General features: G+C 42.6%; 55 protein-coding genes and 6 tRNA genes (1 of these 61 cut by a window edge). 27 read left to right on the top strand and 34 right to left on the bottom strand.

The annotated features are described in order from the left end of the window. The 5 genes from mglC to ACHZBG_RS00570 form a co-directional block, all read left to right on the top strand. Positions 1 to 766 carry the 3' portion of a galactose/methyl galactoside ABC transporter permease MglC gene (gene mglC, locus ACHZBG_RS00590; protein WP_320127489.1) on the top strand. 254 nt of this gene lie to the left of the window's left edge, so only the last 766 of its 1020 coding nucleotides appear in the window; its start codon lies beyond the left edge, outside the window; it ends in the stop codon at positions 764 to 766. 2 nt (positions 767 to 768) lie between these two features. Then, complete coding sequence (locus tag ACHZBG_RS00585) at positions 769 to 1752, top strand: aldose 1-epimerase (RefSeq protein WP_320127488.1); 984 nt, start codon at positions 769 to 771, stop codon at positions 1750 to 1752. Between the two features lie 13 nt (positions 1753 to 1765). Next, positions 1766 to 3145 carry an alpha-glucosidase/alpha-galactosidase gene (locus tag ACHZBG_RS00580; protein ID WP_320127487.1) on the top strand — a complete coding sequence of 460 codons (1380 nt, stop codon included), beginning with the start codon at positions 1766 to 1768 and terminating at the stop codon, positions 3143 to 3145. A 9-nt stretch (positions 3146 to 3154) separates the two neighbouring features. After that, positions 3155 to 4432 (top strand): alpha-glucosidase, encoded by a 1278-nt coding sequence (locus ACHZBG_RS00575; protein ID WP_320127486.1) that lies wholly within the window; start codon positions 3155 to 3157, stop codon positions 4430 to 4432. Between the two features lie 417 nt (positions 4433 to 4849). Further along, positions 4850 to 5032: a hypothetical protein gene (locus ACHZBG_RS00570; RefSeq protein ID WP_320127485.1), complete on the top strand. Its 183-nt coding sequence runs from the start codon at positions 4850 to 4852 to the stop codon at positions 5030 to 5032. A gap of 6 nt (positions 5033 to 5038) precedes the next feature. On the opposite strand, the gene ACHZBG_RS00565 is transcribed toward ACHZBG_RS00570, so the two are convergent. Then, entirely contained in the window at positions 5039 to 6364 is a 1326-nt protein-coding gene (locus ACHZBG_RS00565) for a hypothetical protein (RefSeq protein ID WP_320127484.1), read from the bottom strand. Between the two features lie 328 nt (positions 6365 to 6692). Between ACHZBG_RS00565 and ACHZBG_RS00560 the strand changes: the two genes are divergently transcribed. The 6 genes from ACHZBG_RS00560 to ACHZBG_RS00535 all read left to right on the top strand — a co-directional run bounded on the left by ACHZBG_RS00560 (position 6693) and on the right by ACHZBG_RS00535 (position 11115). Beyond that, complete coding sequence (locus ACHZBG_RS00560) at positions 6693 to 7304, top strand: penicillin-binding protein activator LpoB (protein ID WP_394699284.1); 612 nt, start codon at positions 6693 to 6695, stop codon at positions 7302 to 7304. Between the two features lie 17 nt (positions 7305 to 7321). Next, positions 7322 to 8389 carry an LPP20 family lipoprotein gene (locus ACHZBG_RS00555; RefSeq protein ID WP_320127482.1) on the top strand — a complete coding sequence of 356 codons (1068 nt, stop codon included), beginning with the start codon at positions 7322 to 7324 and terminating at the stop codon, positions 8387 to 8389. A 52-nt stretch (positions 8390 to 8441) separates the two neighbouring features. Continuing rightward, positions 8442 to 9026, top strand: a complete 585-nt coding sequence (locus tag ACHZBG_RS00550; protein WP_320127481.1) for a hypothetical protein — start codon at positions 8442 to 8444, stop codon at positions 9024 to 9026. 59 nt (positions 9027 to 9085) lie between these two features. Continuing rightward, complete coding sequence (locus ACHZBG_RS00545) at positions 9086 to 9673, top strand: hypothetical protein (RefSeq protein ID WP_320127480.1); 588 nt, start codon at positions 9086 to 9088, stop codon at positions 9671 to 9673. Between the two features lie 226 nt (positions 9674 to 9899). Continuing rightward, entirely contained in the window at positions 9900 to 10337 is a 438-nt protein-coding gene (locus ACHZBG_RS00540; protein ID WP_320127479.1) for a rhodanese-like domain-containing protein, read from the top strand. A gap of 130 nt (positions 10338 to 10467) precedes the next feature. Then, positions 10468 to 11115 (top strand): hypothetical protein, encoded by a 648-nt coding sequence (locus ACHZBG_RS00535; protein WP_320127478.1) that lies wholly within the window; start codon positions 10468 to 10470, stop codon positions 11113 to 11115. On the opposite strand, the gene ACHZBG_RS00530 is transcribed toward ACHZBG_RS00535, so the two are convergent. The 5 genes from ACHZBG_RS00530 to uvsE form a co-directional block, all read right to left on the bottom strand. After that, the gene (locus tag ACHZBG_RS00530) at positions 11101 to 12081 is read right to left on the bottom strand and encodes an EAL domain-containing protein (RefSeq protein ID WP_324292070.1); all 981 of its coding nucleotides are present in this window, start codon (positions 12079 to 12081) and stop codon (positions 11101 to 11103) included. The two genes, ACHZBG_RS00535 and ACHZBG_RS00530, sit on opposite strands and share 15 nt — an antisense overlap. A gap of 128 nt (positions 12082 to 12209) precedes the next feature. Continuing rightward, positions 12210 to 13379 (bottom strand): hypothetical protein, encoded by a 1170-nt coding sequence (locus ACHZBG_RS00525; RefSeq protein WP_320127477.1) that lies wholly within the window; start codon positions 13377 to 13379, stop codon positions 12210 to 12212. Between the two features lie 66 nt (positions 13380 to 13445). Further along, positions 13446 to 14540 carry a 4Fe-4S dicluster domain-containing protein gene (locus tag ACHZBG_RS00520; RefSeq protein WP_320127476.1) on the bottom strand — a complete coding sequence of 365 codons (1095 nt, stop codon included), beginning with the start codon at positions 14538 to 14540 and terminating at the stop codon, positions 13446 to 13448. Between the two features lie 33 nt (positions 14541 to 14573). Next, positions 14574 to 15380 (bottom strand): tryptophan-rich sensory protein, encoded by an 807-nt coding sequence (locus tag ACHZBG_RS00515; protein ID WP_320127475.1) that lies wholly within the window; start codon positions 15378 to 15380, stop codon positions 14574 to 14576. 19 nt (positions 15381 to 15399) lie between these two features. Beyond that, positions 15400 to 16644: a UV DNA damage repair endonuclease UvsE gene (gene uvsE / locus ACHZBG_RS00510; protein WP_320127474.1), complete on the bottom strand. Its 1245-nt coding sequence runs from the start codon at positions 16642 to 16644 to the stop codon at positions 15400 to 15402. 198 nt (positions 16645 to 16842) lie between these two features. Here uvsE and ACHZBG_RS00505 point away from each other — a divergent pair, with 198 nt between their 5' ends. Next, positions 16843 to 17343, top strand: coding sequence for a glutathione peroxidase (locus tag ACHZBG_RS00505; protein ID WP_320127473.1), 501 nt, complete (start codon positions 16843 to 16845; stop codon positions 17341 to 17343). A 259-nt stretch (positions 17344 to 17602) separates the two neighbouring features. Next, positions 17603 to 18151, top strand: a complete 549-nt coding sequence (locus tag ACHZBG_RS00500; RefSeq protein WP_320127472.1) for a GNAT family N-acetyltransferase — start codon at positions 17603 to 17605, stop codon at positions 18149 to 18151. A gap of 52 nt (positions 18152 to 18203) precedes the next feature. Here ACHZBG_RS00500 and pflA read toward each other — a convergent pair whose 3' ends face one another. Then, positions 18204 to 18971, bottom strand: coding sequence for a pyruvate formate-lyase-activating protein (gene pflA, locus ACHZBG_RS00495; protein ID WP_320127471.1), 768 nt, complete (start codon positions 18969 to 18971; stop codon positions 18204 to 18206). 12 nt (positions 18972 to 18983) lie between these two features. Continuing rightward, positions 18984 to 21194 (bottom strand): formate C-acetyltransferase, encoded by a 2211-nt coding sequence (pflB, locus tag ACHZBG_RS00490; RefSeq protein WP_320127470.1) that lies wholly within the window; start codon positions 21192 to 21194, stop codon positions 18984 to 18986. A 124-nt stretch (positions 21195 to 21318) separates the two neighbouring features. On the opposite strand from pflB, the gene ACHZBG_RS00485 reads away from it, so the two are divergent. Then, positions 21319 to 22044, top strand: coding sequence for a Crp/Fnr family transcriptional regulator (locus tag ACHZBG_RS00485; RefSeq protein ID WP_320127469.1), 726 nt, complete (start codon positions 21319 to 21321; stop codon positions 22042 to 22044). Positions 22045 to 22060: 16 nt separating this feature from the next. Here the strand turns inward: ACHZBG_RS00485 and ACHZBG_RS00480 are convergent, their stop codons facing one another. Beyond that, entirely contained in the window at positions 22061 to 22597 is a 537-nt protein-coding gene (locus ACHZBG_RS00480) for a permease (RefSeq protein ID WP_320127468.1), read from the bottom strand. Then, on the bottom strand, positions 22594 to 23076 hold the full coding sequence (locus ACHZBG_RS00475; RefSeq protein ID WP_320127467.1) for a permease: 483 nt from the start codon (positions 23074 to 23076) through the stop codon (positions 22594 to 22596). The genes ACHZBG_RS00480 and ACHZBG_RS00475 overlap by 4 nt, the downstream gene beginning before the upstream one ends. A gap of 164 nt (positions 23077 to 23240) precedes the next feature. Between ACHZBG_RS00475 and ACHZBG_RS00470 the strand changes: the two genes are divergently transcribed. From ACHZBG_RS00470 to ACHZBG_RS00460, 3 genes are all read left to right on the top strand, one after another. Continuing rightward, positions 23241 to 23585, top strand: a complete 345-nt coding sequence (locus ACHZBG_RS00470) for a metalloregulator ArsR/SmtB family transcription factor (RefSeq protein WP_320127466.1) — start codon at positions 23241 to 23243, stop codon at positions 23583 to 23585. Position 23586: 1 nt separating this feature from the next. Beyond that, complete coding sequence (gene arsB, locus ACHZBG_RS00465) at positions 23587 to 24639, top strand: ACR3 family arsenite efflux transporter (RefSeq protein ID WP_320127465.1); 1053 nt, start codon at positions 23587 to 23589, stop codon at positions 24637 to 24639. Positions 24640 to 24797: 158 nt separating this feature from the next. Then, a complete protein-coding gene (locus ACHZBG_RS00460; protein WP_320127464.1) occupies positions 24798 to 25241 on the top strand; it encodes a CBS domain-containing protein in 444 nt (147 codons plus the stop codon). 96 nt (positions 25242 to 25337) lie between these two features. Here ACHZBG_RS00460 and ACHZBG_RS00455 read toward each other — a convergent pair whose 3' ends face one another. Genes ACHZBG_RS00455 through ACHZBG_RS00445 form a run of 3 tightly spaced genes read right to left on the bottom strand, consistent with a single transcriptional unit; the run spans position 25338 to position 28552 of the window. Next, positions 25338 to 25595: a hypothetical protein gene (locus ACHZBG_RS00455; protein WP_320127463.1), complete on the bottom strand. Its 258-nt coding sequence runs from the start codon at positions 25593 to 25595 to the stop codon at positions 25338 to 25340. 12 nt (positions 25596 to 25607) lie between these two features. Continuing rightward, entirely contained in the window at positions 25608 to 26597 is a 990-nt protein-coding gene (locus ACHZBG_RS00450; RefSeq protein ID WP_320127462.1) for a polyprenyl synthetase family protein, read from the bottom strand. 5 nt (positions 26598 to 26602) lie between these two features. After that, complete coding sequence (locus tag ACHZBG_RS00445) at positions 26603 to 28552, bottom strand: FAD-dependent oxidoreductase (RefSeq protein ID WP_320127461.1); 1950 nt, start codon at positions 28550 to 28552, stop codon at positions 26603 to 26605. 428 nt (positions 28553 to 28980) lie between these two features. On the opposite strand from ACHZBG_RS00445, the gene ACHZBG_RS00440 reads away from it, so the two are divergent. From ACHZBG_RS00440 to ACHZBG_RS00405, 8 genes are all read left to right on the top strand, one after another. Continuing rightward, positions 28981 to 30039 carry a hypothetical protein gene (locus ACHZBG_RS00440; protein ID WP_320127460.1) on the top strand — a complete coding sequence of 353 codons (1059 nt, stop codon included), beginning with the start codon at positions 28981 to 28983 and terminating at the stop codon, positions 30037 to 30039. Continuing rightward, positions 30020 to 30280 carry a hypothetical protein gene (locus tag ACHZBG_RS00435; RefSeq protein ID WP_320127459.1) on the top strand — a complete coding sequence of 87 codons (261 nt, stop codon included), beginning with the start codon at positions 30020 to 30022 and terminating at the stop codon, positions 30278 to 30280. Before ACHZBG_RS00440 ends, ACHZBG_RS00435 begins: the two co-directional genes overlap by 20 nt. Before the next feature lie 81 nt (positions 30281 to 30361). Next, on the top strand, positions 30362 to 31813 hold the full coding sequence (locus tag ACHZBG_RS00430; RefSeq protein ID WP_320127458.1) for a menaquinone biosynthesis decarboxylase: 1452 nt from the start codon (positions 30362 to 30364) through the stop codon (positions 31811 to 31813). A gap of 3 nt (positions 31814 to 31816) precedes the next feature. Further along, positions 31817 to 32680, top strand: a complete 864-nt coding sequence (locus tag ACHZBG_RS00425) for a 4-hydroxybenzoate octaprenyltransferase (RefSeq protein ID WP_320127457.1) — start codon at positions 31817 to 31819, stop codon at positions 32678 to 32680. After that, the gene (locus ACHZBG_RS00420) at positions 32677 to 33255 is read left to right on the top strand and encodes a UbiX family flavin prenyltransferase (protein ID WP_320127456.1); all 579 of its coding nucleotides are present in this window, start codon (positions 32677 to 32679) and stop codon (positions 33253 to 33255) included. Before ACHZBG_RS00425 ends, ACHZBG_RS00420 begins: the two co-directional genes overlap by 4 nt. Beyond that, a complete protein-coding gene (locus ACHZBG_RS00415) occupies positions 33252 to 34190 on the top strand; it encodes an ABC transporter substrate-binding protein (protein ID WP_320127455.1) in 939 nt (312 codons plus the stop codon). The genes ACHZBG_RS00420 and ACHZBG_RS00415 overlap by 4 nt, the downstream gene beginning before the upstream one ends. A 1-nt stretch (position 34191) precedes the next feature. Further along, positions 34192 to 34953, top strand: coding sequence for an ATP-binding cassette domain-containing protein (locus ACHZBG_RS00410; RefSeq protein ID WP_320127454.1), 762 nt, complete (start codon positions 34192 to 34194; stop codon positions 34951 to 34953). Next, complete coding sequence (locus ACHZBG_RS00405; protein WP_320127453.1) at positions 34950 to 35696, top strand: ABC transporter permease; 747 nt, start codon at positions 34950 to 34952, stop codon at positions 35694 to 35696. The genes ACHZBG_RS00410 and ACHZBG_RS00405 overlap by 4 nt, the downstream gene beginning before the upstream one ends. Here ACHZBG_RS00405 and ACHZBG_RS00400 read toward each other — a convergent pair. The 3 genes from ACHZBG_RS00400 to ACHZBG_RS00390 all read right to left on the bottom strand — a co-directional run bounded on the left by ACHZBG_RS00400 (position 35693) and on the right by ACHZBG_RS00390 (position 38515). After that, positions 35693 to 36094 carry a hypothetical protein gene (locus tag ACHZBG_RS00400; RefSeq protein WP_320127452.1) on the bottom strand — a complete coding sequence of 134 codons (402 nt, stop codon included), beginning with the start codon at positions 36092 to 36094 and terminating at the stop codon, positions 35693 to 35695. The two genes, ACHZBG_RS00405 and ACHZBG_RS00400, sit on opposite strands and share 4 nt — an antisense overlap. Before the next feature lie 80 nt (positions 36095 to 36174). Next, the gene (locus ACHZBG_RS00395; protein ID WP_320127451.1) at positions 36175 to 37113 is read right to left on the bottom strand and encodes a cation transporter; all 939 of its coding nucleotides are present in this window, start codon (positions 37111 to 37113) and stop codon (positions 36175 to 36177) included. Positions 37114 to 37369: 256 nt separating this feature from the next. Beyond that, positions 37370 to 38515 carry an IS1595 family transposase gene (locus ACHZBG_RS00390; protein WP_320127450.1) on the bottom strand — a complete coding sequence of 382 codons (1146 nt, stop codon included), beginning with the start codon at positions 38513 to 38515 and terminating at the stop codon, positions 37370 to 37372. A gap of 168 nt (positions 38516 to 38683) precedes the next feature. Here ACHZBG_RS00390 and ACHZBG_RS00385 point away from each other — a divergent pair, with 168 nt between their 5' ends. Beyond that, a complete protein-coding gene (locus ACHZBG_RS00385; RefSeq protein WP_320127449.1) occupies positions 38684 to 41122 on the top strand; it encodes an EAL domain-containing protein in 2439 nt (812 codons plus the stop codon). Positions 41123 to 41225: 103 nt separating this feature from the next. Here the strand turns inward: ACHZBG_RS00385 and ACHZBG_RS00380 are convergent, their stop codons facing one another. From ACHZBG_RS00380 to ACHZBG_RS00370, 3 genes are all read right to left on the bottom strand, one after another. Further along, on the bottom strand, positions 41226 to 42101 hold the full coding sequence (locus ACHZBG_RS00380) for an alpha/beta fold hydrolase (protein WP_320127448.1): 876 nt from the start codon (positions 42099 to 42101) through the stop codon (positions 41226 to 41228). A 53-nt stretch (positions 42102 to 42154) separates the two neighbouring features. Beyond that, positions 42155 to 43225 carry a diguanylate cyclase domain-containing protein gene (locus ACHZBG_RS00375; RefSeq protein ID WP_320127447.1) on the bottom strand — a complete coding sequence of 357 codons (1071 nt, stop codon included), beginning with the start codon at positions 43223 to 43225 and terminating at the stop codon, positions 42155 to 42157. Between the two features lie 207 nt (positions 43226 to 43432). Further along, a complete protein-coding gene (locus tag ACHZBG_RS00370; RefSeq protein WP_320127446.1) occupies positions 43433 to 44293 on the bottom strand; it encodes a hypothetical protein in 861 nt (286 codons plus the stop codon). 269 nt (positions 44294 to 44562) lie between these two features. Between ACHZBG_RS00370 and ACHZBG_RS00365 the strand changes: the two genes are divergently transcribed. Next, positions 44563 to 45273 (top strand): SGNH/GDSL hydrolase family protein, encoded by a 711-nt coding sequence (locus ACHZBG_RS00365; RefSeq protein WP_320127445.1) that lies wholly within the window; start codon positions 44563 to 44565, stop codon positions 45271 to 45273. Positions 45274 to 45481: 208 nt separating this feature from the next. Here ACHZBG_RS00365 and ACHZBG_RS00360 read toward each other — a convergent pair. The 15 genes from ACHZBG_RS00360 to ACHZBG_RS00290 form a co-directional block, all read right to left on the bottom strand. Then, positions 45482 to 45566: transfer RNA gene (locus ACHZBG_RS00360), tRNA-Leu, on the bottom strand. A gap of 100 nt (positions 45567 to 45666) precedes the next feature. Further along, positions 45667 to 47457 carry an oligoendopeptidase F gene (gene pepF, locus ACHZBG_RS00355; protein WP_320127444.1) on the bottom strand — a complete coding sequence of 597 codons (1791 nt, stop codon included), beginning with the start codon at positions 47455 to 47457 and terminating at the stop codon, positions 45667 to 45669. Then, positions 47457 to 48059 (bottom strand): RdgB/HAM1 family non-canonical purine NTP pyrophosphatase, encoded by a 603-nt coding sequence (gene rdgB / locus ACHZBG_RS00350; protein ID WP_320127443.1) that lies wholly within the window; start codon positions 48057 to 48059, stop codon positions 47457 to 47459. The genes pepF and rdgB overlap by 1 nt, the downstream gene beginning before the upstream one ends. A 24-nt stretch (positions 48060 to 48083) precedes the next feature. Then, the gene (locus tag ACHZBG_RS00345; RefSeq protein ID WP_320127442.1) at positions 48084 to 49085 is read right to left on the bottom strand and encodes a hypothetical protein; all 1002 of its coding nucleotides are present in this window, start codon (positions 49083 to 49085) and stop codon (positions 48084 to 48086) included. Positions 49086 to 49143: 58 nt separating this feature from the next. Beyond that, positions 49144 to 50124, bottom strand: coding sequence for a DHH family phosphoesterase (locus tag ACHZBG_RS00340; protein WP_320127441.1), 981 nt, complete (start codon positions 50122 to 50124; stop codon positions 49144 to 49146). 1 nt (position 50125) lies between these two features. Beyond that, entirely contained in the window at positions 50126 to 51355 is a 1230-nt protein-coding gene (gene clpX, locus ACHZBG_RS00335; RefSeq protein WP_320127440.1) for an ATP-dependent Clp protease ATP-binding subunit ClpX, read from the bottom strand. Further along, complete coding sequence (gene clpP / locus ACHZBG_RS00330; RefSeq protein WP_394699283.1) at positions 51355 to 51963, bottom strand: ATP-dependent Clp endopeptidase proteolytic subunit ClpP; 609 nt, start codon at positions 51961 to 51963, stop codon at positions 51355 to 51357. The genes clpX and clpP overlap by 1 nt, the downstream gene beginning before the upstream one ends. 92 nt (positions 51964 to 52055) lie before the next feature. Beyond that, positions 52056 to 53429: a trigger factor gene (tig, locus tag ACHZBG_RS00325; RefSeq protein ID WP_320127439.1), complete on the bottom strand. Its 1374-nt coding sequence runs from the start codon at positions 53427 to 53429 to the stop codon at positions 52056 to 52058. Between the two features lie 175 nt (positions 53430 to 53604). Further along, positions 53605 to 53676: transfer RNA gene (locus ACHZBG_RS00320), tRNA-Gly, on the bottom strand. Positions 53677 to 53715: 39 nt separating this feature from the next. Further along, a tRNA-Leu gene (locus ACHZBG_RS00315) sits at positions 53716 to 53797 on the bottom strand. Between the two features lie 37 nt (positions 53798 to 53834). Then, a tRNA-Lys gene (locus ACHZBG_RS00310) sits at positions 53835 to 53907 on the bottom strand. A 63-nt stretch (positions 53908 to 53970) separates the two neighbouring features. Then, positions 53971 to 54044, bottom strand: a tRNA-Arg gene (locus ACHZBG_RS00305). Between the two features lie 20 nt (positions 54045 to 54064). After that, a tRNA-His gene (locus ACHZBG_RS00300) sits at positions 54065 to 54136 on the bottom strand. A gap of 139 nt (positions 54137 to 54275) precedes the next feature. Next, entirely contained in the window at positions 54276 to 56552 is a 2277-nt protein-coding gene (locus ACHZBG_RS00295; protein ID WP_320127438.1) for an AAA family ATPase, read from the bottom strand. Continuing rightward, a complete protein-coding gene (locus tag ACHZBG_RS00290; protein WP_320127437.1) occupies positions 56549 to 57241 on the bottom strand; it encodes a DUF4197 family protein in 693 nt (230 codons plus the stop codon). The genes ACHZBG_RS00295 and ACHZBG_RS00290 overlap by 4 nt, the downstream gene beginning before the upstream one ends. Between the last annotated feature and the right edge of the window lie 125 nt (positions 57242 to 57366).

Here is a 57366-nt window from a genome sequence, read left to right as displayed (position 1 = left end):
GGCAGCAGTCATTTCTGCCTCAATGCTCCAAGCTGCCGAGAATCCAAATATAATTTTTGCAAATCTTCATGTTCCCGTAATTGTGCCTGTCCTGTTGGTTACTGGAATTTGCGGAATAATATCATTTATTGATGGTCTCATTGTTACAAAACTATCCGTAACGGCATTCATAGCTACCTTGGGTATGCAGATGATTCTGTACGGCGTGACCTCCACCTACTATGAAAAAATCTGTCATGCATCTCCTGTTGGCAGCTTGAAAGATTCTTTCACTCAATTTGCACAGGGCGAGATTTTTCATATTCCTTATTTGATTATCTATGCAGTAATTGTGGCAGTCATTATGTGGTTCATATGGAATAAGACAAAACTGGGACGTAATCTATTTGCCATTGGAAATAACATGGAAGCAGCTGAAGTCTCCGGTGTCAATATCCACAAGACAATACTTTTGATTTATTTAATTGCTGGTTTGCTCTATGGTTTTGCCGGTGCGCTTGAGGTTGGAAGAACAGGTAGTGCGACTAACAATTTGGGCAATGGTTATGAATTGGATGCCATCGCTGCTTGTGTTGTCGGCGGGGTCTCCCTATTAGGTGGTGTCGGTTCGATTTTCGGTATTGTCATCGGTGTCATTATCTTTCAGGTCATCAACTATGGTTTGGTTTATATAAGTGTCAGTCCTTACATGCTGTATATAATCAAAGGTTCAATTGTAATCCTTGCTGTGGCAATTGATGCCCAGAAATATGTTAAGAGGAGATAGTCATGGCATTCTATTTTGATAAGGAGACCCTTGAAAATAAGGAGTCCTATCTGTTGGGCTACCAAAAAGAACAGGAAGGTGAGCATACTCTTTTGCTCAAGGTTTCTCCTGAACTTGGTAACAATATCTATTGTTTCAGGGTCGATGACTATGAAGTAATCCATTATGATACCTATTTTTCATTGCTTTCCTATTATACAGGTAATCCGATTCTGTATCCTTTTCCAAATAGACTCAGAAATTGCTTTTATGAGTATGACGGCAAACAACATTGGCAACAAAAGAATGGCATTCCGGTATTCATGCATTCTCTTGTCTATGATGAGAGTTGGAAGCATGGGGAGCCCGTTATTTCCTCCGATTCCGTAACACTGAAAACTTGGTTGAATATTGATGAAAAGCATCCGGTATTTGAAGGCTTTCCCTTTGTCCATACCCTAACGATTACTTTTGAGCTTACTAAATTGGGTTTCAGCATTGTGTATGGAATTGAAAATAAGGGAACTGAAAGGTTACCTTATGGAATTTCCTATCATACGTTTTTCAATAAGTTGTGTGGGGATGCCGGTTCATTCATACGAGTTCCTGCAAAATATATGATGGAATTGACTGATGATTTATTGCCAACAGGAAAATTATTGGAGGTGGAAGGACAGCCTTTTGATCTGAGGGAACCTGTTCCTTCAGGCAAATTGAATCTTGACAATTGCTTTACCGGCATGATCGAAGGGCAACGGGTGTTTGTAGATTATCCAGCCTTGGGGTTAAGGATATATATGGACGCAACAGAAGATTTTACTCATATGCAAATATTTACACCAAAACAAAAACCATTCTTTTGTGTGGAAAAACAAACTTGTTCGACTGATGCCGTAAATCTTGATGCAAAGAATTTCAAGCAAGAAGCGCATTTGTTGAGTGTTCTTCCAGGAGAAACAAAAACGGGTAGGGTCTCTTTCTCGTATGCCTTTAAAAAAAATAATTAGGAGATAATCACGTATGATAAAGATTTCATTGATTGGGGCTGGCAGCGTAGTGTTTTCCAAACAGCTCATGGTAGATATCTTGAGTTTTCCAGAATTCACGGATTGTACATTTTGTCTGGAAGACATCGATTCCGAACGATTGGGTATGATAGAAAAAGTTGCCAAGATGCTTGTGTCCCAGCGCAATTCAAGAGCAAAAATTGAAATTGTGAAAACCATCAAAGATGCCGTAATTAGTGCAGATTTTGTTATCAATATGGTCCAAGTGGGAGGATTTCCCTCTACCCTTATTGATTTTGAGATTCCTGCAGAATATGGTCTTAAGCAGACGATAGCTGATACTATGAGTGTTGGTGGTATGTTTAGGGCGTTGAGGACTATGCCAGTACTGGATGAGATTTGTTTGGCAATTAGGCAATATAATCCTGAGGCAACCCTTCTCAACTACACCAATCCAATGGCAATGCTATCCCTTTATGTACAAAAAAAATACCCAGATATTCATTATGTCGGCCTCTGCCATAGTGTGCAAACAACCTCTAAGCAATTGGCACTATATCTGAATATTCCCTATGAAGAGCTCCAATATAAAGTTGCGGGAATAAATCATCAAGCCTGGTTCCTTGAATTGAAATATAAGGGAGAAAACCTTTATCCGCAATTGCTTGAATTGAAGCGAAAGATTGATGAGAATTCCAATTTTGTACCTGAACACTTGTATGCTTACAAGGGAAAGGATTCCTGGTTCAGGGAAAATTTCAAGGATAGTGCAGCAGAAACTTTTGCCACTGATAAAGTCCGTTTTGATATGCTTGGCAGGCTTGGCTATTATGTGACCGAGTCAAGTGAGCATAATGCTGAATACTGTCCTTATTATCTCCATGATCCAAAATTGGTGGAAGAATTCAGAATCCCGATCAATGAATATATAAGACGTTGCCAGATTAATTTGAAAGAATTCGAAAACATTAAGGCTACCATTGCTGCAGGTAAAGAGTTGCATGTCGATACAAGTCAGGAATATGCAGGATTCATTATCCATTCCATGGTTACGGGTAGTAAACAGACAATTAATGGAAATGTACTCAATCATGGGTTGATTACCAATTTGCCACAGGATTGCTGTGTGGAAGTTCCTTGTCTCATCGATAGAAACGGAATTCAACCAACTTATATAGGGAAACTTCCGGAACAGCTTGCAGCCTATAATCGGACAAACATCAATGTTCAGATGCTGACTGTATCTGCGGTATTGGAAAAGGATAAAAGTCATATCTATCAGGCTGTCATGATGGATCCCCTTGCCTGTTCAATGGTAAGTCTGGCCAATATGAATAAGATGGTTGATGCCTTATTTGAGGCGCATGGTGATCTTATTCCTTATTTTAAATAGGAGGAACGTATGGCAAAAATAGTATTGATTGGTGCAGGAAGTGCCATGTTTGGTCTTGGTGCGTTAGGCGATATCTTCAAGAGCAAAACGCTGATTGGTAGCGAGATTGCTCTTGTGGATATAAATAAGGAAGCCTTGGAAAATGTTGAGACCGTTACCCGAAAATATATTAAAGACAATGGTCTGGATTATAGGATCACTGCTACGACAGACAGGACAAAAGCACTTCCAGGGGCTGACTTTGTACTGATTTCCATTGAAATCGGTAATCGATATGAACTGTGGGAAATGGACTGGAACTTCCCGTTGCATTTTGGAATCAAGCAAACCTATGGTGAGAATGGCGGGCCTGGCGGAATTTTCCATTCGTTGCGGATCATTCCCCCAATTCTTGCTATTTGTGGAGATATTGAAGCGCTCTGTCCTGATTGTCTGGTAATGAATCTCAGCAATCCTATGACGAATATAATGACTGCTATATCGAAAAAATATCCTAAGTTGCATGTGATCGGATTGTGCCATGAAGTGTCATCCATGTTGACCCATCTTCCAAAAATATTGCAAGTTCCCTTTGAAGACCTGGATATACGTTGTGGTGGATTCAATCATTTCAGTGTGTTGCTTTCTGCAAAGAATAATAAGACAGGAGAAGATGTCTTCAATGAAATCATGCATAAGGCTCCAGCTTATTTTGCCGGTACTGAGGAAAGAGGTCTGTTCCTGGAAATAATGAAATATTTCAAACGAATACCCATCACAACAGATAGTCATTTTAGCGAATATATTCATTGGTCGCAGGAAGTAGCCGATCATGCAGGAATAATGAATTTCTATACAAATTATAAGAAGGAATGTCTGGGGCATCAGGTTGATATGTATGACAGACTGCAAAGTGGTACGATGCCTGAAGAATACTGGAGGGTAGTTCCTATCATAGAGGGGATCCTGAATAATACCGGTCATGAAGAGCTTGCCGTCAATATTATCAATAATGGGTATATTTCATCTCTTCCTGAAGATATGATAGTGGAGGTTCCCGGATTTGTAGATAAAGAAGGTGTGCGCGGTATAAATATTGATCAAATCATGCCTTTAGGGTTCAGCAATCTATTGATGAACAGGGTAGGAGTGCTTCGCACCTGTGCCGAAGCTGCTATTCAGGGTTCCCGTGAATTGGCTTTGCAGGCTCTGCTTATTGATCCGACAAATAACAGTATCCTGCAGACAGAAAAGCTGCTTGATACGATTATTCTTCATCAGAAAAAATATCTTGGATATCTGAAATAAGTAGCTGGATTCTTTGCTATCAATATTCTCATTGATAATGACAATAAGAATCCTGCAATCTGTGATACTATGGCCTTTGATGCCTCCCTGGCGTTGAAGGCCATGTTTCATGAACGGTAGAATTATAATTATTTATAATGAAGGGTCAGTATCTGGTTTTTGTTCGTTTCCTAAGATTCCTGCTTTGGATTACAAAAGATTTTCTTGCAAACCACTTGACGATTTGGCTTCTTGGTATGAATGTATGTGTAAGGACAATGCCATGACAAATACGAAAAAAGATCTTGTCATTCTTGTAAAATTGTTCCTATCTGAAGGACCGGAAGGCTGTTCATGCCTTTTGGATTGCAAAAACAGCTTTTCACCCTCATCCCTATCTACAATACCTGCATGGTACTCGGCAGGAAGGAGCGAGCTATGAAAAAAGACATTCGTGAAACTATCAGAAGATCGTATGATTATGAAGAAAACAATGATTGGAAGAAACATGATTCTATGCCACATTCTCATAAGCCCGAAGAAAAACGTCCGAAATATCCAGAAGAACTGGAAGATACTCTTGAGCCTCTTGAGCCTCTTGATTCTGCTGAGGATGATTGAAGGATTCTAGAGAGGGCAGACAGCCTCGACCAGATTGGTCCTGGAATCGGATACCTCAAAATTGGCAATGAGTTGGGAATATACGGTTCTCCCTGTATTATCGAGAAAATCGACATGGATATCGTATGTTCCCGGTTCAACGGAAATTCCTCCTATCCAGGCAGTGGATGGAAGGAAATGAGAGGAACGGACATCCGCGGTCTCTGATAAATCCCGTGCAATCTTGAACACCAGTCCAAGTAATTCACTGGCCAAACTCTTCTGGGTATTTGATTTTCTCGCCGCCTCTTCGGTAGCACTGTCGTAGGCGGCGATTCCTATGGACTTGACCATGGATCGGGTTATTGCCTTCGACCTGATCAGGGCTGCCCTGGCTTTGAAAGTCTCTATGGCAATATCATTGATACTTTCAATTTTTTCCAATTGAAACGAAGTCTTGTCATTGAGGGTAATTTGTATTGCATGAATCCTGGAACGTTTTGCCACCATTACAGGGTAGGCTATCTTGGCATAGTTGAAAGGGGATACGTATATTGATTCAACAGCTTCTTTCTTTTCGGGCGCAAGTCCATTGAAGGCTACAAGGTTCAATCTTGCCATTCCCTGTGCAAGGGGCTTGCCCTCTTGCTTCAGGGAAGTTGGGAGCGCAAAAGGATATAAATCTGGCTGAGCCCTGAAAGCGTTTTCCACCTGATTCAAGGAATAGGTAAACATACTTGAGTCCTGGTTTCCCCTGGCAAGAACCATGGTAAGATAGTTGGCCAGGGCAGAAGATGAAAAACTTGTCGAATACGTAGTACTTTCAGCAGAAACCACATCATTTTTTCGGGCGTATGCTGAAAGTTGGGCTCCTTGCACTTCATATCTGGACTTGAGCAAGGATTGTTTTTCAATGGAACGTCTCAATTCCACCAAGGCATCTTCATCTTTATCTTCTTGAATATAATTCAAGGCCTTGAAGACATTGATATAAATATCCTCAAAATCTTCGCCCTGGTAATCCTTGGTATTGTCGTTGATCAGAAAGGAACCTATGTTAGCGGTAACGCTTTGGGTATACTTGTCTTGTATTTCCAGCTCTGACTTTGTCAACATCGAATTGGAGATATCCCATTGTCCATCCACGTGGGCAAGCAAGCCTCCGTCGAGATTCAGTATAAGTGAACCCTGTTGGTTTTCCATGATATCTTTGTTTTCCATAAAATTATGGAAAGCGGCGCTATAGTTTCCTTGCTGATACAGTTGTCGAGTGCTGGATAAGTCTACGACCGAGGAACAACTGACCAATGACAAGATGAGGAAAAATAAACATACATGGGGGATTTTTTTCATAGTGGATAATTTCCTCAGTCTTCATGAATTGCCAGAGTTAAAAAAAATGTACCATCATTGGGGTTGATTTGCAATCATAAACCAATAATAGATGCCTCAAAATTGAGGAAAATTATACTATATAATAATAAATATTGTCTTTTAGTTATAGGTGAAAATTGTTTTGCGCTATTTTAATCTGCATTTTTTCTTGTCCTTAAGATAAGATTTCTATAGGTAGGGTGAATAATTATTGTTCTTTATCTGTTGTTTTTGATGATTTTCTGTTACCTTTTGGACTGTAGTGCTATATAAAAACATATAGTTGCCATAAAGGGTAGAGGAAATGATGAAAAAGAATGTAGTGAAATATAGTCTGCTTGCACTTGTGCTTGCAACTGTCCTGGTTTCTTGTCAATCGACTGTCTCCGTGGATCGTTTGTCCCCCGATGCAAATATTGATCTTAGCGGAGGATGGAATGACACCGATATTCGTATCGTAGCTGAATCCCTTGTCTCCGATAGCATTCGTTCTGCTTGGATCAATCAATTCCGGCTGCATAACGGAAAGAATCCCGTGGTAATCGTCGGAACTTTCTTGAATCGCAGCAGTGAACATATCGATACCTCGATCATTGCCAAGAGGATGGAGATGGAACTCATCAATACAGGAAAAATTGATATGGTTGCCGATGTGGAATTCCGTGCTTCTGTCAGGGATGAACGAGAGGAACAGCAGTATTTTGCAAGTGAAGAAACTGCAAAGGCCCTCGGAAAGGAAATCGGGGCGGATTATCTTCTGCAAGGTTCAGTACGAACAAATCTTGACCAAATTGCAGGAAAAGCAGTCAGAACCTACTATGTCTCTGCCGAACTCATTGATATCGAGACAAATAAAAAGGTCTGGGTTGGGGAAGAGACCATCAAGAAACTGATACAACAAAGTAAATATAAGTACTAGGGATACGGAGAAAATTCATGAAAAATCCTACGATAATAATGAAACGGTTTCTTTTTTGCGTAGTCATTATGGGAACCTTGGCACTTTCTGGATGTACATCCCTTGGAAATGCCTCTCGAGCTCCTTCCTGGATAGATCATTTATATGATCGTTCCTATAACGAAAAGACCTATCTTTGCGCAATAGGTTCCGGATCTTCCAGGGAAATGGCCGTTGATGCAGCATTTTCCTCACTTTCACAGGTATTCAATTCCAAAGTCAAATCGATTACTACGGTTTCTTCTCTCTCCACTTCAGAGAAAGACACTTCAGGCAGCGTTGTATTTACGGATTCCTCGACAATGCTCGACCAAGGAACTATTTCCTCCTCAACCGATATAATTATTGGGGCAGAGGTGGTAAATACCTACATGGATGAACAATCTCGCGTATATGTGCGGGTTGCCTTGCATCGCAATAGGACTGTGGTCCTGTATAAGGATGACATAGCTGAGCTTGCAACCTCCATTGCACGGTTGAAAGTCCAGTCCAAGACAGCAAATAGTAAGTTGGCCTCCTATTTTATTCTCAGGAAAGCTTATGGACTTGCGCAACGGCAACAAGGATTGATCGACCAAATGGAAGTCCTGACCAAAAAACAACAATCCTCCATTTTGCCGGAACTTGAACGACAATTGAACGCCCTTGCTTCAGATATTACCATTGTCATTCACACCCAGATCGATATCACGGATGAGGATCAGAAAATATTGGCAAGAAAGACTCTCTCTGCAGCCTTTGGCCAGGAACTTCTTGCCTTAGGATTCAAGGTTGTCCAGGATGGTTCGCATCCCACAGCTGATTTGGATGTTCATTATCAGGTCATGCCGATTTCGATGGAAGGAAGTCCCTATCAATATGCCCGTTACGAACTTTCTGCCGAATTGAGCAGTGCTGACCACCTTCTCTTGTCCTATCAAAAGACCGACAGGGAGGCAGCGTTATCTACTCAAGATGCGATGGCAAAAGCCTTGAAGCAAGCTTCCTTGAAAGCTTCGAAGAGTTTACTGTCCCTCATGGAACAGAAATTTGGGGCCATGGAATAAGTACTACAGGATTCTCGATTGATACGTAATTGAATCGTTGGAGGTTTTCGAAATGAAAAAAGCGTTTGTTTTATTGGCTTCTGTCCTTGCAGTTCTTGCTCTCAGTGGATGCATGACTTCAAAAAAAACTAGTTCAAAGTCATCTATAGTTCCCCAGGTTATCGGATTGGAAGGCATTGTACAGCCCGATTGGGTCTATAAGACGGTAACCAAACAAGATATGCACTTCGAGACTGGGTACGGGAAGATGAGTGACAAGCAGATTTCGATCAAGCGTGCAACTGTCGAAGCCAAGAACAAGATTGCGGAATGGGTGCGTACTTCAGTCAAGGAAGTTATAATGACCTATGTCAATGATACAGGAAATGATGACAGTCGACAGTCCTTGGATGTAATGGAAACAATCAGTACACAAGTTGCAGAGGCTACTCTTTCCGGAGTTACCACAGAAGAGATGTGGGTGGATGCCGATGGTGGTGTATGGGTTCTTTGTTCGATTCCCCTTGCCAATATCGAGAAGAGTTTCGAGCCTGCCTCACAAGCGATCTCCGAGACTTTCTTTGAAAATGATGCCGCAAATGCAGCAAACGCAAAAATGAAAGATGCTTTTGCAAACCTCCTGAAGGGTACGCTATAAGATACTGAATCAATTGAATTGATATCAATTGTAATTTTGTTTTGATAAAAGGAAAAATCATGAAAAGATATATTCTTCTTGTTTCTGTTTCCCTGGTTCTCCTGCTTGGTTTGCTTGGTTGTGCCTCGACTCCTAAAAATAATAAGGATGGTTCACCCTATTGGACAACCAAGACACCCCAAAGTACCAAGACGCTTCATTATGAAGTAGGGATGGCCAAGCAATCGACCCCTCAGTTGAGTCTTCTTCGCGCTGAGTCCTCAGCAAAGGATGCAATTGGAAGATGGGCCTCAACCAATGTCGATAACTCCCTGGTGACCTTTGTCGAGGAATCGGGGGAGGTCTTGAAAACGCAGCAAATACTTTCGGTTCTCCAAAATCTCAGTGTGCAGACAGTTGATATTGCTCTTAGGGGAGTCTCGACAGTCGAACGCTACACAGCTAAGGATGGAACTGTTTGGGTATTGTGCTCCTATCCTGTGAAAAACCTTAAGGAAGCGTATAAGCTCCAGACTGAGCAATTGCAGAGAAAACTTGCAACTGAGCAGGCAAAGGCTGATTCCCTGACAGCTGAGGCGAAAATCATGCAATCCGATGTACTTGTATCGTATCTGGAATCGCAACTGGCCAGTGATCTGGACAAATGAACGAAAGACGGTATCCGTTGTTTCTAGTTTTCTGAAAATACTCTTATGTTGATCTAAAATCCCTGTACTTGTCAGACGAAAGTACAGGGATTTTTGTTTAGTACGATACTGAGCATTTTTTTCGATAGAAAAAGATTTGGAAACGATGTAATTTCATTCGGGCCTTCTTTTCTGATTGACGATAACCCCTGAAATTACGCATATTGTTGTTAGGAGCAAATATTAAATGAATAAACTAGTTGTCATTGGAATCATACTGCTGGTAGTCGTTGTTATCGTGGTTTTCTTTTTTGTTAATCACCAAAAACCGGCAAATAAGGATACGAGTGTGCAAAACATTGCCAGTTCAGGGGCTATGTATCATAAAATCTCACCTGAAGAAGCAAAGAAAATGATGGATAGCGGAAAAACCCTAACTATCCTTGATGTCCGGACTCCTTCAGAATTTTCTGAAGGTCATATAAAGAATGCAATCAATATTGCCAACGAGACCATTGGAAGCACAAAGCCAACCCTGTTGCCTGATCTGGATGCAACCATTCTTGTCTATTGCAGGAGTGGTAACCGAAGTAATCAGTCTGCACGGAAATTGGTAGCCATGGGCTATACGAATATTTATGATTTTGGTGGCTTGAATACTTGGTCGTATGAAACAGTTCGATAAGTAGTACCTTCGGATTGCTTGAAGCATATGGGTAATGACTGCTCCTGCTTGCAAAAGAGGGGCAGTAACCTTTCTTTCCCAGTTTTTGCCTAAAAAATTTTTTGGGGAATACAAATATAAGGAACAAGGCATGCATATGGATTCACAAGGTAGCTACCTGAGAAATCCAGAATTTCTTCAGATACAGGATCAGATAGAAGGTGTTCTCTATGGATGTAACCAACTCTGGTATCCTTCATACTGGCAGCGTTTATCTGGTTGTGGCCCGAGTACAGCTTCAAATCTTGTCCTCTATTTTCAACGTAAGGGAATCATCAAGGAAAGGGTGCCGGTTACGGACAAAACCTCTTTCATTGGCTTGATGGAACAGATATGGCAATTCATTACCCCTGCCGCAGGCGGTGTCCATTTGCTGAGCCAATTTTATCTTGGCTTTTCACACTATCTGGAGAGTATCGGAAGCTCCCTGTCCTACAAAGCGTTGGAGATTCCCAAGAAAAAGGAACTTCGACCTACCCTGGAGCAGGTTGTTGGTTTCATTGAAGATGCCCTTGCACAGGATTCTCCAGTGGCGTTTCTCAATCTTTCGAGAGGTACCTTGAAAAATCTTGACGAATGGCATTGGGTGACGATTGTCGGTTTACGTAAAGAGGAAGCCTCTTTACGTTGGTTTGCAACTATCTACGATGCCAACAAGACCTGGGAAATTGACATAAGCCAATGGTATGAAACTAATAAAAGGGGAGGAGGTCTCATTTCTTACCTAGCATCTGAATAGGGTATTTCCCTTTGCAAGATGCTCATTTTTGAGAAGGTCCAGTATATATTCTGGAGGAAGTGCTTTGCCAAAAAGATATCCTTGCATGAAGTCACACCCCATTGCCATCAGTTGCAACTTTTGGCTTTCCTTCTCAACTCCTTCTGCCACTATGGTTTTTCCCAGATGATGAACCATTGAGATTATATCGTTTGCTACACCCTTTTCGTTTGGGATTATCAGACGGTCGACAAAATACTTGTCAAATTTTATGGAATCGATATTCAACTCCTCAAGGCGGGATATCGAAGAATATCCGGTACCGAAGTCATCAAGGAAAACTTTTATTCCCAGCTGATGAATTTTCTTTAATTGTCCCACAGTGAAGGGAATATTATCGATAAAAAGAGATTCCGTTATTTCGAGTCTGAGTTGCTCAAGGTTTATTCCTATTCTGTCAGCCATGGTAACCAACTGGGAAACGAAGGATTCTTCCAGAAGTTGCAAGGCCGATACATTGACAGCTATATATAGGGAAGTTCCATATTCTCCCTGTAATTTCTTGAGAAACAAAAAGGCCTGTTCAAAAATTATCTGTCCCAGTTCTATGATCAACTGATTCTTTTCAGCTATTCCTATGAATTCCATAGGTGTAAGAATTCCTAATTTTGAACTCGTTAACCTTGACAGAGCCTCGAATCCTGCGATTTTCCCATTGGAACTGTCGATAATGGGTTGGTATTCCAGGTGAAACAAATCCAACGCTCCCCCCAATACTTTTTTGAGTTCCTGTACGATGATTTCTTCCCTTATCAACGTAGTCTCCATTGATTCATTGAAGAATTGGATTGGATGAAGGATCGTTGCATGCTCTATGGCAATCGTTACTTCCTTGAGTGCCCTGCCAAGGCCTTGCGTTTTTGGTGAAACTTCTACGACACCTATGCCAAAGCTGATTGTTTCTGTTTTGCTGTAGGCCTTTTGCATGGATATTATTTGCTTGCAGAAGATTTCAAGTTCCCGTCTACTCTTGTATTTCCGTATGCTGATGGCAAAACGATCATCTGAGAATCGATAGAGCTGGAGGTCAAGAGGATTGTCCTGGCATAGAGTCTTTAGGGAGGTGGCAATTTGTTTGAGTATGGTACTGCCATACGTATAACCGTATATATGATATTTACTAATTTGATATTAATCGTTGAAATCAGCAAAAGGGCAAAAGAGTCAGAATTTCTGTTTTCTTTCTCCTTTTTATGGGACGCAAAAAAGAATTGGATATTGGGAAGACCCGTGAGCGTGTCATAATAGGCAATATTGAAAATTCTTTTGTTTTTCTTGTAAATATTAATGGCAAAGAAACAAAAAATGCTAAAGAAGGCAAACAGGGAAATAATGATAAACTTAGAAATATGTGAGACAAGAAGCAGCGAGGGGAGCATATCGAATTCAATGACGATAGCTCCTTTTTTCTCTCCCTCTACAAACACCGATGCGTAATTAAGGAACACCAATGATGATTTTTTTTGTATGGATAATGAATCTGTGCTCATCGTTTCGTTGTTGAGAATTTCCCGGATTTCTTCGGTATTTATTGAAATTGCTGAATTTTTTGAACCTGTTGGTGAATATACTGTTCCGTCAGTAGTGATAAAAAGAACCATTGCAGTTGGTATTTGCGATGCAACCTGATCAATGATGAACTGAGGCTCGATTCTTGATGATATGAGATGAATGTTTTTTGCAAGAATTCCAATCTGGACCAGGGTTCCATCCGGAGTTTTGGCATATCCATATTTATAATTTTTCCCTATGAGGGTTGCACGGCGGATATCCTCGACCATTGGCATATCCTTGCACTCATTGATAGTACGTAAGGGATGGTTTCCCGGAGGTGTCCAACCAAGGTAATTGCCGGAATTCGATCCAATTACTTGAAGATTTTTGTTGTAATGGCAAATTTCATCAACATCCAGGTCCTTTGCAAATTGGGCAAGGATCTCACTGGTAAGTTCTCCTGGATAGCCTGCAACAATTTTGCATGAAGTGATGAGCTTACTTTCCATTTGCCGATTGATAATGGCCGATGCCTCCAAGGACGTGGTAATGTCATGGGCAAAAGCTTTTGTAAGAGCCGTCACGTCTTTGTTTTTTTCTTGAAAATAGAAGACTTGTAAATTGCTGATAATGAGATAGCCCATTACTACGAATACAAGCAATACCAATCCAATGAATAGATATAACGATTTCAGATGTATTGATTTGATGGTATTGCTAGATTTTTTCAAGGGAACACGCCTCCACAATAGAGATATCAATCTGGCAGGACCAAAGGTTACCTGTCAATTGATGTTTTATGTATCCTGATTATGTTCTATATATTTTTTCCAAGAGGAAATAAAATGGGTTGAATAGGAGAGCGTTTGGGTCGGGCAACTATCTATGCAATGTCCACAACCTATGCAGGAAAGATCGATCACCGGGGATTTTTCTTTTGCATAGGTCTTGACATCAATGGCTACAGGGCAAGCCTTTGAACACTGTCCACATTGTATGCAGACCGCATTGTCTGTTTTGATGCTTTGTCCTGCAAGTCTTGATACCAAGGCAAGTGTTGTACCGAGTGGGCAATAGAGGCAATAGCCTCTTCCAATGAAGACTATCCAGAAGAACATTGCCATCAATAGCTCTGTTGTCAGGTATTTTATGGATTCTGCCTTTTCCATGAGCTCCATAACCCCCTTGAACGGTAATCCTAGCTGTACCAAGACCCAATAAAAAGTAAAGGCCAAAGAGATGATGAAGAAAAGCCATCTTATGAACGTGAACTTGGGAATGATTTTTTTCGGTATCGCCTTTCGTTTGACGAGGGGAATCGCAGGTTCAAACACTTCGGCTGCAAAACCATTGAAAAGACAAAGCATGGAACATTGCAATCTTCTTCCGAAGAGCAGGGTTCCAAGAAAGATAAAAAAACTATAGATCCAGTAGAAAATGAGAGCAAATCGGAGTCCTGAAGCCTGGAGTGTAAGTAACTGTGTCATTCCAAATGGTGAATCTGCTATTCCTGCTTGAAGGGGCATTGTGCTCCAAGGTAAAGGCATGGCATAGAAGTAGAGGTCGGGATTCTTGGAAATCAGGGGAAGAACAATATGTATTGCAAGTGCGGCAATAGACAATCCAATGATATTCTGTCGTCGCATTGCAATACGTTGTCCTTTTTTCTTGATCCTGAGCGTCAAAAAACCACAGATAAAGATGAAAAGGGCCTTTATCCAATTCTCATAGATTTGCCAGATTTTTGTAACCAATGCTGCCATTTGGGCAGAAGCTTGTGGTGCATATCCCCAGTTCAATCCTGCAATAATCAGGCACAACGAAATATAGAGCCATAAAATGGTCCTAAGCAAAAACTCCTCCCAACCTGTTGCGTTTCGTCTTGTGTGCATGGGAATTCCTGTTTCCTTTTTATGTCTTCAAAATTAGCTGATTGTTTTTCTTGCCTTTTTTTGCGATATAAGATATCCGATGCAAATAAGGAAGATTGCCAGGCAAATACATAGGGTGACAATAATATCAGGATAGGCCTTATGGAATTCGTTTGCAGCCAAATGCTTATACAAAATGCCAAAATAAGCCCAGACCAGGACGAGGATATACGGTATATCCTGATTTCTTATTGCCGTTGCCACTCCTATTGCCATACCTACGATAAGTATGAGAACAGTCCAGAAAGATTCGGAAAGTCCAAACCGATTCCACCCAAGGCTTACCAGCAAGGTTGCAGCATTGGCTATGGTCGCCACAGTAATCCAACCGAAATAAATGCTGAAAGGCAACTGTATGCAAAGATATCCAGATTTTTTAAGCGAATGTTTCTTGATTGCTTGGACGATGGAAATCAGGCAAAGGAGTAAAACAAGCATCAATACCATGGAAAGAACAAGTTTTGTGTAATGCCAGGAAACCAGCCAAAGGGCATTGACCAAAGAAGAGATGATAAAGAGCGGAGCAATTTGAACAAGCAGTTGTTCCTGGTCGTTTTTGCTTTCCTTTTGAAAAATGCCTAGCTGATAGAGTGTATATAGCATAAGCAAACTATAGATGACACCCCATATGGCAAAGGTAAATCCAACTGGAGCGAAAAGGTTTGGATAGGAATCGGAAATTGCTCCCGTTGACATGCCATTGAAGGGAAGGATGTTTGCCAAGGCATTTACAATGATCATACATACAAATGAGAGAAGTACGGCCACTTGCCTGAACAATGTCTTTTGCTTGTCTTTCATGTTGTCAAATCTCCTTTGTTTATAGAAAATAATAGGTGGTAAGCATTTCTTTGGCCTGATATTTTTCACAGAGAGTCTGCAAGGTTTTTTTGAGGGACGCTAAAGTGATCAAATTTTCATTGAATCGTTGTTGGGCAATCAGAAAACGTTGTTTCTCCTTTGGAGTGATATATTTCTCGACTACTTGGAATACGTTTGTCGTTGTTGCCAATACCTGGCTTTTAACTAGCTCTCCTGCAAGGATTTTTTCCAGTTCACGATAGAAGTCCAGAGGCTTTGCATCCTCAGGGGAATCCAGAATAGTATGTATACGGGAAACTGCATCCTGACCATGTTCCAAGACCAGATGATGATATCGCTGCCACTCTTGTAGGAGTAAGGGAAAAGGTGAAAGGCAATTGATGCATTTTAGTGCAGAAAGATTCTTATCCTTTACCTCCAGCATTATATCGATGTCCTTGTTTTCTAGATGCGTGTAAAATTCGAGAAAGGTATCAATCCTTATGGTGGAAGAATGCGCTCCTGTTTTTTTCCCCGGGGCTTGCTGGGAATAGTGGATTTTTTGCCTTCCATCTGATTCCTTCCAGGTCTTGGCACAAGTTGCAATCCAATTCGACTCGCTTTTTATGGTTACGGATGGATTGATGGCATGGTGCAAGTTGTCAAATACCACGGGAGCCCCAGTTTTTTCAAAAATATATAGGACATCTTCAATGGTATAGCTCTTGTCATCATTTTCAAGTACAAGGCGAGAACGTATTTTCTGATCGAGATTATGATATTGCTCTATGAAACGTTGCATTGCAGCTTTTTTATCGCCGTATACTCCTCCGATATGCAAAATGAGTTTGTGTTCTGCTCCGAGTGAAAGTGAATCAAGAAACCTGTTATGGTAGTTCAGATCTGCAAGACTGTTTTTCACAACCTCCTTATGAGGTGAATTGAGAATGGTATATTGCCCTGGATGCATCGACACTCTCATGCCAGCCTTTTGTATCTTGCTTCCAAGTTCCTGTAAGGTAGTCTCAAATTGCTTCCACCAGAGCAAGGCGTTGATACTGCTGGAACCAAACGGGATGATATCTGAACTGATCCTGAATAACTTGATTTCATTTTCAATGGCATAATCCAGAACATTGTCCAGATGATTGAGGTTGTACGAACAGATTTTAGCCAAGGTTAGTTCATCTGCATGTCTTGCCAAGCAGTGTTTTAAATCTGTATCAAGGACCGCCAAGGTCTGACAAGCATATCCAATGGCCATCTAGATGGTATCTCCTCTTTTAGAGTGTTTTCCAAAACGGATAGATACATGAAGCTAGGTCTACGCCTACAGTCTATCCTGAAAAAACATAATGGCAAGACTTTTTCATTATTATTTACTCTGGCAAGAAAAGCCGCAATCCATTGACAAATAAGTTAAGTGCAATTATATTGTAAACAATACAAAGGATGGAAGATGATGAATACAGTATTACACGAGAATCTCTTCGAATACTCGGTCTTGTCCAATGATGGGAAAGATTTTTCCTTTGCTTCTTTGCAAGGGAAAACGGTTCTTATCGTAAATACCGCCAGTAAATGTGGTTTTACCCCGCAATATACCGGGTTGGAAGCTCTCTACAAAGAGTATGCATCCAAGGGATTTACCGTGATAGCTTTTCCTTGTGATCAGTTTGCTCATCAAGAGCCTGGCACCGATTCGGAAATTGCACAATTTTGCCAGATCAACCATGGGGTGACTTTTCCTATAATGAAGAAAATCGAAGTGAATGGCAAAAATGCAGATCCTCTGTTTGTCTGGCTCAAAAAGCAGGCTCCCGGGGTTCTTGGCGGAACAATCAAATGGAATTTTACGAAATTCTTAGTCGGGTCGGATGGGATAACGGTGAAACGCTTTGCCCCCAATATTGAACCAAGTGAATTAAAAACGGATATTGAACAATTCTTGGCCAAGAACTAAGACTTGGCAGAAGGAAAAAGGAAGCGAAGGATTCAATGTTCGCTTCCTTTTTTTTATCTGATCATAGTTGATATATCTTCTGAAAATTTTACCCCTCCAGACAATTTTTCCATTCTCTTGCATTTTTTCTTGCAGCATGCTATAAGAATACCCCCAATGACTTTAGATGCTTGTTCAATTCCTTTTTCTTTACGAAAAGATGCTTGAACAGTTCTTATCCTACCAATAGAGTAATTTCTTGTATCACATGGAGAAAATAATGCATATTTATAAGACAAACCGATTGGATTTACGAAGACTCAGTGTTGCTGACTCATCTCTTTTATTGGATTACCGATTGCGAACCAGAACTTTCCTGCAAGAATGGGAACCGTTGAGAAATGATGCTTTCTATACTGAGGAAGCTGCTCGGATGCTCATTGAAGACGAGGAGAAAAGTTTTGCTACGGAAACTGGCTTGTCCTTATATATTTTCAATAAAGGCGAGGAAAAAATAATTGGATGTGCAACTCTATCCAATATTGTCCGTGGGGTATTTCAGTCGTGTTTTTTGGGATACAAGCTGGATGAAGAGGAAATCAACCAAGGGAAAATGACAGAAGCTTTGCAGAAAGTAATTGAAATTGCTTTTGATGAGATGCAATTGCATCGGATTGAGGCCAGTATCCTGCCCAGGAATATACGGTCGAAAAAAGTTGTAGAAAAACTAGGATTCACGCAAGAGGGACTAAGCAAGGCCTATCTCAAGATACAGGGAAAATGGGAAGATCATGTGCATTATGCACTCCTCAATGAAAAAGTGAATTGATAGGTACCTGCCTGCATATAAAAGAGGCACAGTTTTGACTGCGCCTCTTGCTTCAACTTACTTTTGACTTTGATTTTGGTTTGCCCAAATCGGTCATAAGAACTTCCAGGCCTTGATCTTCAAAGATCTTTCTTGCCATTGCCAGTTCCTTTTCTGTTGGCTCCGGAATATCCTTGAGACTGTAGGCAAGATTCAATTGTTCCCATTTATACTGTCCCATACTATGATAGGGGAGCAGTTCAACTTTTTCGATACATGTATACTTCTTGAGAAACGTTGCCAATTTTTCCAATCTTTTTCTGTCCAGGGTCCAGCTGGGAACCAGTACATGACGAAGCCAGACAGGTTTTGCGATACTCTGGCAATAATCAAGGGTGACGAGCGTATTGGCGTTGCCCTGGCCTGTAAGGCTGAAGCATTGCCTATCATCCAGACTCTTGATATCCAGCAAAACAAGATCAGCTGCTTCCAAGACAGCTCTTGACCGTTCCAAGGGAATAGCCCCTGCAGTATCGAGAGCTGTATGCAATCCTTCTTTTTTGCATTGCTTGATGATATCCAAGGCAAACTCGGGTTGCATCAGAGGTTCCCCTCCGCTGAGGGTCACTCCTCCCTGTCGAATGAAGGACCGGTAGGAAAGAATATCTTTTACCACCGAATCGGAGTCTGTAAGGGGTTTGCCACCCTGTGCCCATGTATCCGGATTATGGCAAAAACGGCAACGGAGTGAGCAACCTTGGAGAAACAGAACATACCGGATTCCTGGTCCGTCCAAGGTTCCGAAAGTCTCGATGGAATGGATAGTGCCTTGTATGCCCATATAATAACTCCTTTATAAATGATCGTGGAATGTCCTGTGTATGACATCCAACTGTTGTTCACGAGTAAGCTTGATGAAATTCACTGCATAGCCGCTGACCCTGATTGTCAACTGCGGATAAAGCTCAGGATGTTCCATTGCATCAAGCAAGGTACTCTTGTCAAAGACATTGACATTGATATGATGTCCCTTCTCATGGAAATATCCGTCCAAAAGAGAGGAAAGGTTTTCTTTTTGTTGCAATGCTGTTTTTCCCAAGGTTCCCGGAATGATGCTGAATGTATAGGAAATACCATCCTGGGCAAAGGCATAGGGAATCTTTGCTACGCTTTTCATGCTTGCCACACATCCATTGGAATCCCTTCCATGCATAGGATTAGCCCCTGGGGCAAAGGGATCTCCTTTCTTCCTTCCGTCAGGGGTTGCTCCTGTTTTCTTGCCATAGACCACATTGGACGTTATCGTAAGCACCGAAAGGGTAGGAATGCTGTTTCGATACGGATGATGCGTTCTCATTTTCGTCATGAAATCCTTTACAAGGTCAACGGCTATTTCATCGACACGAGAATCGTTATTCCCATATTTAGGGAAATCTCCCTCGATGGTGAAATCGACGGCAAGATTGCGCTCATCGTAGATTGGTTTTACCTTGGCATATTTGATTGCCGAAAAGCTATCGGCAACGACACTCAAGCCGGCAATACCTCCTGCCATGGTCCTTACTATCTGTTCGTCATGCAGGGCCATCTCCAGGCGTTCATAGCAATACTTGTCATGCATGTAATGGATGACATTGAGAGTATCGAGATAGAGCTTGGCCAGCCATTCGGTGATTATCCCATAGTTTTGTGAGACAGTTTCAAAATCCAGGTATTCTGAGGTTATCGGGGCTAGAACGGGGCCTACTTGTTCCCCGCTTTTTTCGTCCCTGCCTCCGTTGATGGCATACAGCAAGGCCTTTGCAAGGTTTACCCGTGCACCGAAGAATTGCATCTGCTTGCCAATACGCATGGCGGATACACAACAAGCTATTCCATAGTCATCCCCATAGGATACGCTCATCAAGTCATCATTTTCATACTGGATTGATGATGTATCGATGGAAATCTTCGTGCAATATTGCTTGAAGGCGTTTGGTAGTCTCTCACTCCAAAGAATCGTAAGGTTCGGTTCAGGTGCCGGTCCCAGATTGGTAAGACTATGGAGAAATCGGTAACTCATCTTGGTGACCATGTGCCTGCCATCAAGACACATCCCCCCGATCGATTCTGTTACCCAGGTAGGGTCGCCGCTGAAAAGTTCATCATAGGCTGGGGTTCGCAAAAAACGGACCAGTCTCAGTTTCATGATGAAATGATCAACCATTTCCTGAATTTCGGATTCGGTATATTTCCCGCTTATAAGATCCTGCTGGGCATAGATATCCAGAAAGGTGGAAACTCTTCCCAGACTCATTGCGGCCCCGTTTTGTTCCTTGATAGCCGCAAGGTATCCAAAATAAAGCCATTGTATGGCTTCCTTTGTGTCTGTCGCCGGTTTGCTGATGTCAAATCCATAGGAAGCTGCCATCTGTTCAAGTTCTCCCAGGGCCCTGATCTGCTCACTGAGTTCTTCCCTGTCCCTGATGGTATCGCTATCCATGAAGTCGCCCAGGCAATGTTGCTTGGCTTGTTTTTTGGCTTGCTTGAGTGCTGCTGTTCCATAGAGGGAAACCCTGCGGTAATCGCCGATGATCCTGCCCCTTCCATAGGCATCGGGCAGTCCTGTGACAATCCCCGAATGCCTGACTTTTTTCATTTCCTCGGTATATACATCAAACACTCCGTCGTTATGGGTCTTCCTATAGGAAAAGACTTCCTTTACTGATTGCGGCAATTCTTTTCCATACGCTTCCAGTTCCGTTTGTACCAAACGAATTCCTCCGAAAGGCATAATGGCGCGTTTGAGAGGTTCATCTGTCTGCAGTCCTACGATTATCTCGTTTTCTTGGTCTATGTATCCGCTTGCATGACTGGTAATGGTAGATATTGTATGTTCATCAATTCCGTACATACCTCCTCGTTCCCGTTCCAAAGTCAAAAGCTGGGATACTTCTTTCCAAAGTTTCTTTGTCCGCTGCGTCGGTTCTACGAGAAAATTTTCATCTCCACTGTAGGGTGTGTAATGCTCTATGATAAAATTGCGCGTATCAATCGTGATTTCGTTAGTCTTGGTAGTACTCATGGTTTACCTCTGCTATATTGATTACAGGAGATGTCGACATCCACTGGATAGCCTGACTATAAAACTATGAATAGTATTATTCTGTGATTCAAATCACAGGATGATTTTTAAGAGGAGTTTTTACATGGAGTCTAAAAATATGGGGCAGTGCGAGATTTGCAAGAATGAGATATGCCTGGGAAAGGTCCCTCTTTTTGCCTCCCTTGACCATGAGGCAATACAGGCTCTCACTCTTGAGATGGTTCAAAGGATTTATCACAAAGGGGAGAGCCTTGCCCGTGAGGGCGATATTCCCCTTGGGTTTACGGTAATCAGGGAAGGAAGTGCAAAGGCCTATCGGTCTACCCTTGATGGGCGGGAACAGATTCTCTATATTTTCCCTCAAAATGATTATTATGGGGCGCGGTTCTTGTTTACTGAGGAAAGAGTTCCCTATTCTGTCGAAGCCTTGGAGGAATGCCAGGTTTGCATTCTTTCCAAGGAACGGTTTGAAAAATTACTGGCCGAACATAGTGACATTGCCGTACAGGTAATTGGGGCCATGGCCAATAGAATGAGCCGGTTGGAAACTGTCATGCAAAGTATGGGAGGGCGAAATGCCGAGTTGCGTATTGCCTCGATACTTCTTGAATTCAAGGATACCTATGGGAAGCAGACTCCAAAAGGTCTGGATATCACCCTTCCGCTCAGCCGAGAAGGTCTGGCTAATTATCTAGGGCTTGCCAGGGAAACGCTCAGCCGAAAAATGATGCAGCTTGAGGAAGAGGGGTTGATCGAGAATATTGACTCCCGAACAGTGCGATTAATCGATATCGAAGGACTTCAGGACCTTTCCGTACATCCTGAATAAGCGCATTCCTTAGTACCTAATTTTTTTCCATTGTGGCCTCATAGATCCTGGAGACTTCCTTTTTTGGTATCAGAACAGTAAGTAGATAGGCAATTGCTATGATACCTGGGATATCGATGAGTAATCGAGTTACTGCGAATCTTGCACCCAGTGCGGTCATTTCAAACAAGAACATCGGTATCTTGGTAGTCGACCAGGCTCCCAGGAAGATGAGGACATTGGTGAATTTCACACCCTTTTTCATGAATACCGCTGCCACTGGGAATGCTCCATACAAGGGACCTGCCGCTGCTGATCCAATGAAAAGCGAGAGAAGGATTCCCTTCAATCCAGACTTTTCACCCATATATTTTACCATGGTTTCCTTGGGGACCCAGACATCCAATAGACCCATGAGAATGAAAATAGGAGGAATGACCAAAAACATTTCCTTGAGTTGAAACAGGGAAGTGGAAAATACTTTTTTCCCCAATTCAACATTGAAAAAAGAATAGACACTGATGAGGATTGCTATAAAAAGAAATGCACGATATTTTTTTACTATTGCTTTCATACTAAAGCCTCCACATATCCGATGAGGTAGGCAACCAAAAAAGAGAAGGCAAAGGCAAGTACATTGCGATAGATTGCAAGTCTTTTTCCAAAATAGGCAATTTCTACAGGCAAGGTGACTATTCCTACCATCATGAGTGCCGATACAAAGGCTGCTATCTGCATATACCCAGCACCTCCTTGCAGAAGGAGAGAGGCCATGGGGAAGGCAACAAAACCGGGAATCAGGGTAATGGCACCGACCAGGGCCGAAAGGATTACCCCTGTCCATCCTGATTTTCCTCCTATAAGCCTAAGGATGAGTTCTTCGTTCATGAGGGCGAGCAACAAGCTTACGACCAACAGCATCACAAGCAATTGGGGTAAGATGTTTTCAAAGGATTTTGCGGCCTTTTTCAAGGCTTTCACTGTTTTTGTACGATCTTTGAAGAACGATACTGCCAATAAAACGCCAGCTACTATATATAATATGCTATTCATGATTTTCAAATCTCTCTTTTATAAAGCTTATATACCCTTTTTTTATAAAAAAAGGCAACCTGTTGATGATCCCTATATTTTCATGGTGGAAAACTATTTTTTTGAAAATAGAGATATTGAAATATATCGATGATATAGATATTATTCAATATAAGGAGTAGCCCATGGAACTTAATTACGCTTCCTATATTTCCAAGATCAAAGCACTTTCCGATGTGACCAGACTGAAAATAATCGATATGTTATCCTGCGGTCCTCTCTGCGCTTGTGATATCCTTTCTTTCTTTTCGATTTCCCAACCTACGTTGAGTTATCACATGGGATTGTTGACAGCTTGTCATTTGGTTGATGCCCAGCGAAACGGTTCCTGGATGACATACTCTCTTAATAAGGGGCAAATGCAAGATCTTCAGAAATTCCTGACAACTATTTCGGAACAAAAGGATCATTGCATTTGCAAAAGTGCAACCAGCACAGGAAAAGCTTGTAGCTTTTCCAAGGAAGACTGATATGGAACAAGCAAACACAAAAAATAGTGATCTTGGAATTTTCGAAAAATATCTGACGCTCTGGGTTTTCCTATGCATGATCACCGGGGTGTTGATAGGAATCTATTTTCCGCAAATTCCTGCTTTCTTGCAAACCTTTGAGTATGCCAATGTTTCAATACCGATTGCCATACTCATCTGGCTGATGATTTATCCCATGATGCTCAAGATTGATTTCTCGAGTATCAAGAAAGTGGGGGAGAATCCCCGAGGCTTGGTGATAACTTGGGTGGTCAATTGGCTGATAAAGCCTTTTACCATGTATGTTCTTGCTTGGTTTTTCTTTTCAGTTGTATTCAAGAAATATATAAGTCCTGAACTCGGAAAGCAATATCTTGCAGGTGCTGTACTGCTCGGGGCCGCTCCCTGTACCGCAATGGTGTTTGTCTGGAGTCATTTGACGAAGGGAAATCCTGCCTATACCTTGGTACAGGTTGCTACCAATGACTTAATTATTCTCATAGCCTATGTTCCTATTGTCGGTCTGTTGCTGGGAATAGGCGGTATGACGATTCCTTGGAAGACGTTGTTCCTTTCTGTATTGTTGTTCGTTGTCATCCCGCTTCTTGCTGGTTGGGGAACAAGAATATATGTAACTCGGCGCCATGGCCTGACGTATTTTGAAAACACCTTTATTCCAAAATTCGGTAGTGGTACCATACTGGGGCTCTTGCTCACCTTGGTGATAATTTTTTCTTTTCAGGGACAGACGATTGTTGATAACCCGTTTGCTATTGTTCTCATCGCCGTGCCCTTGATATTGCAAACCTTCTTGATTTTCTTCATTGCGTATTTTTGGTCCAAGGCTTGGGCTCTACCGCATGATATCGCAGCCCCAGCGGCATTGATCGGAGCCTCCAACTTCTTTGAGCTTGCCGTTGCCGTGGCAATATCGGTATTCGGGGTGCAATCGGGAGCTGCCGTTGCAACAATCGTAGGAGTGTTGGTCGAGGTTCCTGTTATGTTGACACTTGTAAGAATTGCCAAGAAAACCAAGAATTGGTTTCCACGCTAGCATGTAATGATGGAGATGAAAGAAGGCTATATACTGACTTTCTTGCATTTCTTTTCCCTATATAGTGCAAACCAGCCATAATTTCCTTGCGAATTTCCTTGCAGTGAGCTACCCTTTTTATAGGAGACTGCTTGTTTTATTACAGAAAGGAGAATTATATGGCAAATGTACAATCTATTCTCGACCAGAAGGGAACTACTGTATTCAACATTAAACCGGATGATACCCTCTCCCATGCACTTCTTCAAATGGCTGAGCATAAAATCGGAGCGTTGCTTGTAATGGATGACCAAGGGGCTGTGAAAGGAATTCTTTCGGAACGGGATATCGTCAGGCATTTTTCAAGAAAAACAGAACATCCCAACACTGCTTTGGTAAAGATTTCCGATGTCATGACCAAGGGAGTTACGTATGTGAAGCCCCATCAGAGTCTTGATGATTGTTTCCAGCTTATGACGGCTGGGCGATTTCGTCATCTACCGGTAATCGTGGACGACAAGGTAATTGGTATTATTTCCATTGGGGATGTGGTAAAAGCGGCTCTTGAGGAACGCGACTTCCAGATTGACCAGCTTGAGCATTTCATTACGAATCCGTATTGATTTGTCTTATTTTTTATCATGCAAGAGTAGCCAAGGCCCGGTCAAGAAACCATCGCCTTGGCTCTTATATTCTTATTTTAGTGTGAAGTAGATATCCTAGGCTTGGGAATTTTTCTTTACGCGCTGAATAAAATCAAGATATGCATAGACTTGACCCTGAATTTCGGAATTCTTGATCTCACCTCTACCACCCCAATCCTGGCCTTCATAGATGGTAAGGTGATGAAGCTCCCCTTCAAGGTCGATAAGAGTAAGTTTTTCTGTTTCCATTCTTTGTTCAAGAAAGTTAAGCGTATTGTCAAAGGATTGTTGGAAGACAATCTCTTCGATTGTCGGTTCCGTTGGTTCTTGCATTGTAATCGTTTCCTATGTTGAGCGAACTGATAGTCTGGTAAAGAGCGAGGTCAACTGTCGGCAAACCTGTTCATCTTGTAATGATTGTATATCGATAAGAGCCCTGTTTCCATAGGTATCGGCAATTTTTTTTGCTTGATCCACGCCTCCAAGACTTGATACCAAGGAAACAGCCTTTTTTACATCTGTCTGTCCAAGTTTCTTATTGGTGGTCAGTAATTTCTTCAAGGGAAATTCCTTTGAAGCTTGTTCCTTTTCTGATTTCAGGGCAAGGAGCAAGGGAAGGGTAGGAATACCGCAACGAAGATCATTCCCGGTTTTCTTGCCAAGATGCATCTCGCTACCTGTGTAATCAAGAATATCATCCTGAATCTGGAAGGCCATTCCTAAAAAATGTCCGATGCGATGGCAGCGGTTTTTCATTTCAGGGGGAAGCTTGGCAACTGAGGCTCCTGCATAGCAACTCAAGGCAAATAATGCAGCTGTCTTGCCTGCTATGCGTTTGAAATATTCTTGCTCCGTAATGAAGAAATTACCCTGACCTGCATCTTGTTCCAATTCACTCATGCATAACCGGCCCAAGGCATTTGAAACAATGATTCCTTCCATTTTCGTATCTTTTCCCGTTATCAGGGATAAGGCACAAGATAGAAGATAATCACCGGCCAATACGGCTTGCTTTGCGCCTACTTGGGCGAAAATTGTTACTTTTCCCCTTCTTTTCTGGGCAGAATCGATAATGTCATCATGCACAAGGGATGCAAGATGAATCATTTCTATTACGCTTGCGATTCGTATGGCTTCTTTCCTATCGGCCTCTTTGTTCAGATTTGAAACAATCAAAACCAATGCAGGTCGAAGCATTTTCCCTTGCGTCTGGACATGAGAAAGCAATACGGGGCGGATAAAGCCTTGTGCCTTATCCACCGTATTGTTGATGAGATCATGAACAAGGGATAATTCTTGTGAGATATCTTGTTCCTCTTTCCAGAAATCATTCATGCTGTTTATACAAGGTCCTTCTGCTTTGCAAGTTTGCGAGCCATTTGTTTTCTGGTATATTCTGGTTCATCCATAAATAAATAGGTTTTCTTTGCAAGAGCAGTTTTGTTCCAAACCTTTTTCAAATAAGGCATTACCCAGTAATCGAGGCCAAAGGCGCGACCGGCACCACCGAGCATGACGATGGAAACTGCCATATACCAAAGAATTTCCTTTCCTGCCATTGCTCCGATAAGGAACATGATGGATAGTCCAAGCGAAACGATTGCTGCAGGGAAGGTGAACAAGCCTCCGATGAAGCACAAACCAACTCCCACTTCGGCCAGTACAATCATCAGCTGGAAGAAGTAGGGAAAATGGGCAACAAAGGTTGTATTGATCCACGTATAAAGTGCCAGAGGATGTGCAATGAGGGGCGGTGCAAACTGGGTAACTGTCTGGGTCGCTCCATCCACTGCAGCGGCACCAGCTTGGGCAACTGTAGTTGCTGCATCCGTAACGGCCTCTGAAGCTGCCGTTACTGCATCAGCACCTGCTTTTGCAACTGACGCGGCAGTATCCCAATAAACCTTGCTTCCCGTGGTATCGGTAAGCCATCCTTCGGAAATTTTCCCGATTCCTTCAATAAGCCACATGACACCCAGATACATTCGCAAAAATACTACCCAATAGGAAGGCACTCTGTAGGCCGCCATGCCACCGATGAGTGAGCGCTTGTTTTTTATCTGAAGAATTTCATGTTTGAAATAGGTCCAGGCTCCGTTTATACCGCAAACCCCAGCCTGATAATACATATTGACCAGATGCTTGAGCATTTGGGCGAAGAAACCAGACAGTGAAATCCCCCCGGTATGGGAAACGGCATATTTCCCACCGATTGATACCATAAAGCCATGGAAATTTGATTTAAAAGGTTTAGAGATTTTTGTCTTGAGTCCCATTTGACCTTTTACGGTTTGGATGATGCTATCGGCTGCCGTAGCGGCTGTTTGTTCGGCAGCCTCGACAATCTGTGGTACGGGGTTATTGTTTTCAAGGTACCATAATCCATCACCGGCGAGATATACATTGTCATGGTCTGGGCATTGCATGAACTCGTTGACCTGTTTTCTTCCACGTTTCCCATCAGTTATGGGGAGGGCTGAACAGAAATCAGAGCCTTTGATACCGCAAGTCCAGATCAGGGTCTTGGTTTTGAATTCAGTGCCGTCCTTGGTGGTAAAACCTTCACTATCAGCATTGACAATCAAGGAATTGACCAGGATTTTCACCCCTTTCTTTTGCATATACTTGACAGCCTTGGCCCTTGGTTTTTCCGGAAGCATATTCAGGATGCTTCCCAAAGCCTCGCAGTTGATAAGGTTTATCTCAGAATAATCGACTCCATATTTCTTGCAAAGCAGAGGCAGCCATTCAATGAATTCTCCCACGAGCTCCACTCCGGTAAATCCACCTCCTGCCACTACAAACGTAAGCATCTGAGCGCGTTTTTCCTTGTCCAATTCAGTTGAAGCTTCCTTGACCATGAGCTCAACATGAGCTTTGATCCGCAAGGCATCCTCCAGGCTCCAAAGATAGAAAGCATGATCCTTGACCCCAGGGATATTGAAATCAGCAGCTTCTGCACCTGTGCTGATGATCAATTGATCATATTGATAGGATTGTTTCTTTCCCTGGAGTTTCTGGGCCGTGAAATCGATGGAAGTAATTTCGTCCTGGACGATAGTTACCATCTTTCCTGCAAAAATCCGGTCATAGGATATTTTTACTGATTCTTCATCGACACGATTTCCTGCAATTTCATGGAGCTCTGTCATCAATATATGATGGCGATTCTTATCAATAAGAATAACCTCAATCTTGTCTTGCATTTTATGGAAGGCTTTATGAAGTTTTTTTGCAGCATGGACTCCAGCATAACCTCCGCCCAATATCACGATGCGCTTTTTTTCCATCTTGAATTTCCTTTTATAATTTCAATATAATCAGGGACCTATAGTTTTTTTAATAAAAAAGTCTTCATATTCGATGGAAAAATCCATTTTCCAAAGAGTTCTGGTTTCCTTTTCGTTTACGGGAACGAAACCGTATATTAGTCTAGCATAGAACTAGGAAATAGTTCAATTCTGAATATACATTTATCGATAAAAAGTTATTTCAATTTTTTAATGAATTAAATAAATAATTATATTAAAATAAATTATATAAATTCTGTTTTTATAAAATGGGTTTTTTCACTGAAGAGGAAAAGGTCGTTTTCCTTCTAAAACCCCTGCTTGACTTTTCAAATTCTGAATCACCTAGCAGTTTGGTATTGTATCCTTTTAAAATATTCGTATATAATCATATGAGAATATCGATATTTTAGGAGTGATTTAGGGTTATGAAAAAGAAAACTATTCTTGGGTTTTTGATTTTGCTTTTTTCTTTGGTTCTGCTCATTACAGGGTGTTCAAAAAGTGAAGCACCTGCTGCTACATCAACGACTCCAGCCTCAACTCCTGCTGTCAAGGAAGTTTCAACGCCAGATAAGCAGGCAGATACTGCAAAATATACAGATGGCATCTATTTTGCAATGGATGATGCTTATGCTTCTTCCGGTTGGAAAGAGACAGCTACCTTGGTTGTCGAGGGTGGGAAAATTGTCTCCGCCGATTGGAATGGCGTCAATGTAAATGGTGGTGCCGACAAGAAGACTTTTGACAAAGCCGGAAAATACAACATGGTTAAATTTGGCAAGGCACAGGCAGACTGGGCCGTACAAGCTGCAAAAGCCGAGGCCTATTTAATTTCCACTCAGGATCCTGCAAAGATTTCCTATAAAGATAGCGAAGGCCATTCTGATGATATCGCTGGGGTTTCCATCCATGTAAGTCCTTTTTTCAAGCTTGCGGCGAAGGCTTTGGCAAATGGACCTGTAGGACGTGGTTCCTTGACTGATGGTGCGTATTTTGCCATTCAGGATGATTATGCCTCGGGTTGGAAGGATTTTGTCTCCTTTACCGTTATCAATGGTCGTATAGCCGGAGTTGACTGGAGTGGCGTAAATACTGCAGGGGAAGACAAAAAGGCCTATGACAAGGCTGGAAAATACAATATGGTCAAATTTGGCAAAGCTCAGGCTGAGTGGTATGAACAGGCAACTAAGGCTGAGGACTATTTGGTTGCAAACCAGGATTTCAAAAAACTTACCTACAAGGATGAAGAAGGCCATACCGATGATATCGCCGGAGTTTCCATTCATGTAAGTGGTTTTGCCAAGCTTGTTGACAATGCCCTTGCCGCAGGTCCTGTTGCAATCGGGTCCTATGCAGATGGTACCTATTTTGCTTCAGATGATGATTTTGGCACAAATGGCTGGAAGGAAACAATCTCTCTGTTTGTAAACAATGGCAATATTGTCAATGTCAACTGGAGTGGGGGTGAACAAGAATGGGGATGACAAGAAGAAGTATTCAGCTGATGGTCTATACGGAATGGTCGCCAATGGGCATGCAAGTGCCGAATGGGATGTGCAGGCTGCCAAGGTTGAGGCGTATTTGATTTCAACCCAGGATCCATCCAAGATTACCTATAAAGATGCTGAAGGACATACCGATGATATAACAGGTGCTTCCATCCATGTCTCCAATTTCTTTACTTTGGCTAGCAAGGCTCTTGCTGCCGGTGTCGTGAAGGAATAACAATCGTATACAACAAGAAATGTCTTGGATAGTCATCTGGCTACCCAAGATATTTTTTTTTAACTATGGTACTTTAATCGTATGGCATATAAAGACGTTCAGGATTTTATCCGGAAGCTTGAATCGGAAGGGGAACTTCATCGAATAGAACGGGAAGTTGATCCATATCTCGAAATTACAGAGATTACCGATAGGGTGAGCAAGGCTGGTGGCCCTGCCTTGCTATTTGAACATGTGAAGGGTTCTGAATTCCCTGTTTTGATGAATGCAATGGGTTCTTATAAACGCATGGCCATGGCTCTTGGAGTAGACAACCTCGAAGAGAAGAAAGAAGAGATTGCCGAGCTGATCAAATGGGGGTTTTCCCAGGCGAAAAGCATTGATATTCCTTCCATAATTCCTAAGCTATCGCTGTTTCGCACTTTTTTCCCCAGAAAAGTACGTAAAGCTTCCTGTCAGGAAGTCATTGACCATGACCCTGATTTGTCCAATCTTCCCATCTTGACCTGTTGGCCCCAGGATGGAGGACCTTTTCTTACGTTACCCCTTGTGTTTACCAAGGATCCTGAAAGTGGGGTTTCCAACCTTGGTATGTATAGAATGCAGGTCTTTGATAAAAATACTACTGGAATGCATTGGCATATACATAAGGATGGTTCCCATTTCTATCAAAAATATAAGATGAGAAAGGAAGTTATGCCCGTAGCTGTTGCGCTGGGGTGTGACCCGGCAATAACCTATGCCGCTACGGCACCTCTTCCCGAGGGCATCTATGAAATTTTATTTGCCGGTTTCCTTCGGGGAAAGAGTGTTGATATGGTCGACTGTGTTACCATTCCCCTTCAAGTTCCGGCCGATGCTGAATTTGTGCTTGAAGGGTATGTCGATCCTCAGGAGGCACTTCATACGGAAGGTCCTTTTGGTGACCATACCGGCTATTATTCCTTGCAGGGTGAGTATCCTGTTTTCCATGTTCAATGCATAACACGAAAGAGGAATCCTGTGTATCCAGCTACGGTCGTGGGAAAACCACCCATGGAAGACTGCTATATGGCCAAGGCCACCGAACGATTGTTTCTTCCCTTACTCCAATTGGTTATTCCCGAAATCGTTGACTTGGAACTGCCCCTGGCAGGGGTATTCCATAATTGTGCCATTGTCTCTATCAAGAAACGATATCCTGCACAGGTCCAGAAGGTAATGTATGCCCTTTGGGGTCTCGGTCAGATGATGTATACTAAAATGATAATCGTGGTTGATGACTCCGTAGATGTTCATGATCTTTCTACTGTCATGTGGAAAGTCTTTAACAATATTGACGGAAAACGCGATATCCTCTTCTCCGAAGGACCTTTAGATGCACTTGACCACGCTTCTCCCCAGGTCCTGCAGGGCACAAGAATAGGAATTGATGCAACCAAGAAAACTTTGTTTGACGGACATACCCGTCCCTGGCCCGATGATATTGAAATGGACCAATCGGTGAAAGAGAGAGTTGATGGTTTTTGGGCCTCCCTTGGTCTTGAGGGGTAATCCTTGAAAAATGAAATTGCAAAACCCTTGAGACTTGCCCAGGCGGTAATGATTCAGCACACATTGTTTTCACTTCCCTTTGCCGTTTCGGCAATGCTTATGGAAACGAAAGGAATAATTCCCACCCAGAAACTGGTATGGATTTTCTTGGCAATCGTTGGGGCTCGCAATGGAGCCAATGGGCTTAATCGACTCATAGACCATCAGATCGATGCAAAGAATCCCCGGACAAAAAATAGGCATCTTCCTTCCGGAAAATTGCAACGGTTGGATCTCTGGATCTTTGTCCTTGGATGTTTTCTGTTGCTCGTTGGCTCGACCTTTATGCTCAATCCACTTTGCGTAGTCTTGCTTCCTGTTGCCCTTATCATGATTATTGCCTATTCCTATACCAAGCGTTTTACTTGGCTCTGCCACTATTTTCTTGGAGCGACGGTTGCAATTGCCCCGATGGGAACCCTTTTGGCTCTCAATGGTGGATTCAAATTCAGTTACTTTGTTCTTTCAGCCTCAGTTGCTCTTTGGGTAGCGGGATTTGATATCATCTATGCCACACAGGATATCGATTTCGATAGATCAGAAGGATTGCACTCGGTTCCTGCCCGTTTTGGAGTCAGGGGTGCTTTGTTCCTTGCTTCTTTTTCCCATTTCCTTTCCTTTCTGCTTTTACTCTACTGGGGTACTTTTTATCAGGCAGGCCTCTGGTATTATATAGGCTGTATGGTCGTGGGATTACTGCTATTTGTGGAAAATGGCTTGGTAGCTCCCGGTAAATTGAAACATGTTACCACAGCAGCCTATCATATCAATGAAATAGTCAGTGTCTTGTTTTTCTTGTTCATAGTATTGGAGGTCTATCTGCCATGAAACAAATAATTGTTGCCATCACGGGAGCCACAGGGGCCTTGTATCCCTTGCGTTTACTCAAGCGTCTTTGCCAACAGGAGAATCTTTTGATGCATATAATCATTTCTCCTTGGGGTGAACAGGTGATGGTCGAGGAAACTGGCCGTACCTTTCTGCAATGGCTTGATGAACTTCCTTTTGCTTCCTACCAGCTTCATGATCATAAAGATCTGGCTTCTTCACTTTCCAGTGGATCGTTTTCGATCGATGCCATGGTAGTCATTCCCTGTACCATGGGCACGCTCGGAGGAATAGCCTGTGGACTTTCCTCCAACCTGATTGAACGGGCGGCAAGTGTCACACTCAAGGAACGAAGACCTTTGATCCTTGTTGCAAGGGAGACCCCGCTCAGTTCCATCCATTTACAGCAGATGCTTCTGCTCAGCAATGCCGGTGCAATGATTCTCCCTCCAGTTCCTACCTTCTACAATCATCCCGAGACTGTTGAGGATATTGTAGATTCTACAGTCGACAGGGTACTTGATACCTTGTCCCTATCAGATGAAAAGATAAAAAGATGGAGTAGCTCAAAATGAAAAAGATTTCTGTTTCCTTGATTGTTGTCTTGTTGTTTCTATGTATTTGCCCTGAAATTTTTGCTCAACCGAATACCGAAACAAGGAATGTCCGAATAGGAATTATGCCTGATGTCGACTCTTTGCCTTTTATGCTTGCCGATTCCAGGCAACTTTTTACACAAGAGGGAGCAGGTGTGGATCTCGTACAGTTTCAGAGTCCAATTGAACGTGATGCGGCTTTTCAAGCCGGGCAGGTGGATGGAATAGTAGGCGATACCCTGGGAGCACTATTTCTTGAGCAAGCAGGGTTCGATATCTCGATCCTTTCCAAAACCAATGGACGTTATGGTTTGGCAGGAGAACCTAAAGGTACGGTAACAACGCTTCAGCAACTGGGAAACCAAGAAATAGGAGTGAGTAGCAATACCATTATTGAATATATTGCCGATTCACTGGTGGGTTCTGCGGGTATCGAGGAAGATCAGTTCAAGACTTTGGCCGTTCCCAAGATCCCTGTTCGGATGGAACTCTTGCTAAATGGTCAGATTTCATCTGCCTGTCTTCCTGAACCGTTATATTCTCTGGTGCTTTCCAAAGGAGCATTGGCCTTGGGAGACAGTACCAGTCTTGACGATGCCCCGGGGGTAATGATTTTTTCCTCAAAGTATGTAAAAGATCATAAGGATGTTCTAACCAAGGTTTTCAAGGCTTATTGGAAAGCCGGGCAACTTCTCAATGCAAATCCCGATGATTATAGATCTTTTTTGGTTGAGACTGCCGGATTCCCTCCTCAGGTTGCCAAGACCTTTTCCTTCGTGGCCTATACAAAACCACAAGTTCCTACAGAAAGCCAAGTACGGAAAGTGAGTTCCTGGATGGAGAGGAAGAAACTCCTGGATACGATTCCTTCCTATGGATCGTTGGTAGATGACTCTGTGGTGCAGGGGATTTAGGATGGTTGAAGTCCAGAATGTAACTTTTTCCTATTACCAAAAGGGCAGGGAAATCTCTCTTTTCTCTTCGTTGGACCATTCTTTCGAGGATGACAAGGTTCATGCGATAATTGGGCATTCTGGTTGTGGCAAGACCACTTTATTGTATTTACTGGCAGGTTTGCTGAAGCCCAAGGAAGGGAAACTTTTTTTCAATGGTGCGGATTTGGAAACCCGTGGAGGAGACCGTGCCATTATCTTGCAGGACTATGGATTGCTTCCCTGGAAAAAGGTATACGATAATATTTCCTTGGGGTTGCGTCTGAACAAGACTCCAAACGATCAGGCAAAGCAAAGAGTCACTCAAATAATGGAAGAAGTAGGGATTTCCTCCCTAGCAGAATCCTTTCCACAACAGTTATCCGGTGGTGAAAAACAAAGGTGCGCCATAGCTCGGGCCATGGTCACCGAACCCAAGTTGCTCTTGATGGATGAACCCTTTTCGGCTCTTGATGCCATGAACAGGGAGAATATGCAGGAATTACTCCTGAGGATTCAACGTCACCATTCCATGACCTGCATCATGGTGACCCATAGCATTGAAGAGGCTGCTTATTTAAGTGATTCCATACATGTTCTTTCAAAAAATGCAAAAGGAAAGTCCTCGTTTCTGCAATCCATCGATAATTCTCATGGAAAATTGAATGATTATCGAAAATCACCAGAGTATTTTGATACTTGCATAAGGATTAGAAAATTATTGGAAAATGGAGGGGAGGCGTGAAGAAAGCTGGTTTGTTCTTGCTTGTCATCTGGTATATCCTATCTGCATTGGCAGGGAAACCTTTCCTCCCGTATCCTCATCAGGTAGCAATCCATACCTTGTGGGCCCTTTTTCAAGGTTCCTTGCCTAAGCATTTTGGAATTTCTGCCTTGCGTATTGCCCTGGCATTGGTAAGTGCGGCGATTCCCTCCTTTCTATTGGGATTGGCAGCAGGAAGGGATAGAAAGACCGATAGGTTGCTTACCCCTTTTGCTTATATCCTGTATCCGATTCCCAAGGTTGCCTTGCTTCCCGTAATTATGTTGTTTCTTGGATTGGGAAACCTTTCCAAGATATTCTTGATAGGTTTGATTGTTTTCTTTCAGTTATATTTTGTAGTAAGGGATGCTTCGGAAGCTGTGGATGAACGGTATATGGATTCCGTGCGCAGTCTTGGAGCTTCCCGTCTGGAGTTGTTGAAACATGTAGTGGTCCCAGCCGTATTGCCTTCGTTGTTCACAGCCCTGAAGGTTTCCACAGGCACTGCCACTGCAGTACTTTTTCTGGCTGAAACCTTTGCAACTACAACTGGCCTTGGATGGTATATCATGGACAGCTGGGCCAGGATGGACTACCTGGATATGTATGCAGGTATGGTGGCTTTGAGTTTGCTTGGCACTGGTTTCTTTGTGTCATTCTCCTTCCTTGAGAAAAAACTCTGTCCCTGGAAACATGTCCGGGACAGAGATAGGTCAAACAGTTAGATGAGATGGATCAGTATTGTAATGAAAAGGATGACGGCAATACTTCGATGGATGATCAACCAGGTTTTGCCTTTCTTTTTTGCTTTTGCTCCGTAGATTCCGAGCAGTATCTGTAGGATCAATATTCCTGCCGCGACAAGCCCCGTTATGCTTATTCCATAGGTGTTGAACTGGATGAAAAAGTGAGTCAATAGGAATATAATGGTCAAAAGGCCAAAGAGCTTATGATTTTTGATAATAAACCGCATAAAGCCCTTGTATAGAGCATAGCCTTTCTCGTTGGTTTTCATTGAAGGTCCGTACTTTTTATTGATCCATTTGACCAGAAAATTCAATACCGTCAAAACATAGAGCACAATGATTAAAACCCCAAAAAACTCCCCGATTTCTTGCTGCATGTAACTTCTCCTTACGACTAGCCTTATCGGATAGGATAATAACATACATCAGAATCTTTCAAGACTAAATTCTTGAATTTCTAAGAAATTAGGCCGGAAATGGCAGTGGGAAGGGAAAAAGGAATCCAACTGGAATCAATGGTAAAAATAATATCTGCTTCGACCCAGGAACAATATGTCTGCAGATCAGAAAGAATTTCCTTACGTATGGCATCGAGTTGGAATAAGGGTATCTCTTTTTTCAGATAGATATAGACAGTAAGGGAAAGGTGTCTGCCTTGCTTGACTGCAAATACCTCTTCATCGTCAAATCCATTTTTCCTTACATGATTGTGTACGATCTTCTTAAGGTGCTCCTGAATAATTTCAGGGGGAGCTCCTCCAAGTAATTCACGTGTGCTGTTTCTCAATTGTCCGCTTAGCATCGGGGATAAAGCAAGGACGAACAAGATCGTAATGGCTGGGTCGATGTATAAAGCGAGGGTAGTGTAGCCCTTTTGCTGTGCAACTCCAATTACGAATATTGCAAGTACCGATGCCAGACTTAAGGCAGAATCAATAAGCCAGGAGCGAGATTCTGCTTTCAAGACAGGAGAATTTAGTTTCTTGGAAAAGCGGGCAAGGACTTGCCAGACGACTATGCATACTATCATGGAAATGAAAGATACTTTTAATGCCAGGGAAGTTTCAATCAAGTAACCTCCTTGCAGGATAGCCTTGAGGGCTCCTATTGCTATCATGGCGTTCATGGTCAATAGAACCACGGAACGAAGAACAATGAAAAAGGGCTCAAAAGCGCTATATCCAAATTGAAAGTGCTTGTCATCCTTTCGAAACAGAAGGGAAACGATGAGCGATGAGGTGAGTATGAATATGCTTTGCACCAAAGAATACATTCCATCAAAAAACATGGATTTGGAATATACTATTTGTGATGTGACAATTCCCACAATACCAAAAGCAAGGCAAATGATGGTAGTCACCCGTAAGATTGTCAATTCTGTATTTTTTTTACTCATATCCTATTTCTTGTATGCAATGGAAAGTAATTCCCTGAACTTGGAAAGGAAGCGTCCTTTCTTGTCGTATAGTTCCTGATTATCAGGAAAAAAGAATAAAGGTATTTAAAAAACCTTCTACGACGATCTGCATAACTATATAAAAGCAGTATAGCATATATATGATTTTAAATCAATCACGCAAGGACAGATAACCTTGTGAACATTGCATTGAAAAGTGCTGTTTTCATGGATAGTAGTGATTATCCATGAAAACTTATTGCTTTTGCCTCAGTTCAGTGGGGAAGGGTGTGTTTGATATATCGGCTCTGGAAGGTGTCGATTTTCCCACTGTCACCAAGTTGTTTAGAATATCCACTTTTTCTTGTATGGGTTTGTCTTTCATTATGGTGTTCCAGGCAATCCAAGTCACATAGCCCTCACAGTATTTCGTGGCAAAGCTTCTTCGTGAGTGACAAAGTTTATTGATCTGCAAATGGATGCTCTTGATCTGCTGTCTATTGTAGGTTGTTCCATAGGATGTCTCTTTGTTTTGATCTAGGATTACATGGGCAATTTGGTTTTGCTCTGCAAATATTTTGCCACCTTTCTTCTTGTCAGTCACCAAGATTATTCCCTCTGATAGCTTGCCATCGAAAAAACCAGTCATGGCATTTGCCTTGAGTTTACCTCTCGCAGCTGGTTTTCCAATTACTGTCTGATCCTGGTCTATGGCCGTTGCAACACATATCCCTTCAGCTCCAAATTCCTTCAATTCAGAAGCCCTTCCTCTGCGTCTGGGATGTCCTGGAAAGTCATATATTGCATAGTCAGGTTCTGTTTGCTTTGATTCACGGTTTGAATTGAGGTTTTTTGTTGCTCCTTTATTTCCTTTGAAACTTGCAGTAACATAGTATTCATCTTCCTGAACAATTCCTTTCAAGGAAGTTCCTTCCTGAGAATTCATTAATTGGCGGAATAATTTATGTCTCCAAATATGGGCAGTTCCTAGACTTATTGAACATTTGAGAGCCAGTTGTTCAAGTGTGTTTCCCTTGAGCATTCCCTCTAGAAAGGCTATCCAGGTATCGTTCCCCGATTTGTTGGCATAGGAAAGTGTTCCTGTCGTCTTACCGAAACTCCTGTTGCAATCCTTGCAGACATACCGTCGCTTGCCTTTGACAGATCCATTGGAAACTACATGGGATGAACCACAATGGGGGCAGTGGGGACCATCGCTTTCAAGTATCAGTGTTGTCCCTGTCTGTACTGGATAACGTGCAATTGTCTTTGTTTCTTTTTTTTTAAGCTGATCATTGATTTCATCAATTACAGCATTCCGTTCTTCGTTGGTTTCCAGAGATTCAATGTAAGCCACGAACGCTTCAATTTTTTCTTTATTTTCTGCTGAAGTCTCATTCATTTTAGTAGTGTATCACTAATTTTACTGAAAAAAGCAAATAATTTTGAATTATTTATTGGCTGTCGATGTATAGTATGTTATAAATCAATATAGCCTTACCTCTTAGGGAAAAAGATTGTAAGGCTAATAGAAACTATTTCCAAGTCTATTGAAAAGGGGTTACCCAAAATGACTCGAGAGGCCGTTGCACCGGCTGTTCTTCTCGTAGTTGATAATCCGAATTCAGAAGAGAAAATCTTTGTCAAAGAATTTTCTTCGAAATTCGGAGTTGTTATCACTTACAGTCCTTCTGAAGCAGCCAATGTATTGAAAAACAATCCAAGAAAACCTTTCAAGGTAATTCTCCTTGATGGTTTATCTTTACGTGGAATATCTTTTCTTTTTGCCTATCTGGAAAATAAGAATGATTCAGTTCCTTTGGAGACTATAATCTCCCCTGTTTGTCGAGAATCTCTTTTCAGGGAAGACTCTCTTTCTACCACAGGGCCAGGAGTTTATACGAAAAGCCCCTGTGCAATGAAACGGTATGATAAATACTTGTCCTCCTTGGAGGATAAGGTGCAGGATTTTTCTTCTGATTCTTTTTATGGGGTTTTTGAATATACAGAACATTCCCTGCATGCAGTACTTGCCAATAGAGGGTTTCTCTCATGTTTCAAGGTTGCTTCTTTGAAAGAGTTGAAGGACCAGCTTCCCAATTTTCTTTCAATACTTGAAAAACAGTTCAGAATTTTTTTTGAAGCGATACTTGAAGAGAATATTGACGTATATAGCAAGGTCTCTTTTCACTTGCTACAGATTGAGCCCACAAAGAATATGATGCTACAACTCAAGGTTTCCTTGGCTCCAATTTCCTATCAGACTGAAATAAAAAAAGCTTTTTGCGTTGAAATTGGACATCTTTATACTGTACTTGAGTTAGAATATCCTGTCCTAGCTACTGATAGTCTTCCACAAAATGAAGTGGATTCACAAGAGCGGACATTGTTCGAACAGATACCTCATGCAATGGAAACCCATCAGATCGTTTTCTTCTTGCAACCGGTCTTTGACAGTAATAAACAAGCCTTTGTCTCCGCTGAAGCTCTGGCTCGATGGAATCATCCTGATAAGGGTATGGTATTCCCTGATTCCTTTATACCATTGCTTGAAAAAAGCAATAGGATCCTTGAATTGGATCTCTACATCCTTGATGCCGTTTGTATTTTCCAGCGTTCATTGATAGATGAAGGGATAACTCCCTTGCCCATTTCCGTAAATTTGTCACAACTTGATTTCTATGACAGCAATCTCACAGCTAAGATTCTTTCCATTGTAGAGCAATCAAGGATTCCTCATTCTCTCATCGGTTTTGAGATAACTGAAACTGCCTACATGGATAATCATGGGCAGTTGACGGCGACGTTGGAATTGCTCAACCAAAATGGTTTCTCCCTATTGCTGGATGATTATGGATCAGGATATTCGTCGCTGGAAATTCTTACCAATGCTCCTATTGATATCCTGAAAATCGATAAGAATTTTAGCCAACAAGTTGGTGATTCTCGTAAGATGGAAACTACCTTACAGAATTTAGTGGTTCTGGCGCACAGCATTGACGTAGAGGTCATTGTTGAGGGAGTGGAAAATGAGTTGCAAGCTGAATTCTTCAAATCCATCAGTTGCAATCAAATACAGGGATATTTCTATGCAAAGCCCATGTCCTTGTCTTCATTCAAGAAGTTACTGGAGGTTCCCAAGAAAGAAATCTTGCCTTGCCCTGTTTCTTCTAATTCTTTCTATTCAGGACAGTTTTTTGCACAGTACCAGGTATTTTTGAAAGCGATAGCAACTACCATATTTTTCTTTGATCTGGAAAACGATAGTTTCAGGATCATTTCTGGCAATTCATTCAATACCAGCTTTTCATTTGAATCGGCAGGTTCCGTGACTCGCTTGATTGAGAAGCTGAAAAAGGAATATGTGCATCCAGATGATTTGTTCTTGATGGACAATTGCAGCAATCGTTCCTATTTTCGAAAGCTTTCTCAACCAGGTGATTTTGACATTATTACTTTTAGGCTTCTTGATAATCTTGGTATATATCGCAATATTACTCGTACTATGATCAGAGAAAGCATGGAAATTGGCAAGGATATGTTTATCTGTTGTATTTCCATGGATGCAAATCCTTCTTTTATAAAAACATATCTTTTGGCTATCCTCGAATTGGAAAAGAAACATAGGGAAGAAGCTCGTTATTGGAAAATCGTGGAACATCAGGATTTGTTTGTTTTTGAATGGGATGGGCTCACTGCAAAAGAATTCAAGTCTCCTGGAACAAATTTCTTTGCGATAAGTAATCGCTCATTCTTTGCTGCTTTCAGGGAAGGCCGCTATGAAAAGGGTTGGGTAAGTTCGCCAGATGATAAGAAAATGCAAGATTTTTTCAAGGAGTTTCAACCGCACCAAAACAAGAGTGAAAATATTGTTGTGAGGTTGGTATATAAGCAATCGCTATCGGTATTGTCGAAATTGTCATTGATTTCCGAGATAGATGATAAAGGAAACCTGGAAAGGGTCATCTGCACAATTGCACCAGTTGATGCAATTGAAAGCAGTACATGATAAACACAGTAACACGTACGTTTATCAGGGCAAGGGTACGAAATTCCTTGAAAAAAAGGGTATTCCTTTGGCCAAGGAATACCCGAATCTTTCAGGTCTTGAATTATAAAGTACTCTTGAACCAATCGATGGTCTGCTTAGCCAGTGTTTCAAATACTGTCAGGTCACCTGAAAAAACACCATAGAGGTGGTCTGCTCCTTCAATTGGAATGAGTTTGCTTTTCGGGTTTTGTGCTACAGCCTGGACTTTTTCGCTATCAGAGAAGGGTACTGTTGTGTCTACTGTCCCATGAATGGAAGCTAGCGGAGCCTTAATCTTTGCAGCGTACGATAACACATCCATGTTATCGGCTTCATCAATCCATTTCTTGCTGAGTTTCAATGAATCACGCCAATCAAAAGTCATCATGGTATATCCTTGTTTATCAGCTTCAGCGCGCATTTCCGCTGTTGCCATTTCACCAAGGTTCAAAGCGCCTGCCCAGGTCAATACACTGGAAAAAGTGTTACTTGAACCTGCAGTGATCAAGGCATCAGTACCACCTTGGCTCCAGCCCATGACACCAAGACGATTTTTGTCAATTCCGGCCATTCCCGCGACAAAGGCAGCAACAGCTTCAGCGTCACTTGCTGCTTCTGAATTTGAATAGAGCTCATAGCTTGCAGTACTTGTTCCGCTACCCGGGAAATCGAAGCGAACAGCGGCAATCCCTGCTTTTGCCATCATGGGGGCAAGCATGAGGTAGGCATTACCAGCTTCATCCTTGTTGCTTCCTGTGCCATGCATCATGATAACAGCCGGAACATCGCCTTCCCCTATGGGCATGGTCACCACGACAGGGATGTCATGGTCGCCGTTTGGAACCAATAAATTGATATCAACGATTCCTTTTGAAAGAGGTTTGTTTGCAGTCATGCAACTTGTCAATAAGAACGAGAAGAAAAGAATAACAGTAAGCAGTGTAATTTTACGTTTCATATCTTGCCTCCAATGTGTGATGGTTGCAAGAATACGCAATAAAGTTGCTCTCATCAAGTGATTTCATTGATTTGGTTGGTTGAGAGAAGGGCTTTTGTCTTGGCTTTATATGCATACATCAGGTCATCAGCCTTGGAAAAGGTCTCTTCTATACCAAACCCAGAGCTCTTCTTGCTCGTTGCAAATCCATGCGCAAGCATAAGGGAATAGGGATGATCCTTCTTGTTTTCCAAGGTAAGCGTATCTTGCAAGAGGCTCAGCCTATTTTGCGCTTGTAGATTGTTCATAGCTTTACAGATAACGCAAAACTCATCGCCTCCGATACGGTAAACATTTCCGATATCCTTGAAACAGGAATCAAGAATTCTTGCAACGGTTATCAGCATCGCATCACCAAGAGGATGTCCTAGAGTGTCATTATTATTTTTCAGGTTGTTCAAATCAAAAACAAAGATTGTGGAATCCTTTTTTTCTGGCCCAAGAAGGTAATGCATCTCCTGTTCGAAGGATTCCCTGTTTTTGATCTTGGTAAGAGTATCAAGGCCATTTTGTATTTCCAGGGAATAAACATAGTACATCAATAGCATCAAGGACACGCAACCCCAGATAACCAATACATCCTTGAAATAATATTGCATGACAATTCCAAGGATTGGCAAACTATATAAGAGTATGAAAAAGAAGGGATTTTCACCTTTGAATTGGATATGGTTCCTGGCTGCCACATAGATATCGATTGCGAAATAGAATAAGCATATAAAAACATATAAAAAAGAAAGTGGGCCCCTGCTATAGATGTTTTGATCGGTTACGGAGAAAAGCCATTCAGTCGAACAACTGAGAAGACTGATCAGAAGATTGAGTAGGAGAGGGATTGCCAATGCAAGATTCTTTTTACTGACAATTTTTTGCGGCATGATATAAAAATAAATTAAAAATGGAACTGCAGGGGACAAAGCAAATCCCAAGGCATTGATTGTCTTGTTAACGGCAACCCATATTCTTCCAGAACCTTGCAAGACGAAAACTGAGCTGATATCGAGTAGGATTATGGCAAGAGTCAATGAGGAAACAATTATGTAAATTGAATTGCTCAGATTTAGACGTACATGTCTCTTTGCCATGAGAATGGTAAAGAACAAGGGGAGAATGGCGAAAACATCGATTTTAATAATTTGTAAAACAGTAATCGTGTGTCCACTCCCTATCTATGTAAATATAACATATAGTAGCACGATGGAAAATTGATTCATAGTAAGTGAAAAGCTCAATTCTTATGCTTCAGAAATAAGAGGGTGGGGATATTTCGGTCTGCTTGTAACTTTTCACGTTTATTGGGACCACCCGGCACCTACTGAAAATGTAAGTGCTGCAATATTGTTTTTGGTATATGGTTCGTTGCTGACTGTCCAGGAAGAATTGGAAAAGGAGCTGGTACCCTCGGCGGTGCCTCCAAAGAAACGTGCAGTTCCAAAGATTTCCCATCCTTCTTGCATTTGATATCCCGCACGTAGTGAGGCATCAAGGATAGATCCCGTGAAATCAAAATCCGCTCCATTGAAAAACTTTGAACTGGCATAGGATCCGGCAATATCTGCGCTGAGGGTTAATCCGAAGGGGAACCGATATTCACCGTAAAGGGCCAAGGCAGGAACAAGCCCGACATTTTGCGATACAAAGAGAGCAGGAGTTCCTGTAGTGGTAGTCAGTGCATTGAATTTGATCGAGGCATTACGAATCTGTAATGCAAGACCGACTCCCAAAATTGCGTTGTCCTGGTTGCCCAATAAATCATAGGTATAGGTCAGGCGATAGAAGGGGAAGCTATAGGTCAGTTCCATGGTATCCCCAGCCTTGAAGGTTTCTTCTCCTACTATGACATCCTCTTGGAATTTGACATTGGTGATCAATTCAAGTGGTTGGTAGGTAAGCCAAACTCGATGTCGTTTCCCGATGGTTGCCCCGATTGAAAAGCGTTGGAATGGATACAGATTTTCTTGCCCTCCCTGATTCTTGAAGTCAAAATCAGTTCCATCTGTCCCATTTTGATAGGTGTGGGAAAGTATGACTATCGTGCCTTGTTCTGTCTCTACAAAGGGCCTGAAGGTTGCAGAAGCGAAGAGTGGAAAGGAGATGAAGAGTGAGACTACAAGCACCGATAAAGCCTTATAAAGGATTTTTTTCTCTCTCATAAAAGATTATACTCCTATGTTCAAGGTTAATCTTGGAGAAAGGCCCCGTCAACCATTGTTCCCGTGTTTTTCTATACGATACTTGAGGTTATTGGACCTTAGTCATTCTCTACTAGTGTATTTTCGCCTATTTTTAAGTGACTATTGGTCAATATGTTTCATTGTGATGAGTGAAGATTCTTTTTATCATACAAATAGATTACTTGGAAAGCATGACAGATCATGCAAGGTCTGCTCATAGGATACCTAATTACGTAAAAGGAAATGATATGAGAACTGACATAAAAAAGATACGGATATTTGGAGATTCGATCTTGAAAGGTGTTGTTTATGATACTGAGAATGACAAGTATGTATCGATGGAAAATCCTCCTATGGATCAAGTGGTCGAGACCTATGGTCTAAAAATACATAATAATTCCTTATTCGGCTGTACTGTGGAAAAAGGGGAGGTAATGCTTCAAAGGGCCATTACCAAAGGTTTGGATTGTGATGTCGCCGTCTTGGAATATGGTGGAAATGACTGTGATTTCAATTGGGCAGCGATAGCGCAGAATCCTGAGGATGAATATATGCCGAATACTCCGTTGGAGCTCTATGCAAAAACTTTGGAGATGATGATTTCTTCGTTGAGAAAACAGCGGGTTGTTCCTATTCTCATGACCTTGCCTCCTATTGATGCAGGGCGATATTTCAATCACGTTTGCAGAAAAGGTATTGATAAGGCTGCTGTGTTGTCATGGCTCAAGGGAGATATCCAAACGATAGAGCGTTATCAGGAGCTCTATTCCTTGAAGATCAATGCCATTGCCTATGAAACAGGTACAACTCTCATAGATATCAGAAGTGCTTTCTTGCAAAGGCGTGATTGCGCCTCCTTGCTCTGTGAAGATGGCATTCATCCCAATTATCAGGGTCATCTGTTGATTGCTTCTCTCTTTTCCAAATACCTGGACCAGAAGCAACTGGCAGTCTCCTAGAAATAAAATCATAGGCCAAATAGGTAAGCTCTTGCTATTCTATACTGTAGCAAGAGTATTTTTTTGTCTTCAGTAATATAATCTATTGGCTGTATACCCAAAATGGCTTGTTTCCATACAGTGATGTAGGTTGCTCCACCAACTTGGGACCTTTGGAAAAAGGCATGAAAAAACCCTTGTTAGGCTTTTACCTGACAAGGGTTAATTATGCGGTAGACTGGACTTGAACCAGCACAAGATTTCTCCCACTAGCACCTCAAGCTAGCGTGTCTACCAAATTCCACCACTACCGCAAATATGAGGTTCGTTACACCAGCCTTTCGGGCTGACCTTGGCAACAATACAACAATGAACGGCAGTGAGTCAAGTGCTCTTTTTTAAGAAAGAGAAACTTTACACCAAATTGGCAAACTCATCGAGCAATGTGGAAAAATAGTCGAGTGCCGAACGTATCGGGGCTGCCTCAGCCATATCAACACCAGCTTTCCTCAATGAATCGATAGGGTAGGTACTGCCACCGCTCTTGAGGAAAGATAGGTAATCTTCGCGTTCCGCATCCCCACCCTTGAGTACCTTCTGGCTTAAGGCAATGGCTGCACTGATTCCCGTTGCATATTTATAGACATAGAACGAAGAGTAGAAATGTGGGATTCTCAAACCCTCCAGGTCACTCTGCTTTTCAAATTCAACATTTGGCCCAAAGTAGCTGGTAAGCAGTTTCCCGTACTCATCTCGCAAGGTTTCAACTGTCAACGGGGTACCTGCCTCCGATAGTCTGTGCGTGGTTGCCTCGAATTCTGCAAACATCGTTTGCCTGAAGAGCGTAGCGACAATATCGTCCAGTTGCTTGCTCAAGATAAAGGCCTTGGTCTTTGTATCCTTGGCTGTATCAAGTAGATATTTTGCCACAAGCTGTTCATTGAAGGTTGAGGCTACCTCTGCTTCAAAGATGGTATAATCGTATTGGAAATAAGGATTGTTCTTGACGCTATAGTAGCTATGCATCGAGTGTCCACCCTCATGGGCAATGGTAAAGAGATCTCTCAGGACATCTTCCTTGTAGTTGAGCAGAATATAGGGTTTCCCGGAATAACAGCCACTGGAGAAGGCGCCGCTCCGCTTTCCCTTGTTCTCATAACGGTCAACCCAGCGTTCCGTAGTGAGGCCTTTCTCAATGATCGAGACATATTCCTCGCCAAGGGGAGAGAGAGCCTTGCAGACGGTTTTCACAGCTTCCTCATACGAGGTATTGGTCTGGATGCCCGAAACCAAGGGAACATACACATCATAGTGGGCAAGTTTTTCCAACCCCATCAGTTTTGCTCTCAAATCATAATACCGATGCAAGGAAGGCAAAGCCTCATGTATGCAAGAAACCAGATTGTCATAGACTTCCTGGGGGACATTGTCAGGGAACAAGGCCATTTGTCTGCAGGAGTCATAGCCTCTTGCACGGCAACGGAAAATATCCTGTTTGACTTGGCCTTCATACAATCGGGCAATTGTCTGTTGATGCTTTTCATAGTTGGCATAGAATTGAAGATATACCTGCTTGCGAAGTTCCCTGTCCTCATTCATCATGAAAGAACCAAAGGTACTTTGGGTAAGAGGTTTTTTGCCTTCCTTGGTTTCTATCGTACCAAAATCAAAATCCACGTTGGTAAGTTCCTGGAATGTAGTTCTTGCCGTGGCTCCCACTTCGCTTTCCAAGGCCATCAAACGTTCTTCCTTCTCACTTAATATATATTGTTTGAAGCGTCTGGATTTTTCAAGGAATACCTTGTACTCACTGAAATCAGGATCAACAAGGTACTTCTGTATAACTGCATCCTCAATCGAAAGTAACTCAGGATCGAAGAAAGCCATGTTGGCACCAAGACGCGCGAGTTCCTGGCTTATCAAGGAATGGCGTTGGACATTCGTGTTATCCGATGCATCCGCACTGTAGTTGAGGAAGGCCCAGTTTGCAAGGGCTTCAGCCAATATTCCTGTTTGTGTATACCATTGAAGGGTTTCAAGCAAGGATTCCTTGCCCTCCACGAGTTTGCCCTTGAACAAAGGAGCTTCCTCAATTCTTTGCTTGAGTGTTTCCAAACTCTCTTCCCATTCCTTGGGTGAAGCAAAGAGAGCCGAAAGATCCCAGGTATCCTTGGTTGCTGTTTCAGAACGTTTCTGGATATTCATTATAATTCTCCTAACAAGGTAATGAGGTGCCGGGTTGCCCGCCCACGATGGCTATATAGATCTTTTTCCGGTCCAGTGAGTTCAGCCATGGTCTTGCCTGCCTCGGTGACAAAAAAAACCGGGTCGTATCCAAAACCGCCCTTGCCATATTGTTCGAAGGTTATATGACCTTCCACCGATTCGCATATGGTGAAGACTCGATGAGATTTCACGATGAGGGAAAGGGCACAGACAAAAGAGGCCGAACGATCTTCAATTTGGGTAAAATCCTTCATGTTTTTCAACAAGTATTCGTTTCGTTCATGCTCTTCTAAAAGATGTCCAAAGACTTCCATACCATATCTGGCGGTTCGTACTCCAGGCTGTCCCTTGAGGGCATCAACGCACAAGCCTGAATCGTCGGCAAGTACGGCGTACCCTTTGGGGACTATTTGTGCAAGGGCCCTTGCCTTTCCCAGGGAATTCTCGGTAAAGGTTTCTGCAGTCTCTTCAAAGTCGAAAGGCAGGGCGAAGTCCGAAGGAAGAAATAGGGTATGATCCTTGAGAATCCTTGAAAATTCTTTCCGTTTATGGTTATTTGTTGTTGCAAGTATAATATTCATGGTTAGAAGATACTTCTTGAACTACTATTCGTCTAGACATTCCTGCAACATGAATTTCACATAATGGACAGAAGAAGCCACGGTTCCCTTGGGAATCTTGAGAAGGGTGCTGATCTGGGAATGACTGAGATGAAATTCCATTTCCCTGATCTTTTGAATTTTTGTATTGAAAGCCCGTTCCGTCCAGGCTTGTAAACGGAGTAGCTTTTCTCGCTCAGCGACTTCTGTTGCAGTCTGGAGTGCTCCCTGTATTTCCATCAAGCGCCTGAAATGACGCCGGGAAGTTTGCTCCATGATTTCCCGCGTCTGTTTTTTGGAATCGAGAATTTTTGTAGCAGTTGATAGATATTCATCCAAGAGTTTCACATCCACGTCAAGGATCGCGGCAAGTTCAATGAGTAGATGTTGATTCATCAAATGGGGTGAGATTGCCAGCATGATGATGAATCGTTTTCTGTTTACCTTGTTTTTCAGTTTTTCCTTCAATATTTTTTGAGAAGGATTGAAGATGATCTGGTTTTCTCCTGGTTTTTCCCTGTTGTCGATGAGTAAGTGGAAAAGCTCTGGCATGGATTCTTCAGGAACAAGATTTATCTTGGTAAATATTGGTTTGCCATAGATTCCTTGTTGCTCAAAAGTTTCACTGGCATAGGACTCTTGTTCATATTGAGTTTCTGCTTGTTCGCTTTCTAGGATAACCTGTTCCTTCATCTTCTTGGTACGACGCAATGTAACAAAATACCTGCTTCGTTTACGGACGACCTGGGAAATATATCCTAGGTAGGACAGGTTTCCTTCACGGTAGGAATCGATGTAATGATCTATTGTATCATAGCAATAGAATAAGAATTCACAACAATCCTCTTCCTGAAGTATCCTGAAATAAATGGGAAGGGTATACAACAATCGTTGGGTTGCGAGATGAACTGCAGCATGAAGCTGGTCATTTGAACGATTTTTTTGAAAATTGAGGACATCCGATGTTAATTTCTTGCTTTGGATATCGGAAAAATAGGGACATTGCATGGTGAGCTCCTTTTGTGTGATCTACACAAAACCATGCAATGTATATGCCAACTATTTCTTAGAGTAGATTTTTTACAGCTTCAAGCAAATCTTTTTTTACAGCTTCGATGTTTTTTGCAATAGTTGCCCCAGCAGCTTTTTTATGACCGCCTCCACCAAAACTTTCGGCAAGGGCTCCCACATCGACTTTGCTGGGATGACTTGCCCTGAAACCTACCTCGGTGACACTCTCCGAGATTTCCTTGAAAAAGAGTACTACCTGGACTCCCTTTACGGAAAGTAGCATGGAATATAATGCATCACTTGGTTTGTCCGTGGTGATGTATTCCTTGCTATCACAAAGGTAACTGCAACTTGTCATGAGTTTTCCTGAAAAATGGCTTTCGCTGCGGTCAATGAGCTTTCCCAAATACTTCACATACCCAAAGCTTTTGCTCCCGTTCATCTTGTCATTCATCATATTGGGAGATACTCCGAGGTCAACCAAATCGGCGACCATCCTGAGTGTTTCTCCTCTATGAGCATTGAGGAAACGGAAAAAACCTGTATCTGTGGCAAATCCAAAAAAGAGGTGTTCTGCGATATCCTTGCTGATTTCAACGCCCATAGCTTCATACAGTTTCATGATAATCATGGTAGTGGAAACTGAATTCGGTACTATGTATCGATAATCACCAAACTGTTCACCGCTGCTATGGTGGTCAAAGATTATGGTTTTCAATCCCTTGATCTCATCGGCAATCGTACCAATGCGATCGGAAGAGGAACAGTCCACAACTATGACCACAGGTTTTTTTGCAGCAAGTTCCGCATCGATATGAGGCAGAAAGTCTGACCGGAGGGAAATGATTTCGGACCGGTCAAAAGGCCCTGCATTGGCCATGTGTACCGTTTTCCCCAATTTCAAAAGTAAACTCTTCATCGCAATCTCACTAGAGAGACAGTCGCCATCGGGGCTTACATGCCCGACGACGATAAATTCTTTTGAATAGGTAATGAGATTAATAATTTCATCACTGATAGGGGGATAGGTAAACATATTAGGCTCCACGGATAATTTCCGGTTCTGTTCCTTTTTCCACACAGTCACGATCCACAATCACTTGCTTGACGCCTGTAAGGGAAGGAATTTCATACATGATTTCCATCATGATTTTTTCGACTATGGAACGAAGACCTCTTGCTCCGGTTTTCTGTTCATAGGCTTTCTTGGCTACTGCCTCGATGGCTTCTGCCTTGAAAACGAGATCGATATCATCAAGTTTGAAAGAAGCTGCATATTGACGGATAATCGAATTCTTTGGCTCGCTTATGATCCTTGTCAGGTCCTTTTGGGAAAGATTATCCAAAGCAACGTGAATAGGTAAACGTCCGATGAATTCAGGAATCAAGCCAAATTTGACTAGGTCATCCGGCATTATCTCGCTATAAAGGGTATGGAGATCCTTATCGGAGGAACTGACAATTGAAGCTCCAAAACCCATTGCATGGGAAGAAACTCGTTTCTCGATTACTTTATCCAATCCGACAAAGGCACCACCACAGATGAACAGAATGTTTTTCGTGTTGATCTTCAGCATTTCCTGGTTTGGATGCTTCCTTCCTCCCTGAGGGGGGACGGAGGCATCAGTTCCCTCAATAATCTTGAGCAAAGCTTGTTGAACACCTTCACCGCTGACATCCCTGGTAATGGAAGGGTTTTCCCCTTTCTTGGCAATTTTATCGATTTCATCAATAAAAATAATACCATACTCAGCTGCCTTGATATTGTCATTGGCATTCTGGATAAGCTTAAGCAAGATATTCTCGACATCCTCACCAACGTATCCTGCTTCCGTGAGGGTAGTGGCATCCGCAATTGCAAACGGAACCTGCAATTTTTTTGCCAGGGTACTTGCAAGAAGGGTTTTACCTGTACCGGTAGGACCTACCATGAGAATGTTGGATTTATCAAGCTCGACTCCCTGATCGGAAATCTGCTTCTGGAATTTGACTCGTTTGTAATGGTTGTAGACTGCAACGGCCAAGACTCGTTTTGCATCTTCCTGTCCAATGACATATTCATCCATGTAATCCTTGAGTTCTTGTGGAGTCGGTATGGTTTCAGGTAAACCAACTACCTCATCCTGCATTCCTGGATCACTTACCAACATATCATTGCAAACTTTTATGCACTCGTCACAGATTGCCACGCCAGGTCCATTGATCAAACGCTTGACCTCATCCTGGCTTTTTCCGCAAAAGGAACAGACTTTTGAATTTCTTGCCATTATTTGCTCCTTCTCATTACGCTATCGACGATACCGTAGGAAACTGCATCATCGGCGTTGAGGAAGAAATCGCGTTCGACATCCTTGGAAATCTGTTCTACACTTTTATGGGTATGCTCGACAAAAATATCAATGGTGAGCTTCTTGATTCTTCCTATTTCCTTGGCATGGATGCTGATATCGGTTGCTTGTCCTTCTACACCGCCCCAAGGCTGATGGATCATGACGCGGGCAGAGGGAAGAATATAGCGTTTGCCTTCCTTGCCACCAGCAAGCAAGACTGCTGCCATACTTGCAGCCTGTCCCATGCAAATAGTCTGGACATCACTTCTGAGATATTGGATGGTATCATAGATGGCCAAGCCAGCTGTAACACTACCGCCTGGGCTGTTGATATATAGACTGATATCTTTCTTTGGGTCTTCGGCTTCAAGGAACAACAACTGGGCGACGACCAAATCGGCCGTTGCATCGTTGATTTCCCCATCAAGGAAAATGATCCTATCTTTCAACAATCTGCTGAATATATCATAGGCGCGTTCCCCGACACCGGATTGCTCGACTACCATCGGTATAGATGATTGCATCTTTTCGTGGTCAAAATTCATCTCAAAGGCCCCCTGTCGTTCTTGGGATTGAAAAGGCGGAACCTGACGGAACCGCCCTTTCTAAAATACTACGTCAATCTCTGGAAAGAAGATTAGGCGCCATAGCTCTCGTCCATGAAGTCATTGTATGTAACAACATCCCCATCAACAAATGTATTGTTTTCCTGAAGGAATGGACTGATTTTCTGGAACTTCATATCATCCTCGATCATTGAGCGATAATATTTCTTTTGTTCTTCATCAGTTATTTCTTTCAGTTGCTCGTCACAAGTCTTGTTCAGTTCTGCTTCATCAAGGGCAAAGTCTTCCTTTTCCTTGATCTGTTCCATGATCAATTGAATGCGTAGGGACTTTTCGGCAGAAGCTCTCCAAGGTTCGGTAAGTTCTTCCTTGGTCTTGTGCTGATAGTCAAGGAACTTGACGATCTGGTCTTCGCTCAGGCCTGTTTGTTTTACATATCTCTTCCAGCTTTGTTCAACCTCAAGGTCAATCATGCTTTTAGGAACTGCAATGGAAACTTTGGCCAAAAGTTCATCGGAAAGCGTATTGAGCTTAATTTCCTCAAGTTTTGCCTTCAGGGAAGTCTCGAGCTTTTCCTTTGTGGCATTCACGAGATCCGCAACATTCTTGTACTCTTCCTTGACATCCTGTGCAAATTCATCGTCAAGGGCAGGAACTTCACGAGTCTTGACAGCTTTTACACTAACTTTCAAGGTGATGGTCTTTCCTGCGTAGCCTTCAACGGTTGAATCGTCTGCATAGGTTTTTTCGAAGGTCTTTTCATCACCGGTTTTCATGCCAATAATGTCTTTGTCAATTTGATAGAAGTTGTATCCGCTTCCAATGGTAAATACGAAATCCTTGCGCTCGGAACCAGCGACTTCATTGTTTTCACTATCGAGTTCGACATAGTCAAGGGTAACTATATCTCCTTCCTCAGCTACTCCTGCCTTGTCAATTACCATTGCATTCTGGTCACGAAGCTTGTCGATTTCCTTGGTTACATCTTCATCAGATATAGAAACCTTGGGTACCGATACTGTCAAGCCAGTGTAGGTGGGCAATTCAAAAGTGGGCATCACGTCATAATTAACGGTAAACGTAATATCACTGTTTGCCTTGAAAGGCATGAGTGTTTCCTCGTCCTGAAGTTCAGGAGTGCTATAGGAAAGGGGCTTATACTTCTCTTCAACGGTCTCGAGAGCTTCCTTGAGAGCTTCTTCAATGCTATTGAAGGTGCTTTCCTCACGGATGGAGGTGCCAAATTTTCCTTCCAGTACGGAAAGAGGTACCTTTCCTTTTCGAAACCCCTTGAGCTGGACTTCCTTGGCATACTTTGCCAGTGTGGCTTTATAGCCCTCTTCAATGGTGTCAGCGGTCACTGTGACCGTCAGCGCGACGGAGGAATTCTCCAGTTCTTTGATACTTTTGTCAGCGATCATGCTATCCTCATCCTTTCGGCCCATTGTGGACCTGTATATCCTAGGCAACTTTTCAGTCAAAACTGTGGCAGTTGCACAATAATAACAATTGCAATGCTATCAATATACAACAAATGTCGTTCATCAACTACCGTTTAGGCAAGTGGTTGCCAAAAAAAAACAAATAAAAAGCGACCCGAATAACTCCGAGTCGCTTGAGAGCGAAAGACGGGACTTGAACCCGCGACATCCACCTTGGCAAGGTGGAGCTCTACCACTGAGCTACTTTCGCAAAAAACCAATCAGCAATCAGTCAGATTGGAAAGTACGATGCGAGAGAGGGGACTTGAACCCCTATACCGTAAGGTACCAGATCCTAAGTCTGGCGTGTCTGCCAATTTCACCACTCTCGCGGTGCATGCCGAGCCCCCTAAAGGATCCGCCATGTTTTGAGCCGCAAAGGGATCGAACCTTTGACCCGCAGATTAAGAGTCTGCTGCTCTACCAGCTGAGCTAGCGGCCCATGACATAATTAAACTAACAAAAACCAATACAAAACAAAATCTAAAATACCATAATCCAAACATGCGCCCGGAAGGATTCGAACCTTCGACCTACGGATTCGAAGTCCGGTACTCTATCCAGCTGAGCTACGAGCGCGTTTCTCAACCCTGTAGAAGGGTGGAAGACGGGGCTCGAACCCGCAACAGCCAGATCCACAATCTGGTGCTCTACCATTGAACTACTTCCACCATTGATAGCTGAAGCAGTGGCTCTTCACCAGTGCGTTTCAACGTTGCATACTATGCCTTAAACCTATTTCTTTGTCAACAACCCCTCTTCTGTTTTTTCACTTTTTTGCAACAAGAATTGCAAACTATTGCTAGGCAATCACTTAATTGAGCGTGTTTTTGCCTCAATGGTTTCCCATGCCGAGACTCCTTTCTTCCTGTCTTGTTTTGGATCGACCTTTTGGTTTTCGGTAAACGAAGCAATGATAATTTCGGTATGATGTTTCCACCGTATGCTTTTCGAGGCAAGCAAAGTCCCCACGACTTGCATGGCTTCTTCTACCGACACCGGTATCTCCTTTCTTTCCCAGACATTCCTATAGGTGACACCCAACCAGCGATTGATATCTTCCTGGGTGACAAATCGATTCTCGAACAGATCAAAAGACTGCAAGTTTGTAGTCCACTCGCCCTGTTCGAAGGCTTTTTCCAAGTCAGGGGAGTCCCAATTTGAAAGTGAAGTACCTTCTTTGCCATAGATGACCGACTCGGCCAAGACTAGATATTGCCTAAGGGGTAGAGTCTCCGGAATAAAATCGGAAAGTCTTGAACCTCGGGAAGGTATTGTCTCTGCCAAGGCAAGAACTCCTCCTGGAGCCAGTACCTTGGTAAATTTATCAAGAATGAGTTTATCCTCGTCGAGATGGGAGAGAAGATTCCTGCCAAGAATTTTTTCGAATTGCATACCTTTTTCAAGGGATAAGAGTATTCCCTCGGGAGTTGTCATCTTGACTATCGGCTGTTCAAGGGATTCGAGATTCTGGGCATAATGGTTGATGTGTTCAAATTGTTCATTCTTACTGACCTGGGCAATTACCACTCCCTCAGGAGTATGTCTGAAAGCTTCCCAGAGGAACAGTCCATGCCCTGCATTCAGAACCAACACACGGTCATTTCGTTTGAAGACTAGATTTTTGAAGAGTTCGTTTCGAATTTTTTGCAGCATCTGACCGCGTTCGCTGGTTGTCCTGCTCAACCAGCGTTGACGTTCCTTGTCACCAGGGGAATACGTAAGATTTTCAACGAAGGCATCAGAGGAGATGCTTTCCAATTGTTCCTCTCTTCTTTCAAGGACTTTGTCATGAATCTGTCTTTCATAGCCAAGCTTTCCCGGTTGATAGAATACCTTTCCCTGCAAGGAAGTAGGCAGGTATTGCTGGGCAACCCAATGGTCTTGGTAGGCATGGGGATACAGATAGCCTTCCCCATGTCCGAACCCCTTTGCATCCCTGTTTCCGTCTCTCAGATGATTGGGTACTTCTGCACGGGCTTCTGCTTCCACTCCCTTCAAGGCATCAAAGAAACCCATGGCAGAATTGCTCTTTGGGGCAGTTGCAAGATAGAGTGCCGCATGGGTGAGGTGAAACCTTCCCTCTGGAAAGCCTATCCGTTCAAACGCCTGGGCATCGGCTTCGACGACAACAATTGCATTGGGATCCGCCAGTCCCACATCTTCACAGGCACTGATAAGCATACGGCGGAAGATGAACTTGGGATCTTCTCCGGCGGAAACCATCTTGGCCAGCCAATACAGTGAGGCATCAGGATCGCTGCCTCTGAGGCTCTTGATAAAGGCACTGATGACATCAAAGTGATAGTCTCCCTCTTTGTCATAGAGAACGGCTTTTTGTTGTATGCTTTCTTCAGCTGCTTCCTTGCTGATATAAATTGCTGTTCCCGCAGGAGGGGGAAATACCTCAACGGAGGTTTCCACTGCCAATTGCAAGGCATTGAGCAGACTTCGTGCGTCCCCGTTCGCTACTTCTACCAGATGGTTTTCTGCACCTTCCTCAAAGGTGACTGTATACAGTCCATAGCCCCGTTCCTTGTCTTCAAGGGTCTGTTTTACAATAGCTTGGAGATCCTTGTCAGTCAGACCTTTCAGCTGAAAAATCCGGGAACGGCTGACCAAGGCTGCATTGACTTCAAAATAGGGGTTTTCCGTGGTTGCGCCGATAAGGATTATGGTACCATTCTCAACCCAAGGAAGCAGGGCATCCTGTTGACTTTTATTCCAACGATGAACTTCATCTACAAAAAGAATGGTTCTTTGACTGAAATGCTCCAATCTGCTTTTTGCTTCATCAATTTCATAGCGCAGTTCCTTGACTCCCGACAAAACCGCGTTGAGAGTGCTGAAGTGCCTCTTGGTTGTGTTTGCTATGACCCGTGCAAGGGTTGTCTTGCCGGTTCCCGGGGGGCCATAGAAAATTACCGAGGAAAGTTGGTCAGCTTGGATTGCCCTTCTAAGCAAACGTCCTTTCCCTATGATTTGTTCTTGTCCGATGTATTCATCAAGGGAACGTGGGCGCATGCGAAAAGCCAAGGGTTGGTTCTTTTCGGCTTCCTGTTCCGCCGCAGATTCAAATAGGTTCATTTTATCAATTCCTGTTGAAAGGTTTCATACAGTGAGCCCGTTCCTTGCAAGGTAGGGGTCGTCCGTATATTTGATTCTTCTTGGGAGAGTTGCTTGACATAGGTAGCAACGAATATGGTGGTCAACTGAGAGGTTGGGTCCTTGGCTATCTGGGGAAGGGGAGCCTTGCCCAGAAGTGTGATGCCTTGTGACCAAATTCCATATCGATCATACATGATCGCATAGGTATTTTGGCTTTCTTCCAGTTCTTTGGCGAGAAGTTCCTGTACCGCCTGGCTGATTTCAATGCCAAATTGCTGATTCAGTAATTTGGAGATACTGGTATCAGAGGAATGCAATACAGATACCGGATCATCGATTTGCAAACGATCAATATAGGGCTTGAGAAGATCAGGTACTTGGATGGTAGTTTTCCTGAATGCAAGAAGTACTTGTTGGTGCCAGAGTGCAAGGTATTTCTCCATTCCCGGAATTTGGTTTTGCTCAAGTAGTATTTGTGAAGAGGGTGGCAATAAATCCTTGTTGGTCAAGGCTTCATGAAGGGTTGCGGGAACAGCCTGACTTGCCTCGGTTACCGCGGTAAGTAAAGCCGAACGTAACTTTTGTGTCTTGTCCTCCGGCTTTGTCGACGTGCTTTTACACCCTACCAGCAACACTATCAGAATTACGAGAACTATATACCGTTTCATGAAATTCACTATACCATCGAGGACCCGACTTGCCTAGCTTTACTGACCTTTCCTATTTATCAATACGCTTGAGGCGGATGGCATTGAGTCTCTGTCAGAAAGGCATTAGAATGGAAAACGAGATT

Source organism: uncultured Sphaerochaeta sp. (assembly GCF_963676625.2).
In the GTDB taxonomy this organism is placed as follows: domain Bacteria; phylum Spirochaetota; class Spirochaetia; order Sphaerochaetales; family Sphaerochaetaceae; genus Sphaerochaeta.
This window is presented reverse-complemented; position numbering and strand designations above follow the sequence as displayed.

Coding starts and splice junctions, on each gene's coding strand:
- ACHZBG_RS00515 (WP_320127475.1), bottom strand. CDS start 15,380: ATGAAAGACAAGCAAAAGACATTGTTCAGGCAAGTGGCCGTACTTCTC.
- clpP (WP_394699283.1), bottom strand. CDS start 51,963: ATGAATTTTGACCACGAAAAGATGCAATCATCTATACCGATGGTAGTC.
- ACHZBG_RS00390 (WP_320127450.1), bottom strand. CDS start 38,515: ATGAATGAGACTTCAGCAGAAAATAAAGAAAAAATTGAAGCGTTCGTG.
- ACHZBG_RS00345 (WP_320127442.1), bottom strand. CDS start 49,085: ATGCAATGTCCCTATTTTTCCGATATCCAAAGCAAGAAATTAACATCG.
- ACHZBG_RS00380 (WP_320127448.1), bottom strand. CDS start 42,101: ATGAAACGTAAAATTACACTGCTTACTGTTATTCTTTTCTTCTCGTTC.
- ACHZBG_RS00470 (WP_320127466.1), top strand. CDS start 23,241: ATGGAACTTAATTACGCTTCCTATATTTCCAAGATCAAAGCACTTTCC.
- ACHZBG_RS00550 (WP_320127481.1), top strand. CDS start 8,442: ATGAAAAAAGCGTTTGTTTTATTGGCTTCTGTCCTTGCAGTTCTTGCT.
- ACHZBG_RS00560 (WP_394699284.1), top strand. CDS start 6,693: ATGAAAAAGAATGTAGTGAAATATAGTCTGCTTGCACTTGTGCTTGCA.
- ACHZBG_RS00555 (WP_320127482.1), top strand. CDS start 7,322: ATGAAAAATCCTACGATAATAATGAAACGGTTTCTTTTTTGCGTAGTC.
- ACHZBG_RS00410 (WP_320127454.1), top strand. CDS start 34,192: ATGGTTGAAGTCCAGAATGTAACTTTTTCCTATTACCAAAAGGGCAGG.
- ACHZBG_RS00400 (WP_320127452.1), bottom strand. CDS start 36,094: ATGCAGCAAGAAATCGGGGAGTTTTTTGGGGTTTTAATCATTGTGCTC.
- ACHZBG_RS00455 (WP_320127463.1), bottom strand. CDS start 25,595: ATGCAAGAACCAACGGAACCGACAATCGAAGAGATTGTCTTCCAACAA.
- ACHZBG_RS00420 (WP_320127456.1), top strand. CDS start 32,677: ATGAAACAAATAATTGTTGCCATCACGGGAGCCACAGGGGCCTTGTAT.
- ACHZBG_RS00500 (WP_320127472.1), top strand. CDS start 17,603: ATGCATATTTATAAGACAAACCGATTGGATTTACGAAGACTCAGTGTT.
- ACHZBG_RS00535 (WP_320127478.1), top strand. CDS start 10,468: ATGCATATGGATTCACAAGGTAGCTACCTGAGAAATCCAGAATTTCTT.
- ACHZBG_RS00395 (WP_320127451.1), bottom strand. CDS start 37,113: ATGAGTAAAAAAAATACAGAATTGACAATCTTACGGGTGACTACCATC.
- pflA (WP_320127471.1), bottom strand. CDS start 18,971: ATGGGCATACAAGGCACTATCCATTCCATCGAGACTTTCGGAACCTTG.
- ACHZBG_RS00460 (WP_320127464.1), top strand. CDS start 24,798: ATGGCAAATGTACAATCTATTCTCGACCAGAAGGGAACTACTGTATTC.
- ACHZBG_RS00545 (WP_320127480.1), top strand. CDS start 9,086: ATGAAAAGATATATTCTTCTTGTTTCTGTTTCCCTGGTTCTCCTGCTT.
- ACHZBG_RS00445 (WP_320127461.1), bottom strand. CDS start 28,552: ATGGAAAAAAAGCGCATCGTGATATTGGGCGGAGGTTATGCTGGAGTC.
- rdgB (WP_320127443.1), bottom strand. CDS start 48,059: ATGAATATTATACTTGCAACAACAAATAACCATAAACGGAAAGAATTT.
- ACHZBG_RS00385 (WP_320127449.1), top strand. CDS start 38,684: ATGACTCGAGAGGCCGTTGCACCGGCTGTTCTTCTCGTAGTTGATAAT.
- ACHZBG_RS00295 (WP_320127438.1), bottom strand. CDS start 56,552: ATGAACCTATTTGAATCTGCGGCGGAACAGGAAGCCGAAAAGAACCAA.
- ACHZBG_RS00520 (WP_320127476.1), bottom strand. CDS start 14,540: ATGCACACAAGACGAAACGCAACAGGTTGGGAGGAGTTTTTGCTTAGG.
- clpX (WP_320127440.1), bottom strand. CDS start 51,355: ATGGCAAGAAATTCAAAAGTCTGTTCCTTTTGCGGAAAAAGCCAGGAT.
- ACHZBG_RS00530 (WP_324292070.1), bottom strand. CDS start 12,081: ATGCAAAAGGCCTACAGCAAAACAGAAACAATCAGCTTTGGCATAGGT.
- ACHZBG_RS00375 (WP_320127447.1), bottom strand. CDS start 43,225: ATGGCAAAGAGACATGTACGTCTAAATCTGAGCAATTCAATTTACATA.
- ACHZBG_RS00580 (WP_320127487.1), top strand. CDS start 1,766: ATGATAAAGATTTCATTGATTGGGGCTGGCAGCGTAGTGTTTTCCAAA.
- tig (WP_320127439.1), bottom strand. CDS start 53,429: ATGGGCCGAAAGGATGAGGATAGCATGATCGCTGACAAAAGTATCAAA.
- ACHZBG_RS00340 (WP_320127441.1), bottom strand. CDS start 50,124: ATGTTTACCTATCCCCCTATCAGTGATGAAATTATTAATCTCATTACC.
- ACHZBG_RS00475 (WP_320127467.1), bottom strand. CDS start 23,076: ATGAATAGCATATTATATATAGTAGCTGGCGTTTTATTGGCAGTATCG.
- ACHZBG_RS00505 (WP_320127473.1), top strand. CDS start 16,843: ATGAATACAGTATTACACGAGAATCTCTTCGAATACTCGGTCTTGTCC.
- ACHZBG_RS00440 (WP_320127460.1), top strand. CDS start 28,981: ATGAAAAAGAAAACTATTCTTGGGTTTTTGATTTTGCTTTTTTCTTTG.
- ACHZBG_RS00430 (WP_320127458.1), top strand. CDS start 30,362: ATGGCATATAAAGACGTTCAGGATTTTATCCGGAAGCTTGAATCGGAA.
- ACHZBG_RS00480 (WP_320127468.1), bottom strand. CDS start 22,597: ATGAAAGCAATAGTAAAAAAATATCGTGCATTTCTTTTTATAGCAATC.
- ACHZBG_RS00485 (WP_320127469.1), top strand. CDS start 21,319: ATGGAGTCTAAAAATATGGGGCAGTGCGAGATTTGCAAGAATGAGATA.
- ACHZBG_RS00540 (WP_320127479.1), top strand. CDS start 9,900: ATGAATAAACTAGTTGTCATTGGAATCATACTGCTGGTAGTCGTTGTT.
- ACHZBG_RS00365 (WP_320127445.1), top strand. CDS start 44,563: ATGAGAACTGACATAAAAAAGATACGGATATTTGGAGATTCGATCTTG.
- ACHZBG_RS00575 (WP_320127486.1), top strand. CDS start 3,155: ATGGCAAAAATAGTATTGATTGGTGCAGGAAGTGCCATGTTTGGTCTT.
- uvsE (WP_320127474.1), bottom strand. CDS start 16,644: ATGGCCATTGGATATGCTTGTCAGACCTTGGCGGTCCTTGATACAGAT.
- ACHZBG_RS00565 (WP_320127484.1), bottom strand. CDS start 6,364: ATGAAAAAAATCCCCCATGTATGTTTATTTTTCCTCATCTTGTCATTG.
- ACHZBG_RS00585 (WP_320127488.1), top strand. CDS start 769: ATGGCATTCTATTTTGATAAGGAGACCCTTGAAAATAAGGAGTCCTAT.
- ACHZBG_RS00570 (WP_320127485.1), top strand. CDS start 4,850: ATGAAAAAAGACATTCGTGAAACTATCAGAAGATCGTATGATTATGAA.
- ACHZBG_RS00415 (WP_320127455.1), top strand. CDS start 33,252: ATGAAAAAGATTTCTGTTTCCTTGATTGTTGTCTTGTTGTTTCTATGT.
- pflB (WP_320127470.1), bottom strand. CDS start 21,194: ATGAGTACTACCAAGACTAACGAAATCACGATTGATACGCGCAATTTT.
- arsB (WP_320127465.1), top strand. CDS start 23,587: ATGGAACAAGCAAACACAAAAAATAGTGATCTTGGAATTTTCGAAAAA.
- ACHZBG_RS00370 (WP_320127446.1), bottom strand. CDS start 44,293: ATGAGAGAGAAAAAAATCCTTTATAAGGCTTTATCGGTGCTTGTAGTC.
- ACHZBG_RS00450 (WP_320127462.1), bottom strand. CDS start 26,597: ATGAATGATTTCTGGAAAGAGGAACAAGATATCTCACAAGAATTATCC.
- ACHZBG_RS00290 (WP_320127437.1), bottom strand. CDS start 57,241: ATGAAACGGTATATAGTTCTCGTAATTCTGATAGTGTTGCTGGTAGGG.
- pepF (WP_320127444.1), bottom strand. CDS start 47,457: ATGAATATCCAGAAACGTTCTGAAACAGCAACCAAGGATACCTGGGAT.